The following is a 57,671-nucleotide window of genomic DNA, read 5'->3' on the forward strand; positions in this document are numbered from 1 at the left end:
ATCACGTATTTCCGGCAGGCTTCGTAGTTGACCGCATACCGCTTCCCGCACGGTACTGCAGAGATGCCGAAATTGCTGGTCGAGCATGTGGATGCGGCGTGGCTCGTCGACATCGACAGGACGCCGATAAAGGGCAGGACCGCTAGAAGTGACAGGGTCTTCATCATAGCCATCGCCTCCCAAGTTGGAGGACAGCGGGGCCGCCGTCCCCGCCGAGAACCTACTACATCGCACGCCGTTCACCACCGGATTTCGCGGGTCTCATGCGCGATCCGCATCGTCACGCACGCCGTGTTCGTCGTCATGCCCGGCGCGTGACGCCTTCCGGGCGCAGGGGCCAAATGTCCCGGCCTGCCTGAGGCGGGCGGGATGGCCAATCCGCTGCCAGCGACATATCGTGACGGTCCGAGGCCGAATCTGAGGCGGGCCGTTCATCGCCGGGTCATGTCCATCCGGCCATCGTCAGCGCCGCGCCCGCGAGGGCGGCGGCATATTTGCGGAGGAGGTTTCGGATGATCAGGGGCTGGCAGGTTGCGACGTCGGCGCTCGCCATCGTCGTGATGGTTGCAACGCTGGGGGCTGAGGCGAACGCGGCGCAGTGCGGCAACGGGCCCGGCGGGTTCGAAGCCTGGAAGCAGCAGTTCTCGGGCGAGGCGAGCGCCAAGGGCATCGACGCCACCGCGATCGCCGCGCTGATGCAGACCCATTATGCCAGTGCGACGATTGCCGCGGATCGCGGCCAGCGCAGCTTCGGCCTGTCGCTCGAGCAGTTCATGGCCAAGCGGGGATCTGCGACCATCGTGGCGCGCGGCCGATCGCTGAAGCAGTCGCAGGCGGCGCTGTTCGCCTCGATCCAGCAGCGCTATGGCGTGCCGCCGGGACCGTTGATCGCGATCTGGGGCATGGAGAGCGGTTTTGGCAGCCAGCGCGGCAACCAGAACATGCTGTCCTCGATCGCGACGCTTGCCTATGACTGCCGCCGTCCGGAGTTCTTCACCGACCAGCTCTATGCAGCGCTGAAGCTCGTCGACCGCGGCACGTTGTCCGGAAGCACGCGCGGCTCGATGCATGGCGAGATCGGCCAGACCCAGTTCATGCCGAAGAACGTCCTCGCCTACGGCACCGGCAATCTCGACGTCGCGGCCAACGCGCTGAGCTCGACGGCGAACTTCCTGCGCGCCCATGGCTGGCGCGCCGGCGCCGGCTATCAGCCCGGGGAACCCAACTTCGCCGCGATCGAGGCGTGGAACGCGGCAGGCGTCTACCAGAAGGCGATCGCCATCATGGGACGGCAGATCGACGGCCAATGAGCGCAGGCGCGAGTTCCTTCATCGCCTGTTAACGCAACGGTGCCCAGATCGTGCGCTGTGAAACGGAGCAGATGGAGACCGGCTCCATGCTCAAGAACGGCACCTACGCGGCGTGGTTTCGAACGTCGCTTGCGGACGGCACCGGCATCGTGCACGTCGCCGATGGCAGGCTGTGGGGCAGCGACGCGGTCATGCTCTACAGCGGCACCTATGAGGTCGACGGTGAGCGCTTCTCCGCGGTGCTCACCACGCAGCGGCACTCCAGGGACGGCACGACCGTGTTCGGCACCGACGACCTCGTGGTGCGGCTCGAGGGCATCTGGACCGGCGCGATCGCGACCTGCACGGGCAGGGCGGATGCCGTGCCCGATCTCGCCTTCGAGGTGACGCTGATTCCGAGCCAGGAGGTGGCACCCGAGCCGCCGCCGGATCTGCCGCTGCCGAAGTTCGACCCGAGCAAACTCCCGAAGCTGCCGAAGCGCTCCAGCCGCTAAGGCATGATCCGGAAACGTGCGAAGCGGTTTTCCCTCGCGACAAGCGCCAAAGCCGTTTGCGCGGGGACACGCGCTACGCGTCCCGCGGGCCCGCGGTCTCCGGAAATGGCGCGCCGGGGATGTAGAGCTTCAGCGCGCGGATCTCGTAGACCGCCGACGGGTTGACGCTGCGCAGGTCGCGCGCCGCGGCGATCGCCTCCGCCTCATCGGTGCAATCGATCACGTAGAAGCCGAGCAATTGCTCCTTGGTTTCGGAGAACGGCCCGTCGATCACCATGCCGTGGCCGGGCCCACGCAGCGTGCTGGCATTGCGGGTATCGCCGAGCCGCGCAGCCGGGCCGAGCTTGCCCTTCAGCCGTTGATGGACCTCGCGCAGACCCGTCATCACGGCAGCGTCCTCCTCGGCGTTCCACGATTTGACCTCGGCTTCGACGTGATAGGCCAGGATGGCATAAAGCATCTGATGTGCTCCTTATTTCTGATGCGACTGGCCCAAGGACGTCCCGCGGCGATCCGAGCCGACATTTCATCTGTAGCGGATCGGACGGTCTCTGTGTTGCGACAAGGTATCCCGCCGTCCGGCATGGCGGCGGCGAATCGCACAGGCCAAGACAGCAAAAAGGCGCGGCGGATGAGCTTCCGCCGCGCCCCCGATTTTGATGTCTCGCTGGTCCAGGGCTGAGAGCGCCCCGATGCCAGGCTGATTGCTCAGGGCCTAGCGGGCGATCCCAGCGAGGTGACAGCGCTTGAGACAAGACACTAGATCACCTCCTTTCTTTGTTGATGGGACTTCGAATATAGGTGCCGAATCCGCCGCTGTTAAGGCCGCCTCCGGCCCGGCCGCGCCGGAAAACCGGCCGGATTGCGGCGAAATGGTTTCGTTTACCGGAGAACAGAACGCACGCCGGGGCAGTTGAGGCCGCCGCCCGGCCGTGTTAGGTGAACCCGAGATGCGGGTGTAGCTCAATGGTAGAGCAGCAGCCTTCCAAGCTGAATACGAGGGTTCGATTCCCTTCACCCGCTCCAATAATTTCAGGCACTTATCGGAATATTTGATTTCCATTCCGACAAGAGCGCAGGAATCCATTCCGACAAACGTTCACTTTCCGGCCGCCTGCTTGCGCCGCTTCATCTGTGCGTCCAGCTTGGCCTCGTCGTCATGATGAAGGTCGTGCGCCATCGCTTTGGTCGATGACCATTGGCCGTTCTTCATCAGTCGCGTTCTTGTGGGGCCGGACGTGCTCGCCTCGGTGGTCCCGCCATGCCGGCCAAACGACGTGAAGGTCAGCTCAGGGCGCAAGCCCGCAGCCGGAAAGATCTTCTTCGAAATGCGCTCCACTTGAGTCGGCATTCGCCCTTGCTGCTCAACGACACCAAGCGAAATCAACTGCCTCGCAAGGCCAATTTCCGCTATCTTGCTCGCTCAACCGGACACGATCCCGGATGGATATGCCCGGCGCGATGGACCGGGCGAGATCCGTCGGTGGATTAGGGGTGGGGGGAGCCATGCCGAGCTTCGTTCAGTTCCTGCAGAATTCGGGTGTGTACGCTGCGCAAAATTTCATGATCGTTCCTCGGGGAGGCTTCAACCTGGTCTGCCTCCGCGACAGCAAGGACGTTGGCCTGTCGTATGATCGCAATCGACTCCTGGTCGAGGATGTGCGGCTCGATGACGTCGAACGCGTCGCTCAGGAATACATCAAGACTCGCTTCAGGGAGCAAAAAGGACAGGAGCGCGACGACCAGTTGCTGCGTTTGCGTACAGCGCTGTATGCCACCGCACGGCCGGCCGGCCCTGCGCGCGGCCTCAAGGTCTCGCCCAAGGATAAAGGCATTCCCGAGCTTAAAGCCGTACGCGGCAGCACAAGCATCAAGTTGGATGTCGCCATTCTGCCGCGCAAGGATTTCACGATCGCGTTCAAATTCCTCAAGCACCTCGATCAATCCGGCAATCTGATCAACGCCACGAAATGGACGCCGGACGACGTGCCCTGGTTCCTCACCAAGCTGAACTGGACGTTCGGGGCTCAGGCAAATATCTTCTTCACCCCGGCAGAGGCGACTTGGATGACGGTCCGGAAAGCCCTGGGGCCAAAAATCTCGCGGGATGTTTTCCGCAAGGAGATCGTCCCGTTCAAGGTGCGCGGCGCCGATCTCACGTGCTTTCTCGTCGGCGACTATGACGCAATGGATAACGAGGCGGCTGGAGAGTATCTGCCCGACGAGCAGGTCTTCGTGGTTGTCGATCAGGGCAATCCACCCGTGTTCGACTATGGCGAGGCGTTCGTTGGCGTCATGGCGCACGAGGTCGGTCACTTCCTGCACCACAAGCGGAACATTCCCGGCAGTGGGCACCATAATCGAAGCGGCATTTTGCTTTCCAGCGGCATGGAAAGCTTGTCCCTGGACAAGCAACTCGTCACCGACCTCAACGCGTGGTGAAAGCGCTTGTTCTCCACTCACGCTTTGGCAGCAATGTACCCGTAATAATTCATAAGGAAGTCCCCAATCGAGAGAGGCTTCTGAGCGCCACCCTTGCCCGGATGCGGGATCAAGTAATCTCCTTTGCCCCATGTGAAGATCGTTGTCGTCACGTTTCCGTTCGACACTTGTATCCTGTCACGCAAGACGACCCAGTGCCGCGTCAACACCGAGCCTTCATCCGACTGGTCGTCATATTCGATCATGTTGGCGCTTATGAACAGGCATACGCGGTATCCACTGGCGAGCAGGGCGTTGGCTTCGTTGACGCTGTCGATGCCTTTGCTGAATTTCAGATTGGTCTCCTCGCGCACGTCCTGGTATCCGGCCTTGCGGAACCATTGCTCCATTTCGCTCGGCAAGGTGATCCCCGCGACGTCGCTTATTCTGCCGGTGTCGTCAAAATCGAGGAACCAATTTTCGGAGTCGCGAATGGAGGCGCAAGTCAGCCAATCGACGTGGTCCAGCGAATAGGGCGGCGTGTAGTTTTTCACGTCCTTTCCCGGCTTGATCAGCAGGCGGCCGAGGTTCGCCTGCCCCTTCTGATACAGATCGATGGCGAACCGCGCATATTGCCCCGGCTTGTCGGATGCGTAGCTGAACATCAGCGCGGAGGGGCCGCACATGCTCGCTTGATCCTGATCTATGAGGCTCGGCTTCGCAATTCGCCTGAGAATGCCGATCCCGACGCGGTGCGGGTCGAGCTTCGGAAAGAATGTGGTCCTCGTGTTCTTGAGGAAATCGCAGACCATCTCCGCGGCGAGCTTCTTTTGATCCGAGTTGAGGTCGTACGGTCCAATCCCGAGCCACTTCTTCTTTTCGTCGCCGACGAAGAGCGTGATGAGCTTCTTCGAAGTCGGAGAAAGCGTTCTGGAGGTGTTTGCAATAGTGGTCAGGTCGTCCAGCTCGAATGCGGTGACCATGCCGTCCGTGACGGTCGCCCTGATAATGTCAACGACTTCCCCGTAGTCCAGCTTGGAATCGTCGAGCAGACCCTTGCGAAGTGCGGCATCGACGGATGGCGTCGCGATCCCGTCCCATTGACCCTTGGGAGGAGGAGGCTTGGCGGCTGCCTTGGTCGCGAAATCAACGAGCCGAGTGAATGTTGGCCCACCAGGCCGGATATAGCCGTCCGGCGTGCCCGGGAAGTTCTTTTTCTGGAAATACAGGATCGAGTTGTAGAGGCTGTCGCTGGCGTGACCCGTCACGACCATTTGCGGTTTGAGCGTGGTCTCGGCTCCTCCGTCGGAAATGGCGATCTTGTTGAGCAGCGAGATGACCAGTTCCTGGTCCTGCTTCCAGTTCTGGCAGCTGCGACCCGTGGCGGCAAACCGTCCTACTTTGTCTTTCAATTGCGGCATGAGCAATCACCAGCAATATGATCGTTTTCAGTGGCGGATTGCGGGCTCAACTATCGCATTGGTGGTCGGCTGAAGCGTCCACGCTAGCTTGTCGATGAACTCGTACTCAAATAGCGCCTGCGGATCGGTTCCGAAATAGTATCCATACTGATGCAGAATCTTGGAGCCCTTGGCGACCATCTCGCGCTTCCATTTCAGGTCCTTGGCAGAGCTGAACTGAAATCCAATCACCACCGCATAGTTTTCGTACGCTTCGGCCACTTGCAGAATGGTTGCGCGCGTCAGGATGCCAGCAGGGTCTTCCAGACCTTGAACTCTGAACGCGGTGATGCGGTTCATCAGATTTGATGCAACTTCCTCCTCGGACCAACCCATGACGCCCGCTGCAACGCCCTTTGCAAACCCCTCCTTGATGAACTTGACTTGAATGTTCTTGAGTGCCTCTCGGGCCGCGACCTTGTCAGCCACCATAAGGACCAGATCGGGGATCATCGCAGCGATGTTCTCGGCCTTGAAAGCCTCCTTTAAACCCGCCTTGAAGCCGGCCTTGGCCGCGCTCCAAAATCCTTCGCCAGCGACGGAGCCTGCCGGCGGCGGCGGGACCTCTGGCGGGATCGGTGTGTTCCGCGGGACCTTCAATCTCACCTCCGGTGCCCGGAAGTCGAGCGCTTGAACGCCTCTCCTGCGCATCGCAATGAGCGTTCCTCCGCTGTCCCTGGTCAGCAACACCGGATTCTTGATGCCGCGAGCCACTCCGCCTGCCCTGACCTCGGCAACAACATCGGAATCGAACGCGGAAAGCCCGTGATTCAAACCCTCATTGCCCCACTTCCAAACTTGCGCGCGGGGCACCTGGGTCATCATTTTGTCTTCGACGATCCGCAAGTCAGTGAGCAATTTTTCGCCGGACTGAGCACGCGCTCCCTTTAGAAATTCAAACTTGACCCGCGGTGAGATCAGAACCTCGTGACCGTCCTTGGCCAGATTGAGAATTTCATTCTCGAAGCGTCGGCTGAGCGCTTTCTCGGCGGTGCTCGCCGCAGCTCTTTGCCCGTTCTGTATGTCTATAAGAATATTGGTATCGAGCCAGACGGGGGGCTTTAAGGGCGCCATTGCAACAACACCATTGGCATAAACTGTAGGACGCATTTTGCGTCGGCGAGCCTATCCCTCAGTCGCGTCTGCTGAAGCGCCGGTTCAAGCGGCTCTGCCGCACCCTCGATCGCAGACATGCGATCGTCAGCGCGCGCCTTTCGGCTTGGAGCCAAGCAGATCATGCGTTCCACTGACGCTTAACGTTCCCGAGCACTCGAATCCTCCGAAAATGCCGCAGGAGCCGGTGACGGTGACGCGCAAGTCCTTGCGTTGATACAGGTCGACCGAAACGCCAAATCGCGAAAAATCGTTGGCGCTGTTCGGCAGGATCAGGTCGATGTGATCGATCGCCCAGCGCGGCAGGTGAGGATTGCTCTTCCAGAACAGTTCATTGACGGCGTGGTGGCCGAAATTCGGTCCAACCGTGAGGGCGCCGTCTGCGCCCTCAAACACGAAGCCGGTCTCGTCGATGTGAACATTGACCCGGTCCGGAGCTACCGCGAAATGCAGCGACGTGATGTCCTGCGGCTGCGGGTCCTTGCCGAACTGCGCGCTATAGTCGTCGCTCCATTGCCCTCGGCCGCGCCCGAGCCCGAAGCCGTGCCGGCCCGGAAGGTCTCGCGTCGAGAGCGGCCGGTCGGATAGTTTTGGGCGCCAGATCTCCCGGAATCCCTTGCCGATTGTGGCTGCCATCGACAGGTCGAGGGCCCAATGCGACGGCTTCTCCGGGCTTTTGCCTTCGGCGAAGGCGTCGAATCCGTCCGATGTCTTGGCAATGCGCAGCGTCTTGATCAGGTCTTCCCAGTCCTTGGGCAGGAACGTGACGCCGTCGAGCGTGCTCGTCGCGGCCGCGACGCCATACTTCTCCAATTGGCGTCGGATATAGGCCTTCTCGTCATAGAGGCGGACATTGGGATTCGGCCCCGCGAAATATTTCGACAGATCGATCTGCGGCCGGAGCATGGTCAGCCGCGCCGCGATCTTGCGGTAAGTGTCGGTCGTGGTCGGGTCGGTGGTCGTCACGGGGCTGCCCTCCGAGTGAAAGCCAGTCCCCGATTTGTCTGATCCGGCCGGGGCCGGGTTCAACTGAACCTCCCAACCGGAAACGCCGACCACCATTCGTGGAGCAGTGTCAACAGCAAGGACGATCCGATGTCACTTCGGAGCAGGGTGCTAGACGTACTCAATGGCCCGGCGGTCGCACGCATTCGCTTCCGGTTTCCGATCCGTGGCAGCCACGTGACGATTGCACCGCAAACGTTCCATCACGTCGCTCGCGCGATCCGGTTGGGACAGGTCAGCGTCAGAGTTCCGACGGACCTCGCGGCAAATGTTGCGGCACAATATAACGACGTCGCGCGGACCCGGGCGGACGGTACGGTCGTCGCGGCGAATACGCTGGAGGTCGTGTCGGCGACGGGGCGAATGGACGAAGCCTATATCGTCCACGAGGCCTTGCATGCGGCTTACGATCTGCTGCGTACCGGCCTTGACGGCAATGCGGAGGAGGCGTCCGCCTATGTCTGTACCGCGCTCTACTGCCGCATGACGGGCCTGCCGCGACCCCGCTGGGCGAACGGCCCGATTTACGCCAATGCCGCGGAAGTCGCCCGAACGTTGCTGTCGCAATATCAGAAGGGTGATCCCGGCATTCCCTGGGTCGGCGAGCATGAATGGCAGATGCTGCGCGCCGGTGTCGGCCTTAGCGCGGTCTATGCCAGCGGACCCGGCGGCATTCTCACCGGGTGGCTGCTCGGCCAACAATACACCCACGACGGCTGATGGGACGTGGGGCGTCCGCTCCACAAAATGACGGGCCGGCTCCTTGCCGCCCGTCCTCAGGCCACCAGCAAACCCAGTTTGCCGACCGTCGCCAGCGAACGGTCAACGCTTTGTCGGGTTGACAGCAGCAACGGCTCGGCGGGCTGCCCGGCATCATCCAATTGCTTGACCTGGATGGTCGGTCCGAAGATTTCAGTCATTTCGGCTGTGATTTGCTCGATCGTCCGGGAGCCGTCGAGCAGTTGCAGAAAGTGGCGCGTCCTGTCGTCCTCCAACTGCACGGTTTGGTGAAGCAGATTGGTGACCAGCGGGCCGCTCTGCGCCTGTCTGCGGGCGAGCAGACTCGCCTGCGGACAATCCGTGACTTCTTTCACGAGAAACGGCCGTGATTTCAGAAAGGAGACCTCGCCGCTGCAGGCCAGGATATAGAGCGCTTCCGTCAATATCCGTTGGTCATCGGCTGTTTGCCGGCCTTCCAGCAGCGTCCGGGCGCCATCGAGCAGTTCAGTGAACGAGAGTGCGCGCGGCCAGGCCCGGCCGAGACAAAGATGTGCGGCCTTCAGGAGCGGATTGGTCACGGTGATTCGGCTGCCGTCCTGATTTTCAAATTCCATCTCGGAATCGTCGGTCAGGCAGGCGTCGGGGCGACGTGGGCTGGTGGTGCTCAGCAGATAGAAGGCGGTGATGAAGTCGAGATCGACCTTGCGGTCAAGGGAGATGCCTTCGTGGCAGAGCAACGTACGCCGAAACCCGTTGCCGTCGATGAAGTCCTGATACTGATCGCGCGCCATGAACTCGCTTTCGGGAAAGCGCTGCAGCGTGGCGCGGACCTCTTCGGTGTAACCGGCAAGATAGCGTCGTGAGAAATCGGCGTCGCTCAGATATTGCAGCCCATGTCGGCCGGCGTCTTCGACGACTTCGTGCAGCAGGAACGCCGTCGCGCCAGAATCGAGATCGTCGTGAAAAAGCAACTCGTCCGGAGCCTTGAGCACGCGGTTGCACTGGTCGCGCATGACTGTACCGTGCACCGAGCTGGACTTCGATCCTTCGCTGAGAAATTTCACGATGGCGCGAGCTTGTCCCACTTTCTCCTTCATCCCGGTGATGCGCCGGGTGTGGTAGCGCATCATGTCGCGGACCATGTCGCGAAGATGCGAGAACGGGTGCGCGTTGTAACTGACGTAGCAGAGCCCCTGTGGCGCCAAATTCCGTTTGAAGATGGACATCATCTTCTCGCGCACGATCGGTGGTACCCATGAATACACGCCATGGGCGATGATGTAGTCGAACTGTCCGAAGGCCGCGTCGACATCCATGATGTCGCAATGCAGAAGCCTGATGTTGCTCAAGCCCAATGCGGCGATGTTCCGCTGTCCGCGTTCGATCGTGACGCCGCTCAGGTCGATACCGATGAACTCGCTGTCCGGATATTGAAAAGCCATCGGCAACAGATTGCCGCCAACGCCGCAGCCGAGCTCCAGGACCCTGCAGCGCTCGACCGGAGCCGGCTGCATGCCGTAGACCGTAGCGATCGTTGCCAGATGGTTCGGGTGCGTGAGCCCGTAGACATGCCCGGGATAATACACCTCATCGTATGGTGTGGTGCCGGTGGTCGGCTGGCGGTGCTCGGTCTGGATGTTCATCGCAGTCAGTTCCACGAATATGCAAACTTGTCGTTCACGATCGAGACGCGCGTCTGCTTGACCTCCTCCTTGGCGAGAGACTTGCTCAGGAATTCGCGCGACAGTTCGGGCAGCAACGTGTTGGTGATGATGTTGTCGATCATCCGCCCGCCGGAGTCCGGATCGTTGCAGCGGGATACGATGTGCTCGACGACTGCATCGTCGTAGCCGAAGGCAGCCTTGTGATTATCGCGGAGGCGCTGTCCGATCCGGTCGAGCTGCAATCTGACGATGCCGGCAAGCATCTCGTCCGAAAGCGGAAAGTAGGGGATCGAGACGATGCGCCCAAGCAACGCGGCAGGGAACACCTTCAGCAATTCCGGCCGCAGCAGCCTGGCGAGTTCTTCCGGCTCGTTGCGATACTTCGGATCGCGCGCCAGGCTCATGATGAGATCGGTGCCGACGTTCGTGGTCAGAATGATCAATGTGTTCTTGAAATCGATTCGCCGACCGTTGCCGTCCTCCATGACTCCCTTGTCGAACACCTGGAAGAAGATCTCATGGACGTCGGGATGGGCCTTCTCCACCTCGTCGAGCAGGATAACGCTGTAGGGCTTGCGCCGGACCGCTTCGGTGAGCCGGCCGCCTTCACCATAGCCGACGTAACCCGGAGGTGCGCCCTTCAAGGTCGAGACCGTATGGGCCTCCTGGAACTCCGACATGTTGATCGTGATCATGTTCTGCTCACCGCCATAAAGGGTTTCGGCAAGCGCGAGCGCGGTTTCTGTCTTACCCACGCCGGACGGTCCGGCCAGCATGAAAACGCCGATCGGCTTGGACGGGTTGTCCAACTTGGCGCGGCTGGTCTCGATTCGTTTCGCAATCATCGTCAGCCCGTGGGACTGGCCGACCACGCGTCGATTGAGAATTTCGGGTAGCTTCAGGACGGTTTCGATCTCGTCGCGCATCATTCTGCCGGTCGGGATACCGGTCCAGTCGGACACGACAGAGGCCACCGACTGCTGGTCGACATGGGCATAGATCATCCGCTTTTCCGGATTGATGCCTTCCAGTGTCTCGAACTTGCCGCGCAACTCGACGCGCTTCGTCGCTCGATCTTCGTCGCCGTTCTCGGAGAGGATTTCGCGAATGCTGCGGATGTCCTTGACGAGCTCCTGTTCCTTGGCCCAGTCGGCCTCCAGGCCGGACAGCTTGGCCTTCAGCGTCGCTATGTCGCCGTCGATTGTGGTGATGCGCTCGCTGTTCTCGTCCCCGAGATCGCCGTCGCTGACCAGCGCCGATCGCTCGGCCTCGCGGGCCGCGATCGCGACGCGAGCGTCCTCGATCAGGGCCGGCGTCGCGCTTTGACTGATGGCTACTCGGGCCGAAGCCGTGTCCAGCAAGCTGACCGCCTTGTCCGGCAGCTGTCGGGACGGAATGTAGCGATGCGACAGGTTGACCGCGGTCACGATCGCGGCGTCCGAGATGCGAACGCCGTGGTGCTTCTCCATCGGGCCCAGGAGACCGCGCAGCATGATGCAACAGGTCTCGACATCCGGCTCATCGACCTGGATCGGCTGAAAGCGCCGTGTGAGTGCGGGGTCCTTTTCGATGTACTGGCGATACTCTGCCCAGGTGGTGGCGGCGATGGTCCGCAGCGTGCCGCGGGCGAGGGGAGGCTTGAGGAGATTGGCCGCGTCGCCGGTGCCGGCGGCGCCACCGGCCCCGATCAGCGTGTGCGCTTCGTCGATGAACAGGATAATCGGGGTAGGCGAGTTCTGTACCTCGTCGATCACCGAGCGCAGGCGCTGCTCGAACTCGCCCTTCATCGAGGCACCGGCCTGCATCAGGCCGATATCCAGCGCGCAGAGCCTGACGTTGCGCAGCGGCGGCGGCACCTCGCCGGCGGCAATGCGCTGGGCAAATCCCTCGACCACGGCGGTCTTGCCGACGCCGGCCTCGCCGGTGAGGATCGGATTGTTTTGCCTCCGGCGCATCAGCACGTCGATCAATTGGCGGATTTCGTCGTCTCGACCGAGGATCGGGTCCATCTGGCCCGATCTGGCCTTGGCGGTCAGATCCTGGGAGAACCGGTCGAGCGGCGTCGTCCCCTTGGGATTCGCCCGGTCCGTACCGTCAGTACCGGCACCGGCCAATCCGGAGCCGTCCATCGGACGCATGGTCTCCTCCTCGGAGCCTGCCCAGATGGCGCGGTGCTCCGCAGCCAATGCGTCGACATTTATCTTGGCGAATTCCTGCGAGATGTTGTTGAGCGCACGACGGATCTCGTTCGATTTCAATCCGGCGACCAGGAGATGTCCGGTGCGGATCTGGGTCTCGCCGAAGAACAGCGTGGCGTAGTGCCAGCCACGGTCGAGAATATCGATGACCGAATTGGCGACGCCCGGCATGTCGGTTTCGTTCTTGCGGAAACCGTTGATGACGCCTGCGAGGTCCGACAGCAGCCGCGCGCGGTCGAGCTTGTAGTGATCCACCGACAGGCTGAGGTCGGTCCGCTCCTGTTGCAGGATGTGAAACAGCCAGTGCGCAAGCTCCACGTTACGGTTGCTGACGCTCTTGGCGTGGCGCAGGGCCTGTATGAAGGCATCGTAGCCGGCCCGGTTCAGTTTGCCAGTCACGGCCTCAAGGCTGATATCGGTCACGATGGCGCCTCCTGCTCAATCCCCGGGCGATGCCGGGTCGTCGCGGAAATCGGCTCGAATTCCCATGATGTTAGGACAATCGGAGCGATGCTTAGGTTCAAATCGGCTGCTGAACAGTCGCAGCGTTGCGCCGGGCTCTGAGACGCTCGGCAAGGTGAAAGCGTGCATCGCGCCGATACTCCTCGGTCGAGGCCCAGTTCGGCGAAACCCAGCTGGTCCATCCAAGGCGTCCGCTCTGCCCGAGCTTCATCGGGACAACCGCTCCCGCCGGAATGGCAAGTTCCACCTCCCACTCGAGTTCGTCGCCGATGTAGAAGTAGATGGCGTCAGCCAGGGGCTCGGACAGGTTCGGCGCTTCGGTGGGCAGGAACTGCTCGTATTGAGCAAAATCCTTCACGAACACGCGAACCCTGATCTTGTCTTCGACGCTGAACACACGCGAGCCCAGGAGCGCGTCGTGACCAAGCTTGGCGTGCGTCCCGCCGAGCCGGCTGCAATGGCTTGGGTCGAATGGGAGCCACGTGCCGACGAACTCGTCGATCTCGACCCTGACATCGAACAGCCCTTGCAGCAGCCGCGCCAGTCGTGATGCGGATTTCGCTCTCGGTGAAACCAGCCCGGCGAAGCTCAGCTTCGCCATGTCAGGCACGGTATCCCGATTGGCAAAAATATCGGAGCCGAGGCCGGCGAAGGAGCCGACATAAGCGATGAAGCGGTCGTCGGATGGCCGATCATGCTGGGCGATCGGCCGTGCGTCTGCCCAGGCTCGAAAGAACAACTGCAGAAAGCGTCCGTTCAGCAGGTCGAGAAAACGGGGGAAAGCGTCGTCCCGCATCAACTGCCAGCCGACGCTCTCATCGGTGGTAGCCAGCGGCAGCGCGCCCTGCGGTCCGAGCAGGCCGAGGAATTTGACCAGAATTTTGAGCCTGCCATCACGATCGTCGACCGAGCTCAGATTGGAGGCGGGAAATTCCAGATAGGGGGTTTGACCGAGGTCCACAAACTCCTCGCGACGCGCTGCACTGTCGCCGATCCGCGGTCGATCCGGATTGCATCGCTCGAGCTGGCGGAGCGTCTGAAAGAAATCGAACCGCCAGGGCTCGGCCTTCATCTGGTCGATCAGCGTCACAGCGGCCTCCGGGTGCCCATGCGGGCCGGCCAGCGCATGATCTCGCCGCGCTCCGGGGTCGAGATGACGGTCTGGGTGAAGGTGTTGAAGCCTGAATAGTCGGCGAAGAAGCGTTCCAGCACAGCTCCGAGCAGGAACACGCCGCTGCCCTCGAATGCCTTCTCGTCAAGCGTGACCGTGATCTCCAGGCCGCGCGCCGCGCCGCTGCCGGTACGCTCACGCACCCGCCGCACCACGGGCCTGCTCTCGACGCTGCGCACGCCACGAATCTTTCGTTCCGTCGCATCGTCGAACTGGTCGGCGAATAAGGACAGCATCTCCCGCAGTGCTCCGGCGTTCTTGCCGCCGCTGCGTTCCACGAGGCCGAGATAGTTCAAACTCAGCATGTTGATCAGGCGCCAGCTGACGACGCCGCTATTGGCGATCTCGCTGCGGCTGCGCAACTGCGCCACCACCGGCTCGCGTGGTCGGGTGGGGCCGGCGATGCACATCAGCTCGAGCGAGGTGTCGTCCAGCAGGCGAAAGTCGGCTCCGCCCTGGCCGACCGGCAGATGTTCCGTGAGATGCCGGTTGGAGCACAGCGCGCGGACGCTCAGCTCGGCGGCGGATCCGTCGCCGCTCGGGTCGCCGGGCTCGAGCAGCGAGAGGAACATGTCCGTCCCGGTATAGTCCGAGGCCGCGCCATAGGTCTTCTCTTCGACGGTGCGCCGCCGCGGCAGCCGACGAACCGTGTAATAAAGTCCCTCGACCGATCCGGCCGTCCTGTCGACGGCGGCGGAGTACAGCGGACGCACGCGCCGCTTGTCCTTTTCCGCCGGAAAGTGCGCGTAAACCTCCAGCACCTGGTGCGGCTCGTATTCGAGGTAGCGGCTTCGGTCGGGCACCACGTGGTATTCGTAGGTGTTCGACTTGATCGGGATGCGATCACTGGTCTTTTCGAACAGGTTGATCGCCGGGGCGGTGTAGAGACTGAACGTATCCGCCCGGACCGAGGCGGCGAGACGCGAGTTGTGTTCATCGAACGCGAAGACGATATCGATGGATTTGCTGCGCAACCGCGGCATCACAGCGCGAAGCTGCGCCAGATTGACGCCAAGGAACTTGCGCGGAAACACGAAATATTCCCGCAACAACTCCGAGCCGCGAAAGACCCGGTTGTCGTTCGGAAACAGGGATTCGTTCTCGCTGAAGCCGACCTGCTGCACACAGTCGTTCGGAGCCCGGATGACGACCGGATCGCCGAAATCGTCGAGATAGCGAAAATAAAGCCCGACGCAATTCGAGGTCAGTTGTTCGTAGAGTGCGATGGCATCCGACTCGGCGCCGGTCAGGTAGATGGGCAGTTCGCTGGTGCGGCAGCCGGCGAACCAGGTCTCCGGTTTGTTGCGAGTCTCCGCGTCCGCCGGCTCCTCGTCGAGCCGCGCGGCGGTACGGTGTGTCAAGGAGAGCCTGAGTCCGGCGATGACCTCTCCGCCGACTGGAATCCCGAGGGCCTGCAACGCGCCCGCGGTCGCAAAATATTCGGCGCCGGTGACGTCAAAGGGCCAAAGCACGATATCGCGGCAAAGCCGGAATCGACAGGCGAGGCTCCGTTCCCTTTCGCGATAGCTCGCGTCGAAATAGGCGCCTCGCGCGATCTTCTTGCCGTCGCGCAACGCCGGATCGGCGTAGGTCGGCTGAATCTTGACCAGCATGGCGGACGGAGTCGGCGCGAGATAATTCGGAACCAACTGCTCAAGCAGGTTCGCGGTGAATTCCGGAAACTCGTGCTTGAGCTTGAGCTGGACACGCGCGGCGAGAAATGCAGCGCCCTCTAGCAGGCCTGAGATCATCGGATCCGAGCGGTCGCGGACCAGACCGCCGAGGCGCTCGGCGATACCAGGATATTCCTCGGCAAAACCTTCCGCGTGCTCGTACAGCAGCGACAGTTCACGATTGTAGAAGTCGAGGAATTCGCGGTTCATGCTATAATCGGTTGATCTGTATATCGCCGCTGTCGAGGTCGACGTCTGCGACGAATTCCACGGGCACGTTGAGCGGTTCGCATTTCAGGTCGGAATGCACGACAAAGCGCAGTTTGAGCTGCTCGGCGCCCACGGAGGTGTCGCGCCGCACCCGGATGGACTTGCGATCGAGTCTCGGCTCGTAGGTCGTGAGCGACATGCGCAGGGCATCGCTAAGCTCCTCGTCGGTGACTTCGTCGATCGAACGGTTTGCGATATCGGGGAAACCATAGTTCAGGATCGAGGTGCGGACGCAGCCGCGACCGGTCAGGTCAAGCGTCGATTCGAGGGCAATGGTATTGAGGAGTGTTTCGACGTCCTGCGAAACCTCGCGCCTTAGCAGCGTCTCCGAGATCGGGAAACGACCAGCGCTGCGCCGTCCCGCTATCACTCGCTCGCCGAACTGATCGCGCAGTTCGAGTGCCTTGCGCGCATCGCGAGCATCATGAGCCGCACGAAAGGCCAGCATCAATGGCGGAGAGAGCCGGTCCTTCCTTGGCGTAACGGTCATTGACGGTCCCCGTACAGCCGGCGCCGATTGCCGCTATTGGCAACCGGCGCCGGGCAGGAAGCCTGCGATCAGGCCCATTCCTTGTTGGCCGCAACGTCCCATCCGAACACCGGAGACGCGCCGGCGCCGCCTTTTTCGGTCTGGGTCTTGTAGGTCATTTTGACCTTCTGGAAGTTCAGGCTGACGTTTTCGGTGAGGCGATCCTCGCCGTGCGATCCGCCCGTCGAGACGCTGGAAACCAGAACGTGCTTCATCTCGATCTTGAGATATTCGAGCGGGTGTTCACCGGCCTTGCGTACCGTGAGGATGGCGCTGTCGATGTGCTTTCCATTGGCGCAGACCTTGAAAAGCTCGGGTGTCGCCTTGTCCACGAAGTGCGTGAAGTGGAGGTCTTGAACCGCGACCTTGCCGGCGCCGCCGCCCGACCCGCTGTGGAACGTGCCGCTTTGGCTCTCGCCGAACGACCAGCTCAAAATGTCGATTTCGTCCTTGTGTTTGTCGTCGAGCGACTCGCCCTTGATCGGATCGAGTTTCAAAAAGATGTCGACAGCCATAGCATAGCCCTTTCAAAATTCTCTGATGAGTGACGGTTGCAATAGCGCGGCGTCAGGAGCTCGGGCCTGGCAGGCGCGAAACGAGACTGAGACCGACGTCCATCGCTTCCAGTTGAAAGTGTGGACGGAGAAAGAAGCGCGCGTTGTAATATCCCGGGTTCTCCTCGTTTGCTATGACCTCAACCTTCGCAGCGGCCAGCGGCTTGCGCGCTTTCTGAGCTTCTGACGACAAGGCCGGATTGGCATCAACGTATTCGTTGATCCAGGTCTGCAGCCAGACCGTCAGCTCATCCTTTTCCTTCATGGATCCGATCTTGTCGCGAACCATGCACTTCAGATAATGCGCAAAGCGGGATACTGCGAACATGTAGGGCAGGCGTGACGACAGGTTGTCGGACGCGGTTGCATCCACGCCCTTGTCGCCGAAATACTTCTTCGGCTTATAGAGCGACTGGGCGCCGATGAAGGCGGCCTTGTCGGTGTTCTTGCGATGGATCAGCGGGATCAGTCCCGCCTTTGCAAGCTCGTGCTCGCGACGATCGCTGATGGCGATCTCGGTCGGGCATTTCAGGTCGACGCCACCGTCGTCGGTCGGGAACGTATGCGTCGGCAAGTTGATGACCTCGCCGCCGGACTGGACGCCGCGGATGCGCGTGCACCAGCCGAACTCCTTGAAGGCGCGGTTGATGTTGACCGCCATCGCATAGGCGGCGTTGATCCAGCCGTATTTGTCACCGGTGTGCCCGTCCGTCTCCTCTTCGAAGGCGAACTCTTCCACCGGCTCCGATTTGGCGCCGTAGGGGAGGCGGCCCAGTGCGCGCGGCATGCACAGACCGAGATAGCGCGAGTCGTCCTGATCGCGCAGTCCCTTCCATGCGGCGTATTCCGGCGTGTCGAACACCTTGCCGATGTCGCGAGGGTTGGACAGTTCGGTCCACGAGTCCATTCCCATCAGCGTAGGCTCGGCGCCGCTGAAGAAGGGGGCGTGCGCGGCGCCGGCGATCTTGCTGAGATCGCGGAGCAACTGCACGTCGGTGGGGAGGTGGCTGAAATAGTAGTCGCCGATCAGGCAGCCGAACGGCTCGCCGCCCAACTGGCCAAATTCGTACTCGTAGATCTGCTTGAACAGCGGGCTCTGGTCCCAGCGCGCATCGGGATAGAGCCGCAGGTTCCGATACAGCTCGTTCTTGGAGACGTTCATCACCCGGATCTTGAGGTTGGCGTCGGTCTCGGAGTTGAAGACGAGGTAGTGGAGGCCGCGCCAGGCACTTTCGATCGCCTGGAATTCGGGCGCGTGCAGGATCTCGTTCATCTGCGCGGTCAGCTTCTGATCGATCCGCGCGATCATCTCCTCGATGGTGTCGAGCACGTCCGACTTGATGACGCTCGTATCCTTCAGCGCTTCCTGAACGAGCGTGGACACCGCGTTCTCGACTTCGGTCGCCGCACGTTCGGTGCGCGGCTTGAAGCTTTGCTTCAGCAGGGCGGCGAACTCGTCAGCCTCGACGGTCCCGACCTTGGCGGTGGTCTCTTTGTGGATTGCTTCTTTTGCCATGGTCCCCATTCCTTCCCTTAGCTGTTGCTGTCGGATTCGGTGGACTGGCTGGTCGCGCGCTCGCGCAGTGCGGCCATCAGTTGAGGATCGGCGAGGAGCTTCTTCAGCTGGTCCTCGGCACCCACCTTGCCATCCATGTAGCGCAGCAGGTTGGCGAGCTGTTCACGCGCTTCGAGCAGCTTGGCCGTCGCCGGCACCTGGCGGGCGACCGCCACCGGCGTGAAGTCGGATATCTTGTTGAAGCGCAGGTTGACGGAGATCTTTTCGTCGGACCCGTCGCTGAGACGGTTGGCGACGCGCGCCGTCACGCCGGGCTGGATCGCCGCCATGCGGTTGTCGAAATTGTCCATGTCGAACTCGAGGAACTTGCGCTCCTCGACCTTCGTCTTCTCGATGCCGGGGTTGTTGCCGGAAAGATCGGACAGGACGCCCATGACGAACGGCAGTTCGATCAGCCGCTCGGCGTCGTAGGGATCTTCGTAAGTGATGTGCACGCGCGGTGCGCGGTTTCGGCGAATGAATTTTTGACCGCTGTCGGTTGCCATTGGGTTGCCCTCTTCACAAAAAAATCTCTGCGGAAGCCGACTTGCGCGACGCAGGCAGGGAAGTGCCTCGGTGTTTCGTCGGCGGAGCTTCCTTCCGTTCAGTTAGTCCCGTCGAACGGAAGGCGGGTTCAATTCGATTTATCGATCGCCTTCAGAGCGCCCTCCGGCAGCACTTCGTTCAGCAGGCTGAGGAAGTCTCGCTGTGCGAGTTCACGTGCGCGATCGACCAGGAACGGGATCGGGCTGGACGGCTCCGCGGCCCGGAAGAACGACGCGACTTTGCTCAGCAAGTCCAACGCCTGGGCTCTGTTTTCGGCTGCAAAAACAGTACCTTGAGCCTCATTTTCGGCCGCGGATGGGAGCGAGGTGGCGAATTCCGCCATGCGCTCGATCGGCAGGTCGAAGACTTTGTCGCGACCGATATTGATGGCGGCGGTTTCCACGTGGGCCGGCATCAGCATCCGCATCACTTCGATAAACGATTTGCCAACCATGTCCTGCGCCTGCCGCACCAGCAACAGCGCCGGGCTCGACGGTTCCTTCCGAGCGAAGTAGTCGGCAGCCGCCGCCAGCGCCGCGGATGCCTGTCCGGGTGACGTGACTGCGCCGGCGATTTCGATCGGAGGCTGTGGGCCGTCTTGGGCGGTCTCCTCCGGGGATGAGGCAGCTGCGGCCGGATCGCGTGCGGTCACCAGAGCTGCGAGCCAGCTGGACAAGCCGTTCGCGACGCCCGCCAGCCTGTCGAGACTGATGGGTTGCCCCGAGTTCAACTTTTCGTGCCAAACCGATTTGATGCCGGCAATCTCGGCAGCGACCGCCGAACAGCGGGCGCTCACCGCCTTGAGGGTGTCGAGATCGGTCTCGGCGACGATGCGCTCGATGGTTCCGAGATCTGGCATGTCGACATCGGCATCGCCGGCGGGAATTTCGCCCTTGGCAATCTGATAGGCTCGGTAGTTGAGGCTGCCGTGCCGTCGATTTTCGATCAGGGGAAGGAATTGGAGCGGGTTGATCACCGTCGGAAACACGTCGATCGCCTCGATGGTGACCGCACGAAAGGCATAGTCGCCGTCCTCGCCCCTCGGGTGAACCGCTTCCCATTGTTCGCGGAGCAGCAGGCTGGTTGCCCGCAGGCAGCTGAGGAAGCCGTCGAGATCGCGGTTCAGGATGGAAAATTTGGCGAGCAGCATGGTCAGGCGCAGATCGCGGGTGCGAGCCAACAGGGGCTGCGCAGCGGCGAACTGGCCGGCAATATCGATGGCCTTCGGGTCGAAGCGTCCGCGCTCTCCATTCGCGTTGACGACCTCGAAATACGACATCGGCAGCAGCGATTCCGCAGCTGCGAAGAAGTTCAGGTACTGGACGTCGCCGGCCGCATCGAGGTCGGGCCCGCAGGGATCGTCGGGGCCGATGGGCTGGGTCAGGGATGCGACGTCGAGCATGCAAAGAGGATCCGTCTGCGAGGCCCTGGCCCCTCGACCAGGTCCATGACATCTGGCGGATCACGCGGGGGATCATGATCCGATTGACTGGTAGGTCAGATCAACGCCGGCCTCGGTTCATTCCCGCGATGGTGGCGGTTTCCCGTGAACCAGCAAGCGCTTGGAACCGACTACATGAGTGCCGCAGTGGCTTCCCCGGGCGGGTGCGTTGCCGCGTCAGGAGAGTGACACCGAGCGGACTTGCCGGCCATCCCACCGATGGACGGCTCGGATTTCGGTCGTTCGTGCTTGACCGCCTGATGCGCCGATTGCGCAGCTCGTGCGGTCAACGAGGGAGTTTAACGCCCACATGGGCCAGCTTACCCAGGATACCCGCCTCTGCGAGCTCAAGACCCCCCTTGGCAAGGACGTTCTGGTTTTTGCCCGGTTCGAGGCCGCCGAAGGTCTGAGTGAACTGTTCGAATACCGCATCGAATGTCTCAGCGAGGAAGCCGATCTCGACTTCGATCGGGCCATCGGCAAGCAGTGCACCCTCACCATCAAATTGCACGAGAAGGAACGCGAGTTCAGCGGCATTCTCACGGAAGCCCAATGGCTGGGGGTGAAGAACGACTATTTCAGTTACCGGATCGTGCTGAGGCCCTGGTTGTGGCTGCTGTCGCGGACCACCGATTGCCGGATCTTTCAGGACAAGAAGGCGCCCGACATCATCAAGGAGGTCTTCAACGAGCGCGGCTTCACGGATTATGAGTCCAAGCTTACCGAAGAGGGCTCATGTCCAAAGCTCGAATACTGCGTTCAATATCGCGAGACCGATCTGGATTTCGTGTGCCGGTTGATGGAGCAGCACGGGATCTACTACTTCTTCAAGCATGAAGGCGGCAAGCACACGCTGGTGCTGGCCGATTCCAAGTCCTCGCACAGTCCAATCAACGGTCTTGCGAAGATCCCCTACATCCCGCTTACCGGCTCCGATCGCCGCGGCGAGCAGCATATTTATGAATGGGCGTCCGAGCGCCGGTTCCGCACCGGGAAGATCGAGCTCAACGATTACAACTACCAGAAGCCCAACGCACAGATGATCAGCGACGCCAAGGGCTCCGAGCACTACACACGATCCGAGATGGAGTTCTACGACTATCCCGGCAAGTTCAAGGAAAAATCCGACGGCGAGCGATACGCGAAGATCCAGCTCCAGGCCGAGCAGGCGATGGATCGGCGCCGCCGGGGCAACGGCGACGCCGTCAATCTGTTTCCGGGCGGACTAACCAAGCTCGAGAAGCACTCGAAAGACTCGCAGAACGTCGAATATCTCGTGGTACGGGCAGCTCACTCGTTTTCCATCGAATCCTATCGCACTGGCGGCCCCGGCGACGCCGGGCAGCACGTCTACTTCGGCAGCTACGAATTTCTGCCGAGCGATCGGCCGTTTCGATCTCCCATGACGACGCCGAAGCCGAGGATCAACGGCATTCAGACAGCCAAGGTGGTGACCAAGGACGACAATTCGAGCGAGGAAATCGACGTCGAGTCGCTGGGCGAAATCTATGTTCGCTTTTTCTGGGATCGGAAGAAGAAGCGGTCGTGCCGGTTGCGCGTGGCGCAAGTCTGGTCCGGCAAGCGCTGGGGCGGTCAGATCATCCCGCGCGTCGGGCAGGAGGTGGTGGTGGAATTCCTGGAAGGGGATCCCGACCGGCCCCTGGTGATAGGGACCGTATACAACGATGAATACAAGCTGCCGTACGACCTGCCGTCCAAGAAGACGATCGCGGGTCTGAAATCCGACTCGACCAAGGGAGGAGGCGGCTACAACGAATGGAACTTCGAGGACAAGAAGGGGTCCGAGAAGATCACCCTACACGCCGAGAAGGACTACGACGTCACGGTCCGCGACACCGAGACCAGGACCATCGGTGAGGCGGCGTTCGGCGGCGATACCCGCAAGACCACGCTCAAGAACGGCAACGACAAGCTTGATATCCAATTGGGCGGTCAGCACGTCAAGCTGGCGATGGATCAGTCCGTCGATGCGGGCCTGAGCATCACCCTTTCGGCCAACGTCAATATCACCCTGCAGGTTGGTCCAAGCCAGATCATCCTGTCTCCAGCCGGCATCGTCATCAACGCCCCAACCATCACCATGACCGCGCAGGCCGCCATGGCGCTCGCCGCCGGCGGCCCATTGGTTGCCCACGGCACGCCAACCATTGTCGGCTGACAGCCATGAATCAGGTTCGGTTCAGCACAGTCCGCGATCTCTTCGAAGCCTATCCGCTGGCGCGCTACGACGTCGGCAAAGCCGCTCCGGACAAACTGTCGTTGGATTTCCTGCAGGAGGCGGCCGATGCGGGCAACTGGCACCAGGCTGTGTCCTTCTGCGCGTATCTGCTCCCCAGGCGCGTGGCCGTCGCCTGGGGCTGTCGCTCGTTGCGCCAGATGTTCGACCATTTCGACGGCAATGAAGGCAGGTCGCTCAATTTCGCCGAGACCTGGGTCCGGCAGCCGGACGAGCAATCGCGCAACAAGGCTTTGGCGGTCGGCAATGCCAACGATCTCGAGCAGCCGGCGACCTGGCTGGCGCTGGCGGCGGGTTGGTCCGGCGGAAGCGTGGTTCCCGCGGAATCTGCGCCGGTCGAAGCCAAGCCGGATCAGACGGCGCGAGCGGTTCGCGCAGCCCTTTTGATCGGCCTCTGCCGGCTTACCCGTGAGTCCAGGGACCGGATAATGACGGCCTGCCTGGAGGATGGTATTCAATTGGCACGCGGCGAACCGCGCCCTCCACGCTGACGAGACGATGTGATGGTGCTTCGCTTCAACATCGAGAACGAGCCGAACCTTCCAGACGGCGGCCCTGTGTCATTTACCGTCACCGGAAGGCGTTCGGTCGACATTGGCCGGGACCGCCATCTCGATTGGACATTGCCCGATCCGGCACGGATGATTTCGGGGAAGCATTGCGAGGTCCATTATCGCGACGGCGGCTACTGGCTGCACGACGTCTCGACCAACGGCACCTTTCTCAATGGTGCCGACCAGCGTATGCGGGGAGCGCATCGGCTGCGCAACGGCGATCGGCTCGTCATCGGCCACTATGTCATTGGCGTTTCGCTGGACCTGGATGAGCCTGCCGAGGACACTCCGAGCCATGGTGCGCAGCAGCAAGCTCCGCTCGCTCAGCAGCACGCCGATTACTACGAACTGTGGGCTCCCGGTCGCGACGTGCCGCCGCCAATCGACCCGCAGCAGTTGCGAAAACCGCGCGAGGCCGCGCGGCCCGTCAATCCGGAATTCCTGGACTGGGCAGCGAGCGTTCCCGCGGCGGGTGTGGATCCTGTCCGCCATTCGTCGCAGATGCCTCAACGCGAGCCGCCGCTGCACGACGACATGAGCTGGGCAGCCGGTCCGGTCGCCACGCCAAAACCGCCGGTCGACGTGCTGCACGCGATGCCGACGCCGCGCCGACCGTCGGTATGGGCCGACGACGAAGCGGCTGCCCCGCCACCGCCGGCGCCTTCACCGGCAGGGCATGTGGGAGCGCCGCGGCCGCAACTGGCCGAGCCGGCACCAGCCACGGCCGCGTCGATCGGCAATCCGGAGTTTGCGCGCCAGGTCGCACGTGCTGCCGGGCTGCCGGACGGTTTCTTTGCCGACAAGACCGAAGCTGAACTCGCGGAACAGCTCGGCGTCATCCTGCGCATGACGGTGGAAAATTTGATGGCCCTGCTGCAGGCGCGCACCCAGGCCAAGCAGCTGACGCGCAGCACCAGCCAAACCACCATCCAGGCCATCGAGAACAATCCGCTGAAATTCTCGCCGACCGCGGAAGACGCGATGCGTATCCTGTTCGGGCCGCCGACCCGCAGTTATCTCGATGCGCCGCATGCCTTCGCCCAGGGCTTCAAGGACCTCAAATCCCATCAATTGAAGACCTATGCGGCAATGCAGCATGCCGTCCGGGGACTAATCGCCAGCATCGATCCGACGCTGATGGCGCGCGAGCTCGAGCTTCAGCGCGGCGCAAGGTCCTTGTTTGGCTCGAACAAGAGCAAGCTCTGGGATGAATTTTTGACGCGCTGGAACGCGCATCTCGGTCGCGACGAGAGCGCGCCGATCGATACCTTCATGCTGCATTTCTCCGAATATTACGACCGCGCAGACAAGTCGGGGTCAAAGTGAACTGTCGGTGACGATGCAGTCGCCGATCATTGCCAAGTGGATGTAGGAATGTCTTGGTACAGCAAAGTTTTCTGGTCGGAGGGTCTGTTCCTGCGGCCGCATCATCTGCAGCAGAACGATCGCTATCTCGAGCATCTGCTGGAAAAGCGCGTTCGTTACACGACACCGTACCCCTGGGGCTTTGCCCAGCTCGAGATCGATAACGATCTTACCCAGCAGAGCAAATTCGCCGTGCGCAGTGCGACCGGCGTCATGCCGGATGGAACGCCGTTCGATATTCCTGCCGACAGTCCGATCCCGGAAGCCATCGAAGTGCCGGATTCGGCCGCAGGCCAGATCGTCTGGCTGATGATGCCGGTCGCGGCTCCCAATACGCGGGAGGTGGATGAGGATCGCACCGACAGCGCAAGTCGCTACGTTCGGACTGCCGAAACGTTTATCGATTCAACCTCGGCGCTGCGCATCGAAGAAGAAATTGACGTTGTCTATCCACGCCTGTCGTTCGAGCTGCGCAAGACGAGCAAGCCGGGATACATGGGTCTCGGCATCGCTCGCATCCTCGAAGTGCGCGACAAGAACATCCTGTTCGACGACAAGTTTGTGCCGCCGATGCTGGTCTGCGCCGCGCATCCGGTTGTCGATGGCTGGCTCAATCGAATCATCGGCTGGGTCGAGACCAAGCTCGACGAGCTTGCGCGCTACGCAGTCGATCCGTCGTCCGGCGGCGGTTTGCAGAGCGTCGACTATCTGGTGCTGCAGGTACTGAACCGGACCATTCCGGTGCTGACTCATTTCAAACGATCCGGCAGTGTACATCCGGAACGGCTCTACGAGGAATTGCTGAGGTTTGCCGGTGAGCTTGCGACCTTCGCGACCACCGAACGACGCGCACGGGACTACCCGGCATACGATCACGACAACCTCGAATACGTCTTCACGCCCCTGGTCCGCGACATCCAGGATTTCCTGAGCGCGCGGCTGGGCAGGCGGGCGATTCGTCTGGAGATCATCGAACGCGCCCAGAACGCATTTGTATCGCCGATCCGCGATCGCGCGTTGTTCCGAAATGCGACCTTGGTGCTGGAGGTCGCCGCGCGGCGGCCTCTCGTGGAGATTCAGAATGAATTCCCGCACCTGTTCAAGGTCGGGCCCAACACAAAAATGACCGAGATCGTGCACGCAAACCTGCCGGGTTTGACCCTGGTGCATCTGCCGACGCCGCCACCGCACATCCGAGCCATCACAGACCACGTCTATTTCTATCTCGATCGCAAGTCGCCGCTGTGGCCCGAGTTCAGCACCGCGGCCTCGATCGGGATGCATTTTTCCGGCGACTGGCCGGAGCTTGAGTTGTACCTTTGGGCCATCCTGGAAGAGCGGCCATGACCGACAGGGACAAGCCGGTTAATCCTTTCGGTCGGGGTGAGCGGACCATCATCCGTCCGAACCCTGGCGGGAAGATGCCGCCGGCTCCGGCCCCTCAACCTCCAGCAGGCGAGGGACCTGCCAGCCGTCCGGCGTACTCGCCATCGCCCATGGCTTCGCCGGGTGGCCCTTCGCCACCGCCCTCGTTTTCTCCCACACCGCAGGGCGCAAGCTACGCCGCCCCGCCGACCAGCCAGCCCTCGGAGGAATGGATTTCGACACCGGCGCAGGCTCAGGCGCCGCAACCGATGCTGCCGCCCGGACCGCCGTTGCGTGTCGACGATCTGGTTGCGCCAAACGCCAATCCGGTAATGCGCGCCGGCGGCCCTTTGCTGCAGTTGCTCGGCCGGCTGCGCGTCGCGCTGATGCGGGCGTCATTCGCGAGCCTGATGGAGCAGGTCGCCGACGCCATCAAGTTCTTCGAGAAGGATATCCGCTCGGCGGGCATTTCCGAGCACCAGGCCAATACGGCGAAGTATATCCTGTGCGCGACCGCCGACGATATTGTGCAGCACATTCCGACCGACGACCGGCACGTCTGGGCCCAATACTCGATGCTCAGCCGGTTCTTCGGCGAGCGCGTGGGCGGCGTACGCTTCTTCGAGATTCTCGACCATTTGAAGACTGATCCGCTCGTCAACTATCCGGTGCTCGAGCTTCAGCACGCCTGCCTTGCGCTCGGATTCCAGGGAATCCACCGGACGTCGCCGGGCGGACTTGCGAACCTCCAGGTGATCCAGCGCAACCTCTATGAAACGCTGCGCCGGGTTCGGCCCAAGCCGACCAACGATCTGTCGCCGCACTGGCGCGGACAGGCCTTGGCCGGTCGGCGGAAGCACTTGCGCATTCCGGTTTGGCTGGTGGCGGCGGTGGTCGCTGCGCTGTTAACCGGATCCTATTTCGTTCTGCGAACGTTGCTGGCTGGCCGTGCGGAGAATGCTGCGCAAGTCGCGCTGGCACTGCATCCCGGCGATCCGATCGAGCTCAAGCGCCGCGTCGTTGCGCCGCCGCCACCACCGCCTCCGCCGCCACCGCCGGACCGCATCACCCAGCTGCAGCGCATTCGCAACGCGCTTGCACAGGAGAAGACGGCGTGCGCCATGACCGCGGATCAGACGGCGAGCTTCATCGTGATCAGGGTGTGCGATCTCGCACTGTTTGCCTCGGGCCAGGCAACCATCCTGGATGGTTTCAAGCCGATCGCGGCCCGCGTCGCGGCGACGCTCGACAAGGAGCCGGGGCGAATCCGGGTGGTTGGCCATACCGACAGCTCGCCGATCCGCACCGTGCGTTTCCCCTCGAATTTCGAATTGTCGGTCGAGCGCGCCAAGGCGGTTGCCGCCGCGCTGAAGCCCGGCTTGGCCGATGGTTCGCGCGTCGATGTCGACGGCAAGGGGTCGGATTCACCAATTGCCAGCAATTCGACACCCGAGGGGCGTGCCAAAAACCGTCGGGTCGAAATCTTCATCGAACGTAGCGAATAGGCGGACGCCAGAAGCTCACGCGATAAGCGACAGGTACCGGTCAATATGCTCGCCAAGGACATTCTACGCATCGTTCTCTATGGAGTCGGGCTCAGCTCGCTTGGAGCAGTGATCTACCTTGCCGGTCCCTTCGTTGCTTTCGGCGACTGGCATCCGTTGGAAAATCACATCGTTCGCCAGATCGCGATCCTGCTGCTCGGCGCGGCGGCGGCAGGCATCACCGGCCTTCATTTCTTCAAGCGACGCAAGAATGCCAAAGAGATCGCCGACGGCGTCAGCGCTGCGGACCAGGCTGTCAGCGACGAGCCGGTGCTCAAGGAGCGCATGAAGGATGCGCTCGCAACGCTCAAGACCGCGAGCGGCAACAAGTCCGGATATCTCTACGATCTACCCTGGTACGTCATTATCGGCCCGCCCGGTGCGGGAAAGACCACCGCGCTGGTCAATTCGGGACTCAAGTTTCCGCTCGCGCGCGGGGCGACGCCGGCGGCGATCGCCGGCGTCGGCGGGACTCGCTACTGCGATTGGTGGTTTACCGAGGAAGCGGTGCTGATCGATACCGCCGGTCGCTACACGACCCAGGATTCGAACAGCAAAGCCGACAGGGAAAGCTGGCTGTCCTTCCTGGACATCCTGAAAAAAAATCGGTCGCGCCAGCCGATCAACGGCGTTCTCGTCGCGATCAGTCTGGAGGACGTGCTGACGCTGCCGAAGCAGGAACTCGCGCTTCATGCCGATGCCATCAGGATGCGGCTCCTCGAACTGCATCAAAGGCTGAAAGTGAGCTTCCCGGTCTACGCGCTGTTCACCAAGGCCGATCTCGTTGCCGGTTTCACCGAATATTTCGCCTATCTCGGCGAGGCCGGCCGGCGCCAGGTCTGGGGGGCCACGTTCCAGACCGCCGACAAGACCCAGAATCTGGTGGGGCAGGTCCCGGTCGAGTTCGATCGCCTGCTGGAGCGTCTGAGCGAGGAAACGCTCGATCGTCTGCAGGACGAGCCGACGCCGCAGCACCGGGTGCAGTTGTTCGGCTTCCCGGCGCAGATGGCGCGGCTCAAGCCGCAAATCCACGATTTCCTCAACCAGATTTTTGAGCCGACACGGTATCACGTGAATGCCAATCTGCGTGGGTTCTATTTCACGTCGGGCACCCAGCAGGGTACGCCGATCGATCAATTGATCGGATCGTTGGCGCGTACGTTCGGCGCGGAGGAAGTCGGTGCCGGATCGTACTCCGGAACCGGCAAGAGCTTTTTCCTTGCCGATTTGATTTCGAAGGTCATCATCGGCGAGGCCGACTGGGTCTCGACTGACCGCGCTGCGGTGCGCCGCGCCTTGATCCTCAAGACCGCGGCGCTGTCGCTGATAGGTTTGGTGGCGATCGGACTGGTCGGTGCGTGGCTGACCAGCTACAAGCGCAACTCCGACCTGATCGAGCAGAGCTTGCAGGCGGACAACGAGTATGCGGCCGCCGGGGCGCCGCTCATCAAGCAAACGCTGATCGCCGATCACGATCTCGACAAGGTGCTGCCGCTGCTCTATCGGCTGCGGAACGCCCCGGCCGGCTATGCCTCACGGAATGAGCCGGTAGCACTGTCGGCGCGCTACGGGCTCAGTCAGCACGCGCGCCTGTTGTCGCCCGCGAAGGCGGCCTATCACACCGCGCTTGAGCGCATGTTCCGGCCTCGCTTGCTGTACCGGTTGGAAGAGCAGCTCAATGCGCGCATCAACGAGCCTGCCTTCGTCTATGAGGCGCTGAAGGTCTACCTGATGCTCGGCGGCCTGCAATCCCCGGACCGCGAGCTCATCCGTTCCTGGATGCAGCGCGACTGGGCGGACAACCTCTATCCCGGCGCGACCAACGCGGAGGGACGGCGTCTGCTCGATGAAAATCTCGTCGCCATGTTCGACCTCGAAACCGAGCAGCCGCCGCTGGTCGAGCTTGACGGACGCCTGATCAAGCAGGCCCAGAATTCATTGGCGCGCCTCAGCGTGTCGCAACGCGCCTACGAGTTCCTGAAGTCGGAGGCTCGTGGATCGACCGCCGGCGACTGGATCGCCAGCCGCCGAGGTGGTCCGGACGTGGCAGTTGTCTTCGAAACCACGACTGGGCAGCCCCTGGACAATGTGCGGGTGCCCGAGTTCTTCACCTACAACGGCTTCAATCAGAAGTTCATCGCTCGACTGCCCGGATTGTCAGAGCGCATGAAGCGGGAGCGCTGGGTCTTGGGTGACGCCGGCCAGCAGTCGGCAATCGACCAGCAGTATGACAATCTGGCTGGCGATCTGCTCAGCATCTACTCCAATGAGTTCGTGACGACGTGGCGGACCGCGCTCGGCAGTCTGCGTCTGAAGAAATTGCTCGCGGACAAGCCGAAATACGAGGTGCTGAGGGCGCTTTCGGCGCCGACTTCGCCGATGCGGCAAATCCTGGAGTCGGTGCGCGATGAGACGATGCTGACCAAGGAACGCCCGAAGCCGGCGAGCGGCGGCACGCCGGCCGCGCCGCCCGCGGTGACCGCGCCGGCGCTGTTCAACAACGCCCAGGATGGTACGCCCGGTGCGGCGATCGAGTCGCAGTTCAAACCCTACCATGCAGTGCTTGAAGGGGAGAGCACCCGCCGGCCGATCGACTCGACGATCGCAAACCTGAACGACATCGCGCAGAATCTGACGCTGATGGTCGAGAATCCGCAGCTGACGGCGCAAGCAACGGCGGGGCTTCAGACCCAGGTTGCGGCGCTGCGCAACAATGCCTCGCGTATGCCGCCACCATTTTCCGATATGCTGCGGGCGGCGGCTGGGGAGTTCGAAGGCAGCATCGCCGCCTCCACGGCCGGTCAGATCCTGCAGTCGTTGCGCGATCAGGTCACGCCGGTCTGTCAGCAGACGGTGACCAACCGCTACCCGTTCGTACGGAGCAGCGGTCAGGAAGTCCCGCTCGCGGACTTTGCCAAACTGTTCAGCCCGAACGGTGTCATGGACAAGTTCTTTACTCAGTTCCTGGCGCCTTATGCGGATACGTCGCGATCCGAATGGGTCTGGCGGAAGGAGAGCCCCGTCGGCCGATCGTTCTCGCCTGATACGCTAAAGCAGTTCCAGAACGCCGCCTATATCCGCGATGCCTTTTTCCAGACTGGCGGCGGTGTGCCGGCGGTGTCCTTTGCGATCCGGCCGCCGGCTGCGGCGGGACCGGGCATTACAGTGAAGACCGAGATCGGCGGTACGACGATCACGAGCCCAACCACACCAGGACCAGCCACAACCCCCTCCATGTTTGGCGCGCCGCAACCCGCTCCTCCGCCGCCGCCACCGCAGAGCAATTCACCGACGACGGTGCTCTGGCCCGGCCCATCGCCGCGGACGGCAATTTCGGTCAGCAACGAGACCGGCTCGCCATCCGTACTCGAGCGCATCGGTCCCTGGTCATTGTTCCGAATGCTGGAGGCTGGTTCGCTGGTCGCCAAGGCGGAATCCGCCAGCGCAACGTTCATTGTTGCCGGACGCGAGCTCAACTATCAGATTTCGACCGGATCGCTGCGCAATCCGTTAAATCTGTCAGTGCTCCGCGAGTTTCGTTGCCCGACCGGAATATGACCATGCGATGCGGCTTATTCGGCAAGATCGGCGCGAAGCGTGATTTCATCGCGATCGCGACGCCGCGCAGCTTCCTGGAAGTCTGGGAGCCGTGGGTGCAGGCAGCCATCTCCGCGAGCCGCCATCAACTCGGCGCCGGCTGGCAGGAAGCATTCCTGACCGCGCCGATTTGGCGATTCTGGCTTGGCGCCGCGATCTGCGGCACCACCGTCGCAGGAGCGATCATGCCCTCGCTTGACGGTGTGGGGCGATACTATCCGTTGACGCTGCATGCGGTGCCGGATGGTGACGCCGCGCTGTCGCCGCCGCACATCGATCCGCAGGACGAGTGGTATGGGCAAGTGGAGACGTTCCTGCTCTCGACCCTGGACCGGGCTGCGACGTTCGAGCAGATCTCCGATGCACTGGATCGTCTCGCGCTTCCGCGTCTGCGGACGCCGGGGACTGATGGACCGCCGGTCGTGTCGCTGAGCGACGCGACGCTGGGAATGGTTTCGACGGTCGACGGGTTTGCCGGGTCGTTCGGCAGGCTCTGCGGCGCCAACCCTCAAGTCTATGCCGCGGCTAGCTTCTGGTGGACCGCCGGGGGCGAAGGGTTTTCGCCGGTCGCACTCTGTTGCCGCGGATTGCCGGATCCGTTTCGCTATTCCACGCTGCTGACCGGCGACGTTGGCCGCGAAGTGGCCGGGACGGGATGACACGCGATGGCACACGTCCCCTCCTTGTTCGATGTCGGTAGCGTCACTCACGCCGGACGGGTGCGGGCGCGGAACGAGGATGCGTGCCTGGTAAGGACCGACGTCGGCCTGTGGGCCGTCGCTGACGGCATGGGCGGTCACGAGGCGGGCGATCTTGCCAGCCGCATCGTGGTGGAGGCGCTTGATTCCATCGGCGCGCCGGACTCCGCGGCGGACCTGTTGGCGCAATGCGAGGCGCGTCTGTTCAGCGCCAACCAGCAGATCCTGGCACTCAGCCATGAAAGGCAGGGTGCCATTGTAGGGACCACAACGGCAGTCCTGCTCGTACGCGACGGCCATTATGCCTGCATCTGGGCGGGTGACAGCCGGGTGTACCTGGTCAACCGCCACGGCATCACACAGGTGTCGCACGATCACAGCGAGTTGGAGGAGCTGATCGCCGATGGCGCGCTGTCGCGCGAAGAGGTCCAGGACTGGCCGAGCAATGCCATCACCCGTGCTGTCGGTGTCGTCGCCGACCCCGAGCTCGAGGTGGTGACCGGTCCGGCCGAACCGGAAGATATCTTCGTGATTTGCAGTGACGGCTTGACCCGGCACGTGCGGGACGACGAGATCGAGCAGCACGCGGCCACCCGCCTTGCCCAGGCCGCCTGCGACGACATGCTCGCGCTCGCACTTGATCGCGGCGGACTCGACAACGTCACGATCGTGATCGTGCGATTGCTCGCGCCACGATCCTCAGAGCCGACGAGGACGCCGCTTGATCAGGAGCCGCGACCATGACCGCGAACGATCCGTTTCGGTCATCCTACCGCGGTGTGCCGGCCGGCACCCGGCTCAACGGCATTTACGAGATCGAGGCGATGATCGGGGCAGGCGGCATGGGGGAGGTCTACCGATGCCGCGAGATCCAGACCGGATCGCCCGTCGCGGTCAAGATGCTGCTCCCCGACATGGTCGACAACGAGGCGGCGCTTGCGCTGTTCCGCCGGGAGGCGGCTGCGCTTCACAATCTTCCGCACGAAGCAATCGTTCGCTACTTCCTGTTCACGGTCGAGCCCGCACTGCAGCGCCCGTATCTGGCGATGGAGTTTGTGAACGGACGCTCGCTGTCGAACATGCTCGACGATGGGCCGCTGACCTTCGAAGCGCTGATCAAATTGATGCGGCGGGTCGCATCGGGCCTTCAGGCCGCTCACGAGCACGGCATTATCCATCGCGATGTCTCCCCCGACAACATCATCGTGCCGCTCGATGATGTAAGGCGGGCCAAGATCATCGACTTCGGGATCGCCCGGTCGACGCAGATGGGTGACAAAACCATCATCGGCTCCGGCTTCGCCGGCAAGGACAATTACGCGTCGCCGGAACAGGTCGGCTTGTACGGCAATGATGTCACCGCGAAATCCGACGTCTACAGCTTTGGTCTCGTGCTGTTCCATGCCCTGACCGGACAGAAGCTCGATATGGGCGGGAGCCAGTTTCAACTGGTCGAGAAGCGTCGGCGCGTGCCCGATCTCGGCGCGGTGGATATGCGCATCAGGCCGCTTCTCGAGAGGATGCTGCAGCCGGACCCGGCGTTGCGCCCGACCATGGCGGAAGTCGCCAACTGGACGCCGGCGGGTTCGGCGCAGCCGTCCGCCGCGCCGCTCTACGGCTTCGATCCATTGGGGAAGCCGGAAGCCGGGACGTCTGCGCAGCAGGAGCGGGTGCCATCAACCACGCGGAACTCCCGCCGCATCTGGCTCAGCGCTTGCGTCGCGGGGCTGCTGCTTCTGCTGGGGGGCGGCGGGTACACCTTCTATAAATTCGTCTGGAGGACATCGGGCTTGGCGGCTTTGCCGCCGCCTCCGAAACTCGCCGGGACATCCGCGCCGCCGAGCGAGCCTGCTCCGCCACCGCCGGCGCGTCAGGAGCCGGTGAAGTTGCCGTCTCAGCCGACGGTGACGCCGTCTCCGTCCCCCGACGGGCCGGGTCGAGCCGAGCGCATCCGCAAATATGTTGCCCAATATGCGGGCGGCGACTGCTTCTTCATCCTGCCTGTTGCCGTGAGCTCAAGCGCAGCCGTCATTGAAGGCTTCGGCGCCTCGACCGCCCCGTTCGATACCTTCGACAAGGCGTTTCGAAAGGAGCAGGGATTTGAGGCGTCGGTCGGCGTCAGGCAGGTGAATCAGGCACAATGTCCGGCCGTCAAATTCCTCAGTCAGGTCGGAAGCGATCAAGCGCGTGCGCCCCGCATCAACCTGTCGGCGACGGAGCTGAAGGCCGGCGAGACCCTTAATGGGACCGTCGAGAATTTTGCCAACCGGGTGGTTGAACTGCTCATGGTCTCGGATCGCGGCGAGGTGCGGAGCCTGTCCTACCTCCTGAAGCCGGGCGTCGACTCGCTTTCCTTTGCCCTGCCGATGGAGCGTACGACCGGTCCGCAACTCCTGTTGGCCGTCGCAGCCCCGCGGGTTCTGGATTCATTGCGCCAGCCGCGACCGATGGCTGCCGACACATTCTTCCTGCAGGCAACCAGCGAAGCTCAACGCGGCAACGTGACCATCACCGCGGCTGGACGCTATGTGATGCTCACCAATTGAGCTGCCGTTCAGAACTTGCCGATCATCAAGATCTTCAGGTCGGCATCCGGCTTGAAGTCGCTCGCCGTGAACTGCCGCGAATTGTCGGCAGATGCCGGCTTGAGTCGCCCTGGACAAAAACTGACCAGGCGATCGTCGCCGCCCGGATCGATCGTCAACGTGAAGGACCGGATTGGACCCGCCCAGTTCGCACCCGTCTTGAGCACGTAGGAAATGCGCCGCTCCTGCAGTTTTGCGGTATTGGCCTGGCTGTCGCCTGTGCGCTTGTCCAATTCGGCAAGGAACGCATCCGTAATGCAATAGTCTCTCCGGTATCGCTCGACCTCCGGGCGTAGCGCCGCGCTGCGACGTAGGCCCGCGCGCAGGACCGTGTCAGGGCTGGAGCCGACGCTCGGGCGATATTGATGTTCGACCGTGACGGTATGCGCTGCTGGGAACACTTGCTCGCGAACAGCCGACGTCCTGGTTATCCAGCCGGGCGTGTATTGCTGGCGACCGTTGTCGCTCATGCCGGCAGGCATCAGAAGGCCATCATCGATCAGCTTCGTGCGGGTTGTCGCCGGCAGGTCGGCCACCCGTATCTCCCGATCACCGAGCGGCAGCAAAGGCAGCTTGAACTGACGGAGGAGGGCGGTGACATCCTTGTTGCCGACCATGGCGCGCTGGTCGATGGCCAGCGGCACCGGGTTGCCGTCGATCCTCGTCTCGAACTCGACGAAGTTGACCGGATCGCTCGATGGAAGCGCAATGCTCTCGGCTTCGGACAGGTCGATGTCCGGCAGCGGAAAGGCGACAGTGAGCGCAACCGGCTTGCTCGTCTGGTTGACGAATTGGTAGCGAACGCTGACCCGGTCCAGCCCGATACGAAGCTCCTCGCTCGCCATGGCCACGTCCTTGGTGCGGACGAATTGCAGCCCGCCGATGGACAATTCGGCTGCCGAATCGTTCGCCCGCGCAGGCCAGCCGGTTGCGGCCAACAGGACGATCATCAAGGCTCGCGACCTCAACGACAGCCCGCTTAACGCTCCATTTGCCATGCCGGCCTCCATGCGGCGCCGCAGCGTCTGCCCGTGCGGGTCAATCGATCGCCTGATAAAGGTCGCCCCATTCCGGCTTCCAGACGCCATCGGGGTCGCAAACCACGATCGCGAGCTTCATGTCATTGGCGAGACGGATTGCGCCGCGAAAGGCATCCTGGGCGGGCATATGGGCGCTGACCTGGTCGCTGCTCAGGCGACCTCCGCTTGCGGCGGCCGGCAACACGATTGACCCGGAGGCGCCGGCATTGTCGCGTCTCAAAACCAGCGTAATCGCGTCGGGCTGGATTTCGCTGACTTGCTCAAATCTGTTTCTGGCCATGATTTTGCACTGCAGGCTGAAGGAGTTCGGACTATCACCGTCCAGTGAAAGAGTTGAACGGGATCGGGGTTGCTCGCCACCAATTGACACTGCACTCGCGCAGTCTTGGATTAGGCAGTCTTGGATTAGTCGGACTGACGCCGCATTCGGTTCGGTTACATTGAGGCGGATATGCTTCGTCGATCTAGCTGGATCTGGCTCTCTATCGTTGGCACTGCCATAGCGGCCACCGGGGCACGGGCCGACGATGCGGTCGTGCGAAGCTTTGCCGGCGGTTCGGCTGCATCCATGGTGGGGATCGTCGCGGCCAGCCAGGACGTCGAACTCGCGGGCCCGCAAGCGCTCAGCGCTGACGGACAGGGAAATCTGTTTGTGCTCGATCAAATCAATGGCCGCATTCTGCAGTTCGACCCCAAGCAACCGAACACTGCTCCCGACATCCTGAAGATGCCTGGCGACGTCCAGCCCACCGACCTCGTCGTCCATAACGACGACATCATGGTTTGGGACGGCGGTGTGCGAATGCTGAAGGCGGCACCAGGACAGTCCACACGCGGGCTGGGCGGCGACGAGATCCAACTGGAGGAAGTCTCATCCCGCGGAACCGACGACCAGGTCGCCATTTCGGCCTTCGCACAGATGGGCTCGCAGGCGCTGAGCAGCCCGACCGACTTGCTGGATCAGAATACGCGCGCGGCCATCGTGAGGACGACGCGACAGCCCGATCGGCAATATATCGCCTCGCGCAGCAAGGGATCGGTGATCGCCGATATCATTCCCGACAAGGGCAATGCCGGCGTTCGGGTCGAAATCCAGACCATGGTCTCCAACGAGACCATCGGTCAGCTCGGCCTGCGCGTCCGCAACCAGCTCGGCACCGTGGAGTTTCTCGAGATCGACAACAGCGACCGCTTCTACGTGCTGGCCGAGGACATTCCGCCGTCGGGCAAGAATGCCTCCACCTTCGTCGCACGCTATGCCGCGAACGGACGCCTTGAGGGTATCTACGAGCTGCCGCTGGAGAACACGCCCGTGACCCGGCGGTTCGTCACCGTCTCGGGCGACGGCGACGTCTATTTTCTGCGTACCAAGCCGGATGGCGTCGAGGTGGTTGGTGTCGGCTTCCGCCCCCTGGGGAAGGTATCCGTCATTGACGTCAGGCCGTCGCGCACGGCGGCCGCGCCGGCGGCGGCGCGGCCGGATATCAAGTTCAATGCGACCGCCGCCGTGCGGCCGTCCAATCGTCAGCAGGCGATCGAGACGGCCTTCGCCTTTGAGGGCATCCAGTGGAAGCTGACACCGGCGAACTACGGCAGCGATCCCGACAGCCAATGCTCCGGTTTCAGCCGTATTCGCCGGCCGTGGTATCTGCAGGGCAAGGTAAACCAGGAAGTGCGGGGTGTGCCCTATTGCTGGGGCTGCCACGGTTCGCTCGCGAATTTCCGGCAGCGGATCGACGGCGGGACCCTGGCGGGCAATGTCTGCACCCGTAACGAGCCACGGCCGGATGTGGCGGGTGTCGACTGTTCGGCGTTCGTCAGTGCCACGTGGGGACTATCCGTCCATTACACGACCGCTGCCATTCCCGCGATCGCCGCGCCGGTGACCAACCCCTGGGACCTCAAGCCTGGTGACGCCCTGAACAAACCGGGTTCCCACGTGATGTTGTTCCTGCGGTTCACCCCGGATCGCAAGGCCGAGGTCATGGAATCCTCGACGGGTGGCTGCAACGGTCGGGTCTGCCGCAACGTCTACCCGCTCGCGAGCCTGCTTGCGCGCGGTTACGTTCCGGTCCGCTTTCGGGCGTTCGCAGACGATCAGACGACCGTTTCCGCGAACGCCTATCAGGAGACCGAGGCGCCGACAGGCCGCAAGACGGCGAACAAACGGCGCTGAACCTGAGGTCTTGCCAAGGCTACAGATGAACATGGATCACCGCCTGCGCGCTGGTTTCCGGAGGTCCGGACGGCATTCCTGCCGCTCTGCCTTGCCGGTGCGGTTCCAGGGCGGACCTGCTTGATATCGAGGTGGATCGCGATGCGAACGCTCAGGGGCTTTGATCGAAGGACCGGTTGGCTGTGTGCCGCCATCCTGCTCGCCGCGTTGATCGGCCTGCCACTCCAGCGCGCGCATGCGGCGGGTGAACTGTCGATAAGCAATCCCGACGGTGCGGCGCTCCGGGCGCTCGTCATCGGGATCGACGACTACCAGCATGTACGCAAATTGAAGGGCGCGGTCGCCGACGCCAATGACATCGTGTCGAGCCTGAGGACCATGGGCGTCAGCGATGTGGTCGAGCTGACCAATGCGCAGGCGGACAGGGCGAGCGTGCTGCGCGAAATCAGCTCACTGGTGGAGCGGACCAAGAGCAACGATCTCGTCTTCCTGTCGATCGCAGGCCACGGCACGCAGGAGCCGGAGCGGATCAAGGGCTCCGAACCGGACGGAATGGAGAACGTGTTCTTGCTGCCCGAATTCGCGACCACGCCGGCAGGATCTGTCGAGCGCATTCTGGGAAGCGAATTCAACCATTTCATCCGGCAGTTCGAATTGCGCGGCGCAAGGGTGATTTTCGTCGCGGATACCTGCCATGGCGGCGGAATGGTGCGCGATATCGATCCGCGGGCGGCTGAGATGAGTTTTCGGCAGGTGCCCCGCTACACGCTGCTGGTCGATGAATTGAAGCCGGTGTCGAGCAGCGACGACCCGAAGTCCGAACTCGATCTCGACCACACCGCGTTCATCGCCGCGGTCGATCGGCACACCAAAGCGCCGGAAGTGCGGATTCCGGGGATCGATGGCCTGCGCGGCGCCCTGAGTTATGCCGTTGCGCGCGCCGTGGAGGGCAACGCGGACATCAATCATGATGGCAAGGTGACCCTGAAAGAGCTTTTCAGCAATGTTCGGCAGGTGGTCTATCAACTGTCCGACCAGCGCCAGAATATCGTGACGGTATCGTCGCCGGCACAGATGCCGGAAACCGAGGTCGCGTTCGAACTGACCCGCGGCGTGGTGCTGATCCAGGGGACGGCGGCGAGAGCTGCCTCCGGCCAGGTCGCTACCGTCGCGTCCGCCGAGAAGCAGACCCCTCCGCCGCCGGCCGTTACGGCCAAGTCGCAAACCGGTCCAACCAGTGCCGCTGCGACCGCCCCGGCCGCGCCCAGTGCCGCACTGCCGCCCTTCCGCCTCACCACGCCGATCCGCTTGGCAGCGCTTGACGGCAAGATGGGCTATTTCACCAGCGTCAAGCCGCAGGACGCCAGCGTGCAGGCCGTTCAACCGACTGATAATCCCGACCTGATCTGGGACCCCGTATCCCATGATGTGATCGCCTGGGGCGACGTGGTCGCCTATGGCGTCGACGTTGGCGGTTTGACGACAGTGGTCAACCGAACCGCGGCAATTCGGGAGCTGAAGCGCATGGCGACGCAGTCGCCGCAGCTGATGCGTATTTGGCCGGATGACCGACAGCAGCGCAGCGGACAGACCGTCGAGGTCGAATTGTCCGACGTCGGTTCGCGGGCGGTGCTGCTATTCAACGTGTCCGGTGATGGAACCATCCAGATGCTGTATCCGGTGGGTTCCGATGCCGCGATGGCTCGGTCAGCAAATCTGCGGCTGCCTCTTCGGGTAGGCGAGCCGTTCGGCGCCGAGCAGATCGTCGCGGTAACCTCGCAGCAGCGGATGGTTGATCTGGAGACGGTCCTGATGCAGCTCAACCGGCGCCGTGCCTCGGGGCAGGTGATCAAGAGTCTGGAGCGCTACCTGCCGGCGGACGCGCGGATCGCGTCAATCGGCTTTTTCAGCGTTCCCTGACGAAGCTGTGACAGCCCGGTCATGTCGCCAGCGAAACTGGTTTCCCGCAAGCAATCCTGGTTCGCGATCGTGCTGCTGCTGGCAGGAGGCGGGGCCGCGTGGGCGACGCCGCCGCCATCGGCCGCTCCATCGGCAGGTGCGACGAATGCTCCGTTGCTCTGGCGCGTACAGGCCCCGCGCGGCCCGGCAAATGCCGCCGGCGTGGCGCTTGAAATCCTGCCGGGTCCAACCGTCAACATTGGCGGCAAGGTGTCATTCGGCGTAACCGCCAGGAAGCCGGGCTATCTGATGCTGGTGGATGTTGATGCGGAAGGGCGGATGTCCCAGATCTTCCCGACTGCCGAGCTATTGGCGCAGTCGGTCGGACCCGACATGAATCTTGTCAAGCCTGGCGTCCAATTCATCGTTCCGACCCCGGCGGCACAGCAACGTGGATTTGAATATGTCGTCGCGCCGCCGGCCGGGTCCGCCGTCATCGTTGCGATCCTGAGCGAGCGACGCGTGCAATTGCTCGATCTGCCGGACATTCAGCGCAAGCTTCAGGGGCCGGCCGACACGTTGAGCTATCTGTCGGATTGGACCAGTCAGCTGCGGATACCGGACAGCGGCGGCGGAAGACTATTGCCGAACAATTGGTCGTTCGACATCAAATCATACTCCATCAAGTAGGTCAGCGATCGCATTGCTCAGGCTGCCCGGGCGGTCGAGGAGACCGTCCCGCGCGATCATGTGGTGAATATCCTTGTGGCGGAGGCTGCTGTTCGGCTTCTTGCATGCAGGGCCCTGCGGTTTGGCTCCGTTGCCCCCGGGCATGAGGCCCGATCTCGAGCGCGCCGCCGTGGCCGTCCTAGTTGCAGACCTCAACATTGCCGGTACCGCCGCCGGGACCTCCGCCGCCACGGTAATCGAGATGACATCCGCGACGGACCGGGCGGCATAGATAAGCATCACACACGATCTGGCCGCTGCCACCCGAGGGTCTCGCAGTCGCCTGTCGTCGGGGAGTGTCGGCTTGCGGCTCGGGCCTCTCACGGACCGGACGATCGGCGCGCGACGGCCGCTCATCCGTGTTGCGCTTCGCCACCGGCTTTTTCCCGCGCCGCTTCTCGCATTCGTTATCCTCGTTCAGGAACGAGCCCTCGGCGCAGGTGATCTTGCGGCACTGGTCGCCGTCGGCCTTGTAGCCATGTTCGCAGATCAGCGGGCAAACCCGGGCCGGCTTCAGCTTGATCGCATCGAGCGCATCGAGGCTTGCAAGCTTGACGTCAAATTTGGTTCCGGCGTGCCGGTTGAACAAGGTCAGGGAGCGACGCGAGGCCGCGTTCCACTCACCGTCGATGGAGCCTGTGAAACAACCAACCCGGCTCAATTCGCTCTGCACCGATTTGGCAAGATCCTCCTGCGGCGGCGCCGTGTTCAGGGCGGCAACCTTCGCGCCCTCGCTATTCTGCGATGGGGTAGCGGTTGCAATATTATCCGGCTTGGCGCTGTCGGGCGCGGGTCCGTTCGCGGAAAGCATGGCGACCGTTGAGGTTTGGGATGCGGTCCGCTTCCGTTCAGCCTCGGCAGCTTGGTCCTGCGCCGCCTGCTTTGTTCTTTCTGCCGCGATACGGGCATCCTCCGCGGCCTTGAATTCTGCGGCCGCCTTTTCCTGCTCCGCTCGCTGGGCACCTTCGGACGCAAGCCGAGCCTTCTGCTGCTCCGCTTCCTGCGCTTTCCGGGTGGCGGTAACGCGTGCGTCCTCCGCGTCGATCTGATTGAGCTGAAGCTTGGCCAGATTTGAGTAATAGCCGTCGGGGTGCTGGGCGAGGAACGCGCTCATAGCGGCCTTGTTACCCAGTTGCAGGGCCAATTCGTAGTCGCGACGAATCTCCGACGAGGCGTTAGCCGGCGGCGGCGCCGGCTCTTCTGCCTTTGGCACGAGGGCAACGTCCTCACCGCCCAGTGAGCCGTAAACATAAGGCTCCTGTCGGTTGCCGGTCGCTTGCAAGACATCATCGCGGACGAAGCCGAAAGCCCTGCGCAGGTCCAGTCCAGGCTTTGCGATATATTTCACCAGCGCTGTCGCGTAGGGACTGTTCGTGCTGTTGCCGTCGAGCGCGGTCAGTCCGGCCTTCGCCGCAAACGCGATCAGCGTATTGGATACGGCGGGTTCTACCCGGGCGAGCCCGCGGCTGATCGCGCGCGAAGCGACGGTTCGTTTCATCGTGTCGGCGAATGGATTGTTGCGGCAGGCGTCAACGATCACGACGCGGAGCTGTTTGGCGGGCTCGATGGCCAGCAGGACGCGATCGAGCGAGAAGGCCTCGTCATAGATATCAGTGTCGCGTTCAAGCCTGGCATCCGTCGGAATAAGGTAATTCGTCCCGTCGATCTCGATTCCGTGACCTGCATAGTAGACGATCGCGATGTCTGCATCGCGAGCTTGATCGGCGAAATCCCTCAGTGCCCGCCGCATGTCGCTCGAGGTCAGGTTCAGCCGAGACTCCACCAAATCGAACCCGGCGCCCTTCAAGGTCGCGGCGATAGCGGTGGCATCATTGGCAGGATTCGGAAGTAGTGGCGCATTTTGATAGTTCGAATTGCCGACCACCAAAGCCACTCGCTTCGTTGCCCAGGCTGGCTGAGACGCCAGGAGAACCGAAGCAGCAAGAACAACAAGAACTCGGAGGAGCGTGTAGCGCATGGCGAACGTCCAAAAATCGGCTCGAAACAACGGCAGCTTTATCGAAGGTGGCCGCGCGCAAACTCCACTGCGTCAAGCGTTACGGGCGCCGGCATACCTCCGTAGAGAACAAACTTGAGTCCAATCCATTCCTGATGTTGTCGTCCGGGGCAGAGAGATTGTTCAAGGATACACCGAAGCGTGTAGGGCCGGTGGTGCACGGCCGAACAAATGCCGATTGACCTGTAAGATATTGAAATATCTGTCTTTTATCGTTAGCGCCGGAATGGCTGGCAGTGCCGGCATCCGCCTGGGCTTCGCCAAGCGAAGTTCCATCTCTCGATAGTGATCTCGGAATTGAACTCGCATGCTCAAGCGATGCTCGTGCCGGATCGTCAGCGTGTGACGGCCGCGTTGTTAGTCTCGGTGGCGTCGACAAGGTTCAGCCCGGTCGTCTCGGCCGTTTGTCGCAGCCTCGGGCCTCTTCCATAGGAGCGCGAACTGCGTCTATCTGGAAGCAACGCCGATCCGTTCGAGCTGAGACGTGCGAGTCCCGAAAGAATCGAAATCTGCGTCCTCGGGATCCGGACGTCGACGTGTGGACGCCCACCGCAGGTGTCGTCGAAATCTCTGGAGACGCACATGTCTATTCCACTGAAAATCTACATTACGCCATTTGCCGAGAAAGGTGTCGCCGAGCCGCAAAAATGGAGTGGCGAGGCCGCCAAGAAGGCACTGGATGTGGTCAATAAGATCTGGGCGAAGGCCAAGATCGCGTTCGTGATCAATGATTACGTGGAAGATAAACCGCTCGATATGGCGAAGAGCGCGCGCAACAATGATCAGCGCGTGCTGGATGTTCTCAGTTTCCGGCATGCTCCCGACAATGCGGTCCACATCTATCTCGTCAATCCGATAGTCAATCTCTCGGCTGGTGGCGGCTCGTATCTTCATAGCGATCCCGAGCCGGCAAGCTTTGTCCAATGGTATGGCAATGACTTTGCCAACGGACGCGCGTGGGCCCATGAACTTGGGCATTTGATGAGTCTCGACCACGTCGACGTAGATTACGCCGATGAGAAGCAGGCCGCCCTGCGCAGCAACTTGATGACGAAGGGATTGAGCGTGGGAAGCGATTTGACCGGTCAGCAGATAAGCACGGCCAAAGGTTCAAAACTGGTGAAGCGATTTGGCGGCTGACCTCGGAACTTCCTGCTGCCGCCTTCCATGAAACGGTTTACAGCCGGCCCGATCGCTCGTTCGCCCGCCAACCGCCGGAGAGACGCCATGCCCAAGGTCGACCTTGCAAACGTGCCGGAGCGCAAGGGGACCGGCTATCCGGCGGAGTTCGCGGCGCCGTGCGCCGAGCGGGTGCGGCAACGTCTCGGTGATGCCGGCGGGCTCGCCGACTTCGGTGTCAACCTGATGCGGCTGCCGCCCGGCAACTGGTCGAGCCAGCGCCACTGGCATTCGGATGAGGACGAGTTCGTCTATGTGCTCGCGGGCGAGGTGGTTCTGGTGGAGGACGGCGGCGAGACGGTGCTGCGGGCCGGCGATTGCGCGGCGTTTCCGAAGAACTCCGGCAACGGGCATCATCTGATCAACAGGTCGCAGATGACGGCGACCTATCTCGAGGTCGGCTCGCGCTCGCGCGCCGACGTCATCACCTGCTCCGACATCGACATGATGAGCCCGAGCTCCGACGGCCGCTTCCTGCACAAGGACGGCACGCCGTACGAATAGCCCCACCTGTCGCGCCGCGCACGAATCGGGCGTTGCGGATTGGCCGGCGAAGGACCAATGTTCCGGCGAGGAGCTTTGGTCGCCTCCATGGCGGAATGGTATTTTATCTGGGTCGATGGTCCGCGCGGACCCGAGCCGCAGAAATGGTCGTCGGATGCGCTGTGGGGCCAGCTAGCGCGTCAGGACGTGATCGTGCGTTTTCCCCTGACCGATCGCGAGGCCGAATTGTCGCTCGACCAGCTCGCAAGGCTGCACCCGGTGCCGCAGTGAGCTGCGCCGCAGTTTCCGTCGACGTTCGATCCGCCGGGTTGAACGTCAGACCGAAAGATCGAAGCCGGGCGTCGCGACCTCGGTCAGGAACGAGGCGACGAACATCTTGCCCAGCACGTGCTTGGCCGCCGGCGTGCCGGCCTTGAGCCGGCCGGCGCGTGTGGCCTCTGCGAGCTCGGCGAGCGTCGGTGCGGCAAGGCTCGTATCGGGTATGGTGCGCGGCGCCGTCGCGGATGCGCTGAGCAGCACGCCGGCATAGTAGAGCCGGGTGAGCGCGCGGACATGTGCGAACCGTGCGCGGAGCGGCTCGTCGAGCGGGCGGCCGAGCCAGGCACGATGCAAGATGCTTTCCAGCTCCGGCGTCCGCGCCAGGCTATCGCCGACAATCGCAAGATCGACCAGCGGATCGGTGCGATAGAACGGATTCCCAGTCGATCATCCAGAGCCTGTTGCCGTCGAACAGGATGTTGGCGGGGAGCGAGTCGTTGTGGCTCGACACCGAGTTGGCCTCATCCCAGGCATAGGCCGCGCGGATGCGCGCGAGGTGCGCGTTGCAGCGCTCAAGCACGCCGGGCGCGAACAGGCCGGTGCGGCCGACATGGGCCCAGAGCCGGGCCACGATGTCGGGGTAGCGCACGAAAGCGGGAAAGGTCGGCGTCGCCTGCAGGCGCGCCAGCAATTCGCCGAGCGCCTTCGCCAGCGCCGGCAGGCCGCCGGGATAGCGGCCGAGCGGCTGCCGCTGCACAAAATCCATCACCGCGACGCGCGAGGCCTCGTCGACATGATGGAGTCGCGGCGCGATGCCGGCCTCGGCGGCGATCCTGAGCGACACATACTGAAACGGATTGCGCAGCGGGTTCGGCATTCCTTCGAATTCGGAGCAAATCATTCTCGCCGCCTGCATCGATCCGGAACAATTGCGCCGACGTTGCGCCGCCCGAGACCGAACTGACCGCGTCGATCGCCGCGGTGCCGATCACCTGACGCAGTGCGGCATGTGCTGCGTCGCGCTGTGCCGGCGGAAGTTTATCGAGCACTCATGCGCAGGAAGTTAGCATGGCCGCTATGCGTGCCCAAAATCGCGTTGATGCAGCGTTCGCGATCTATTGCTGGCAGCGCACGACGAAGCATGAAACAATGCTACAAAAATCATGTTGGGAGAGAACTTGATGTCGTTCGAGCGGGAGTTGCATTGCGCCGTTGCGTGCCGATCATGGATCGCGTTGCCATTATTCTGCCTGATCAGCACGTTCGGAGTGGTGCATAACGCCGCCGCGAACGAGTCCTTGCAGATTGTGGACGCGCGCGTGCCGGCGGTCGACAAAGCGGGCGGGGACCTACCGTTGACGATGACGATCAAGAACGAGGCCGACAGCGCCGATGCGCTGCTTCGTGTCCGCTGCCCGGTTGCGAATTTTTCCGAGCGTCATACTGTGGATCGCGGCGAAGGCGCACCGGCGATGCGCTCGATATCCAATATACCAGTGCCGGCAAAGGCAATGCTCGAGCTGAAGCGTGACGGTTATCACGTCATGCTGCTGCAGATGCGTCAGGCGCTCACGCCGGGCGAGACCTTCAAATGCGCGATCGTTTTTCAGAAAGCAGGCACCATCGAGACGGAGGTACAGGTCCAGAAGTGACCTCACACAAGTGACCCAACAAGACGGCGGGTGGTGCACAGCCATGCGCCGGGACTCAAGGCTTCTCGCGTGATCGCCCGTGTGTGACGGGCGGTTCGATCAATGAAGAATGCTAGATCCGGAGGAAATGAACTCATGACAAGGTTGAATTGGGTAAAGTCGCATATCCTCGCCGCGGCAGTAGCATCCGCAGCGACCTTCGCGGGCTCTTTCGCGCTCGCCGACGATGTCGGCCAGGACCGTCTGCTCAATGCTGACAAGGAAGCAGGCAACTGGCTGCACCACCACAAGAACTATTCGGCGACGCGCTTCTCGTCGCTGGCCGATATCAACAAGGACAACGTCAAGAACCTCAAGGTCGCCTGGACCATGCATCTCGGCGGCGTCGAGGGCGGCGGAATCTGGTCGCATGGCGGCCTGGAGGGGACGCCGATCGTCGAGAACGGCTTCATGTACGTCACCGACGGCTGGGGTTCGGTCTACAAGATCGATGCGCATGGCGGCAAAGGCGTGCTGCTCTGGAAGATGGATCCGAAGACCGACCATGACTGGGCCGGCGCAGTCGCCTGCTGCGGCGTCGACAACCGCGGCGTCGCATTGTGGGGCAACCTCGTCGTCTCGCACACGCTCGACGGCCGCCTGATCGCGACCAACAAGGAGACCGGGCAGGTCGCCTGGCAGCGCCAGGTCGCCGATCCCGACAAGGGCGAGGTGATCACCGGCGCACCGCTGATCGTCAAGGACATGGCGATCACGGGCGTGGCCGGCGCCGAATACGGCATTCGCGGCTGGATCGCGGCGACCGACCTGAAGAGCCAGAAGGAAGTGTGGCGCACCCACACGATCCCGGGCAAGGACGAGGCGGGTCACGAGACCTGGAAGGACGACAAGGACGCCAAGGCGAGCGGCGGCGGATCGACCTGGGTCACCGGCAGCTTTGACCCCTCGACCAACACCATCGTCTGGGGCGTCGGCAATCCCGGACCGGACTGGGACAACGAGTATCGGCCCGGCGACAACCTCTACACCGACTCCTCGCTTGGTCTCGATGCCGACACCGGCAAGATCAAGTGGCACTACCAGCACACGCCGAACGATCCCTACGACTATGACAGCGTGGCGGAGAACGTGCTGGTCGACGTCCCCGGTCCGAACAACACGACGCAGAAGCTCGCGCTCGAGGCCGACCGCAACGGCTTTGCCTACGCGATCGACCGCAACAGCGGCAAGTTCATCTGGGGTCTGCCGTTCGTCAAGAAGGTGACCTGGACCAAGGGTCTCGACCCCGAATCCGGCAAGCCGGTGGAGTATGATCCGAAGCAGGGCGTGCAGCGCTACAACGCGGCGGTGACGCCAAGCCGCACCAACAAGGTGACGGACATCTGCCCCGGCAACATGGGCGGCAAGAACTGGCCGCCGACCGCGTATAATCCGAACCTGAAGCTCTGGTACATCCCGGTGATCGAGAGCTGCAACCGGATCACGGTCGAGGAGACGACGCCGGACAAGTTGAAGAAGCGCGAGTTCTTCACGGGCGGCGGACCGAGCCAGCCGGTCAAGATCACCGGCAGCGTCACCGCGATCGACGTCACCACCGGCAAGGTGGCAGGGAAGGCGGAGACCGAATTCCCGAACCTCGGCGGCATCCTGGCGACGCCCGACCTCGTGTTCTCCGGACAGCCGTCCGGCGAGGTGATCGCCTATGACGCGAAATCGCTGCAGCAGCTCTGGCAGTTCAACACCGGCGGCGGCGTCAATGCGCCTCCGATGACGTTCTCGGTGGACGGCAAGCAGTATGTCGCGATCCTGGTCGGCCTCGGTGGTGCCTGGGACAAGTGGTTCATCGATGCCACGCCTGAGCTGAAGCGGATGCAGCCAGGCTCGATGCTCTACGTGTTCGCCCTTTGACGTCGCAGCGCGGGAGGCCTCTCACCGAGGCCTCCCGCGTCGATTTGGCTGAGAAAGACAAGAAACAAGACGAATGAAAAAAATATCGCTGGTTGGCGCGTGGCTCGGCTGCGCGCTGGTGATGGGATTTATCGGTACCGCGCAAGCGCAGTCGGCGAGCGATCCGACCGATGCGGGCAAGGCGGTGTTCAAGCGCGGCAATTGCGTCGGCTGCCACAAATGGCACGGCAATGGCGGCGGCGGCTATGGCGGCGACGCGCTGTCGCTGCGCAAGACCGAGCTGACCCGCGAGCAGATCATCGAGACCGTGACGTGCGGGCGGCCGGGCACCGGCATGCCGTTCTTCGTCCGCGGCTCCTACGACACCACGAAATGCTACGAGATGACCCGGCAGGACGTCGCGGACCGCATGCCGCCCGAAGCGAATGTGTTCCTGCGGCCGAACGAGATCGAGGCCGTCGCCGATTACGTGCTTGCCCGCGTCAAGGGCAAGGGCGAGCCGACCTACGATGAATGCATCGCGTTCTTCGGCGATGGCTCGCGGGTCTGCAACATCTACAAGGAGGCCGGCCACGCCGCCGCGCCGTCCGATCAGAGCGAGAAGGCAAAGCCATGAGCAAGCAAGGATCGGCAATCCGTGGCTTGGCCTTCGCTGTCACCGTCACGGCAGCGGTGCCGGCGATGGCGACCGCGGGAGACCTGCGCGACATCAGCGTCGGAATGGCGATCAGCAGCGTGCCGGACGCGGGCTACATCAACCTGACTTGCGTCGGCGAGAAGACCCACAGATTGGCTGACTGGGCGCAATGGCAGGCTTGCCAAGCCGGACGGGATCAGCTGCGCGGCATCCGCTTCGAGTACGATCGCGAGAGTGGGCGGGAAGGCACCATGGTCGGCGGCCATCCCGCGATCCTCACCGTCATGATCGACAAGGACGCCAAGATCGCGGCGCTGATGATCGAGACCGATCCGAAGGCGCGGCTCTATCTGCGCAAGAAGGCCTTCCTGCTCGGCCTGCAGGCGAGGTCGCGCTATGGCGAGGACGGCTGGACCTGTTCCAAGGCACAGCCGGGCGCCGACAAGCAGGAGGTCGGCGGCGTATTTGTCGACGAGAAATGCACCAAGACGATCGACGGCCGCACGGTCGAGATCGAGCGCCATCTCTACCGCGAGCCGAACAAGGAGCTCAAGGACATGACCGACGAGACCCGCATCACGATCCGCCGCGCCGGGTCCTGAGCTGCAAACTGAAATAGCCAAATTTCAGCTGCCTAACTGATCTAAAATGACTCTCTTTCTTTTCGTCATGGCCGGGCTTGTCCCGGCCATCCACGTCTTTTCTTACGCGATTACAGCGAAGACGTGGATGCCCGGCACAAGGCCGGGCATGACGGAGCTAGTCTAATGCCGCGCCAGCAGCACCACGACGATCAGGGCCAGGATCGCGCATAGCACCTTCCAGAAGGTCACGGGATCGCGGTCGTGCAGCGATTTGCGGGTGGTGACGGCGGGGCCGGCCCAGGTCGCGCCGTTTTCCAGTTCGTGCGCGAACTCGATGGCGTCGCCAAAACGTTGCGCGGGGTCGACGCTGAGCGCCTTGCCGATCACCGCGTCGAGCCAGGCCGGCAGGTCCGGCCGGTAGCGCGATAGCGGCGCCGGCTTGCCGAAGCGAGGCCGCGAGAACGGTTCGATCTCGCCGAACGGATAGTTCGCGGTGAACATGCGATAGACCGTGACGCCGAGCGCGAACAGGTCGGAGGCCTCGTCACCGGCCTTGCCGCCGAACAGTTCGGGCGCCATGTAGCTCGCGGTGCCCGGAATGTCCTCGGCGGGAAAATCCTCCAGCAGCGGCACCCGCGCGACGCCGAGGTCGACAAGGCGCAACCCGCCGTCCTTCAGCAAGATCACGTTGTCCGGCTTGATGTCGCGATGGATGATGCCGGCGCGGTGCAGCGCGGTGACCGCGCGCACCAGCTTGGTTGCGATCGCGATGCCGTCGGTGAGCGACAGCCGCGGCGCGCGGCCAAGCCGCTGCTCCAGTGTTTCGCCCTGGTAGAGCGGCATCGCCGAATAGAGCCTGGTCTGCCGCTCCGCTGGCACCTCGATGATTTCGCCGATCCAGAGGCTGCGCACACGCGCGGCGACCCAGGCCTCGCGCACGAAGGCGAGGCGGTAGGAGCCTTCGCTCGCGACCCGCGGATGTGGAAACTTCAGCACCACTTCGCGGCCGGCGCGCTTGTCGATCGCCTTGAACAGGCGGCTGTAGCGCCCGTCGGACAAGACGTCGCCGAGGCTGAAATCGTCGATCGTATCGCCGGTCACCGGCAAATCGAGGATCGGCAGCGTCGCGATCGCGTGGGTGAGATCGTCGCGGTCCGCCGGCGGCAGGTCGACGACGTCGAGCACCAGTGCGGTCGTGTTGTCGCTGCTGCCGGCCGCGAGGGCGGCGTCGACGATGCTGCGCGCGGACTCGTCAGGCGGCGTGCGTTCCTCCAGCAATTGCTGGAGGCGCAAATCGCCGAGCGCGCCGTGAACCCCGTCGCTGCAGATCAGCAGGCGATCATGTTGCCGGAGCCCGAGGGACGTGTAGTCGAAGCGGGCGAACTCCTCGAAACCGATGGCGCGGCTCAGCATGTGGGCGAGGTCACCGCGGCCGGCGATATGGTCCTGCGTCAGGCGTTCCAGGCGGCCGTCGCTCAGGCGATAGGCACGGGTGTCGCCGATATGGATCACATGGCATTGCCGCCGTGACAGGATGATCGAGGAGAACGCGCAGGCCATGCCGCTGCGCGCGGCATCGACGCGGCCCTGGCCGTAGATCCAGCTGTTGGCGGCTTCCAGCGCCCGCGCGGCGCGGCGGCGGACACCGAGCGTCTCGGGCAACGAATAATAGGCGTCGATGAAGCTGCGGACCGCAACCTCCGCGGCCTCGCGCCCGCCCTTGTGGCCGCCGACGCCGTCGGCGACCGCGGCGACCACATCGCGATGCAGCGTGCCCGGCTGGCCCAAGCAGGCCGCGACATAATCCTCATTGGCGGCGCGCTTGCCGGTCTCGCTGGCAAAGCCGACGCGCACCCCCAAGTCCCGTTGCGAACCGTTCGCCACGTCCGGGTCCCGTCATGTTGCGGAGCGGAGTCCTCAGACGCGCGCTCCCGATACCGCGCCCCAGGTGGTGCGCCAGCGAACCTTGACCATGGCAAGTCCGATGAAGCCAAGCAACGCCAGCCCGCCGAAGAACAGGAAGCCGGCGCCGAAGCCGCCGGTCATGCCCTTGGCGGCGCCGAGCGTCTGGGCGAGGAAGAAGCCGCCGACGCCGCCGGCGCAACCGACCAGCCCGGTCATCAGGCCGATCTCGTGACGGAAGCGCAGCGGGATCAGCTGGAATACCGCGCCGTTGCCCATGCCGAGCGCCAGCACGCCGATCGAGAACAGCAGCACCGAGATCCAGGCGATGCGCGGCAGTTCGGTCAACGCCCAACCGGCCTGCGTCGGCGCCGTCGGGCCCTCCGGCATGAAGGCAATGACGAGATAGGCCGCGACCACGACACCGAACAGGATCGACAGCGAACGAATGCCGCCGATCCGGTCGGCGATCATGCCGCCGACGGGACGGAATCCCGAGCCGAACGCGACGATCAGCGCGACCAGCATGCCCGCCGCGACGCCGGAGACATGATACTGCACGGTGAAATAGAGCGGCAGCGCGTTGGCGAGGCCGACGAAGCCGCCGAAGGTGATGAAGTAGAAGAACATGAACCAGCGGCTGTCGGAATCCTTCAGCAGTGCGCCGTAGGCATGCAGCGAGACCTTCTTGCGCTCGCCCGGCGCGTCCTTGGCTGCGACCGCGTAATAGGCGAGCACCATCAGCATCGGGATAAGCAGGCAGCCGAACACGGCCTGCCAGCCCCAATGCTCGGCAATGGTCGGCGCGAGCAGCGTGTCGAGCACGACGCCCATATTGCCGGCACCGGCAATCCCCATCACCACGCCCTGATATTGCGGCGGATACCAGCGGCTCGCCTGGGGCAGGGCGACGGCGAACGAGGCGCCGCCGACGCCGAGCGCAAGCCCGAACAGCTCGATCGCGAGCTTGCTGGTCAGCCCGAAGTGCCACACCGCAGCAGTCGCGGCGATCACGACGAGCTGGGCGATGATGCCGGTGCGCTTGGCGCCGATGATGTCGGCGAGAATGCCCATCGGCACGCGCAGCAGCGCGCCGGCCAGCACGGGAATGGCGACCAGGGTGAACTTCTCGTTCACGGCCAGATTCATGTCTCGCGCGATGTAGACGATCAGCGGTCCGAGCGCGACCCACGCCATGAAACTGATGTCGAAGTACAGGAACGCGGCAAGCAGTGTCGGCCAGTGACCTGCCTTCTTGAACTCGGCTAGCTTCATCGCAAGCATCTCGCGTTGATGCGGCGGAGGCAGCCGCGAAAGCGCGGCCATCTCAGGCGCAGACAAGTGGAATGTTGGTGAATGGGAGTGCGCTCGTCGTTGAGACGCACTCCGTCAACAGCTGTGGTCAGCAATTACCGTGCCATCGATTAGGTCGTGTCGCTTTGCCGTGCAGTCGCAAGACGTTGCCGCGCAATCGCGAACAGCGTTCCGCCGCCGCGCGTGGCGTGGCGTGCGGCAAGTGCCGCCGCGCAGACGTGCACGCTGGTGCTTTTTTGTGCGATGCGCCAAGTCCCTGCGATCGCGCATCAAATGCGATTTCGCGATCGCATCGCGGCCGGCGATGCTGTGATGCACAAGAGATCATCGGCGTGGCTAAAATTTCGGCCGGCTGTCGGCGCGGCGCGCGGACCGGTGGATTTTGATCGGCCGGAAACCTTTTGATTTTGCAGCCGGATTAGCCCGCCACGAGTTGGCACGCGTTTTGAATATCAATCAATAACGGAACATCGGTCGTCATCGAAGACGGTCTGCGCCCGCGGCTGGGCTTCCTACAACTCCAAACCTTTATCGGTGCCCATCAACGACGCACGCCGCGTCGCTGCGCAGCGCCGTCGGAATTGAAAGGCAGACCATGCTCGACAAAGTGACCAAGCAGAAGCTCGTGGTGATCGGCAACGGGATGGCCGGCATCCGGACGGTCGAGGCGCTGCTGGAGCGCGCGCCCGATCTCTACGACATCACGGTGTTCGGCTCCGAGCCCTACGGCAATTACAACCGCATCCTGCTGTCGCCGGTGCTCGCCGGCGAGAAGACCGTCGACGACATCATGCTCAACACCGTCGACTGGTACGAGGACAACAACATCACGCTGCGCAAGGGCGAGACGATCACCATGATCGATCGCCGGACCTGCGAAGTCGTCACCGAGGCCGGCGAGCGGGTGCCCTATGACCGCCTCTTGATCGCGACGGGCTCAAACCCGATCATGCTGCCGCTGCCGGGCAAGGACCTGCCGGGCGTGATCGGCTTCCGCGACATCTATGACGTCGATCGCATGATCAAGGCCTCGACCGACTATCGCAACGCGGTGGTGATCGGCGGCGGCCTGTTGGGCCTCGAGGCCGCCAATGGGCTGATGAAGCGCGGCATGAACGTCACGGTCGTGCATCTGCTCGACACGCTGATGGAGCGTCAGCTCGATCCGGTGGCCGGCGGCCTGTTGCGCAAGTCGCTGGAAGAGCGCGGCATGGTGTTCAAGATGCCGGCGCAGACCCAGGCCATCCTGGGCGAGGACCGCGTCACCGGCGTGCGGTTCGGCGACGGCACCGAGCTGCCGGCCGATCTCGTGGTGATGGCGGTCGGCATCCGTCCGAATTTTGAGCTCGCCAAGAAGGCCGGGCTCTACTGCGAGCGCGGCATCGTCGTTTCCGACACCATGCAGACCTATGACGGCCGCATCTACGCGGTCGGCGAGTGCGTGCAGCACCGCCGCCAGACCTACGGTCTCGTCGCGCCGCTGTTCGACCAGGCCAAGGTCTGCGCCAACCACCTCGCGATGAAGGGGTTTGCCACCTATGACGGCTCGGTCACCTCGACCAAGCTGAAGGTCACCGGCATCGACCTGTTCTCCGCCGGCGACTTCGCGCCGGGGCCGGACAAGGAGGAGATCGTGCTGCAGGACGCCAACCGCGGCGTCTACAAGCGCATCATCCTGAAGGACAAGAAGATCGTCGGCGCCGTGCTCTATGGCGACACCATCGACGGCCCCTGGTACTTCCAGCACCTGCGTGACGGCACCGACGTCTCGCATATGCGCGAGCGCCTGGTGTTCGGCGCCGCCAATCTCGGCGATGGCGGCGTCAGCGGCCAGAGCTCGGTTGCCGCGATGAGCGACGAGACCGAGATCTGCGGCTGCAACGGCGTCTGCAAAGGTGCCATCGTCAAGGCGATCAGCGAGAAGAAGCTGTTCACGCTCGACGACGTCCGCGCCCATACCAAGGCATCGTCGTCCTGCGGCTCCTGCACCGGCCTTGTCGAGCAGGTGCTGGCGTTCACGCTCGGCGGCGACTATTCGGCGGCGCCGAAGGTCAAGCCGCTGTGCAAATGCACCGATCACAGCCACGACGACGTTCGCCGCGTGATCGTCGAGCAGCAGCTCAAGACCATTCCCGCGGTCATGCGCTTCATGGAGTGGAAGACCCTGAACGGCTGCCACTCCTGCCGTCCGGCGCTGAATTACTATCTGCTCGCGACCTGGCCCGGCGAATATCGCGACGACCAGCAGTCGCGCTTCATCAACGAGCGCGTCCACGCCAACATCCAGAAGGACGGCACCTATTCGGTCGTGCCGCGGATGTGGGGCGGCGTCACGACGCCGAGCGAGCTGCGCGCGATCGCCGACGTCGCCGAGAAGTTCAACATCCCGACGGTGAAGGTCACCGGCGGCCAGCGCATCGACCTGCTCGGCGTCAAGAAGGAGGACCTGCCGGCGGTGTGGGCCGACCTCAACGACGCCGGCATGGTGTCGGGCCACGCCTACGCCAAGGGCCTGCGCACGGTGAAGACCTGCGTCGGCTCCGAATGGTGTCGCTTCGGCACCCAGGATTCCACCGGCCTCGGCGTCAAGCTCGAGAAGTTCATGTGGGGCTCGTGGACGCCGGCCAAGGTCAAGCTCGGCGTCTCCGGCTGCCCGCGCAACTGCGCGGAAGCGACCTGCAAGGACGTCGGCGTGGTCTGCGTCGATTCCGGTTACGAGATCCATTTCGCCGGTGCCGCCGGACTGCACATCAAGGGCACCGAGTTCCTGACCAAGGTCGAGACCGAGGACGAATGCCTCGAGGTGATCGTGGCGCTGACCCAGTTCTACCGCGAGGAGGGCTGGTATCTCGAGCGCATGTACAAATGGTGCGACCGCGTCGGTCTCGAGCAGATCAGGAAGCGGGTGATCGACGACGTTGCGAACCGCAAGGCGCTGTTCGCCCGCTTTGCCTATTCGCAGCAGTTCGCGCAGACCGATCCGTGGGCCGAGCGTGCCAGCCGCGGCGTCGATCGCAACGAGTTCGCGCCTCTCGCCGAATTGGAGCTCGCATGACCCAGTGGATCGAAATCGGCGCATTGACCGACATTCCGCGGCTCGGCTCGCGCGTGGTGCGCACGCCGGGCGGTAACATCGCGGTGTTCCGGACCGAGAGCGACGAGGTGTTCGCGCTCGACGACCGCTGCCCGCACAAGGGCGGGCCGCTGTCGCAGGGCATCGTGCACAACAAGCGCGTGACCTGTCCGCTGCATAACTTCGTCATCGAGCTGGCGAGCGGGCAGGCGGTCGCGCCCGACGAAGGCTGCACGTATACCCACCCGGCCAAGGTCGAGAACGGCGTTGTCTGGCTGTCGGTGCGGCAGGCGGCGGCGGTGAGCTGAGCGGTCAGGCAATGTCCGTCAAGACCACGTGTCCCTATTGCGGTGTCGGCTGTGGCGTCATCGTGTCGAAAGACGCGGCGGGCGCCGTCCAGGTCGAGGGCGACAAGCAGCATCCGGCCAATTTCGGCCGGCTCTGCAGCAAGGGCTCGGCGCTCGCCGAGACCATCGATCTCGATGGGCGTCTGCTCGAGCCGATGGTGGACGGCGCGCCGGCGGCGTGGGACGACGCGCTCGATCGTGTCGCCGATGGCTTTAGCAGGATCATCAGGGAGCACGGGCCCGACGCGGTCGCGTTCTATGTTTCCGGCCAACTGCTGACCGAGGACTATTACGTCATCAACAAGCTCACCAAGGGCTTCGTCGGCACCGCCAATATCGACACCAATTCGCGGCTGTGCATGGCCTCCAGCGTCGCGGGGCACAAGCGCGCGTTCGGCAGCGACACCGTGCCGGGCTGCTATGAGGATCTCGAGCAGGCGGACTTACTCGTGCTGGTGGGCTCCAACGCCGCCTGGTGCCATCCGATCCTGCACCAGCGCATGCTGGCGGCGAAGGAGAAGAATCCGGCCTGCAAGATCGTGGTGATCGATCCGCGCCGCACCGCGACCTGCGAGGGCGCCGATCTGCATCTGCCGCTGCGCTCGGGCAGCGATTCCGTGCTGTTCAACGGCCTGTTCGCCTTTCTCGCCGGCAGCAACGCGGTCGACCGCGGCTTTGTCGGCAATTGCACGACGGGTGTGGTCGACGCGCTGAAGCAGGTCGGCGGCCAGACCGTGGCGCAGACCGCGGCGACCTGCGGCCTGACCGAAGGCGCGGTCGGGCTGTTCTTCGACTGGTTCACGCGCACCGAGCGCGTCGTCACGCTGTATTCGCAAGGCATCAACCAGTCGTCGAGCGGCGTCGACAAGGTCAACGCCATCATCAATTGCCATCTCTTGACTGGACGCATCGGCCGTCCCGGCATGGGGCCGTTCTCGCTGACCGGCCAGCCCAACGCGATGGGCGGCCGCGAGGTCGGCGGGCTCGCCAACCAGCTCGCCGCGCATATGGAGATCGAGAATCCCGCGCATCGCGAGCTGGTGCAGCGGTTCTGGCGTGCGCCAGTGATCGCGGAGAAGGCCGGGCTGAAAGCGGTCGACATGTTCGACGCGATCGCCGACGGCCGCATCAAGGCGGTGTGGATCATCTCGACCAATCCGGTGGTGAGCCTGCCGGATGCCGATCGCGCGCGCGCCGCGCTCGACGCCTGCGAGCTCGTCGTGGTGACGGATTGCATGCGCGACACCGACACCACGCGCCATGCCGACGTGCTGCTGCCGGCACTGGCGTGGGGCGAGAAGGACGGCACCGTCACCAATTCTGAGCGCCGGATCTCGCGGCAGCGGCCGTTTCTCGCAGCGCCGGGCGAGGCGCGCGCCGACTGGCGCATCATCTGCGACGTCGCCGCCCGGATGGGATATTCCGGCTTCGATTATGCCTCGGTGGCCGAGGTGTTCCGCGAGCACGCCGAACTGTCCGGCTTCGAGAATAGCGGCCGGCGCGATTTCGACATCTCGGCGCTGGCGGCGCTGGACGATACCGCCTATGACGCGCTGGCGCCGGTGCAGTGGCCGGTGACGTCGGACCATCCGGCCGGCACGTCGCGGATGTTCGAGAGCCAGCAATTCTTCACGCCGGACCGCAAGGCGCGCTTCGTACCGGTGGCGCCGCGCGCGGCGCGCCACGCCACCAGCCGCGACTTTCCCCTGGTGCTCAACACCGGCCGCGTGCGCGATCAGTGGCACACCATGACCCGGACCGGCAAAACCGGCCGGCTGCTGGCGCATGTGTTCGAGCCCTATGCCGAGTTTCACCCCGAGGATGCGCGGCAGGCCGGGCTGCAAAACGAGGGATTGGTGCTGCTGACCAGCAGCTGGGGCGAGATGATCGCGCGCGTCGTG

At 63.1% G+C, this 57,671-nt stretch carries 49 protein-coding genes and 1 tRNA gene (2 of these 50 cut by a window edge); 27 read left to right on the forward strand and 23 right to left on the reverse strand.

All coding sequences use genetic code 11. The annotated features are described in order from the left end of the window. A protein-coding gene (locus ACVWZM_RS36860; RefSeq protein ID WP_253639562.1) for a hypothetical protein crosses the window boundary here: on the reverse strand, positions 1-167 show its 5' portion. 64 nt of this gene lie to the left of the window's left edge; 167 of the gene's 231 nt are visible here — the first part of the coding sequence; the start codon lies at positions 165-167; the stop codon falls past the left edge of the window. A gap of 345 nt (positions 168-512) precedes the next feature. Between ACVWZM_RS36860 and ACVWZM_RS36865 the strand changes: the two genes are divergently transcribed. Next, the gene (locus tag ACVWZM_RS36865) at positions 513-1,310 is read left to right on the forward strand and encodes a lytic murein transglycosylase (RefSeq protein WP_456855824.1); all 798 of its coding nucleotides are present in this window, start codon (positions 513-515) and stop codon (positions 1,308-1,310) included. Positions 1,311-1,396: 86 nt separating this feature from the next. Then, positions 1,397-1,804, forward strand: coding sequence for a hypothetical protein (locus ACVWZM_RS36870; protein WP_026192921.1), 408 nt, complete (start codon positions 1,397-1,399; stop codon positions 1,802-1,804). Between the two features lie 73 nt (positions 1,805-1,877). Here ACVWZM_RS36870 and ACVWZM_RS36875 read toward each other — a convergent pair whose 3' ends face one another. Continuing rightward, entirely contained in the window at positions 1,878-2,264 is a 387-nt protein-coding gene (locus ACVWZM_RS36875) for a YciI family protein (RefSeq protein WP_076831500.1), read from the reverse strand. Positions 2,265-2,756: 492 nt separating this feature from the next. Between ACVWZM_RS36875 and ACVWZM_RS36880 the strand changes: the two genes are divergently transcribed. Next, a tRNA-Gly gene (locus tag ACVWZM_RS36880) sits at positions 2,757-2,830 on the forward strand. Positions 2,831-2,903: 73 nt separating this feature from the next. Here the strand turns inward: ACVWZM_RS36880 and ACVWZM_RS36885 are convergent. Further along, positions 2,904-3,155 carry a hypothetical protein gene (locus ACVWZM_RS36885; protein WP_456855825.1) on the reverse strand — a complete coding sequence of 84 codons (252 nt, stop codon included), beginning with the start codon at positions 3,153-3,155 and terminating at the stop codon, positions 2,904-2,906. A gap of 92 nt (positions 3,156-3,247) precedes the next feature. Between ACVWZM_RS36885 and ACVWZM_RS36890 the strand changes: the two genes are divergently transcribed. Continuing rightward, complete coding sequence (locus ACVWZM_RS36890) at positions 3,248-4,246, forward strand: hypothetical protein (RefSeq protein WP_456855826.1); 999 nt, start codon at positions 3,248-3,250, stop codon at positions 4,244-4,246. A 17-nt stretch (positions 4,247-4,263) separates the two neighbouring features. On the opposite strand, the gene ACVWZM_RS36895 is transcribed toward ACVWZM_RS36890, so the two are convergent. The 3 genes from ACVWZM_RS36895 to ACVWZM_RS36905 form a co-directional block, all read right to left on the reverse strand. After that, positions 4,264-5,646: a hypothetical protein gene (locus tag ACVWZM_RS36895; protein ID WP_456855827.1), complete on the reverse strand. Its 1,383-nt coding sequence runs from the start codon at positions 5,644-5,646 to the stop codon at positions 4,264-4,266. A gap of 27 nt (positions 5,647-5,673) precedes the next feature. After that, complete coding sequence (locus ACVWZM_RS36900; protein WP_456855828.1) at positions 5,674-6,759, reverse strand: type II toxin-antitoxin system VapC family toxin; 1,086 nt, start codon at positions 6,757-6,759, stop codon at positions 5,674-5,676. A 126-nt stretch (positions 6,760-6,885) separates the two neighbouring features. Then, positions 6,886-7,764, reverse strand: a complete 879-nt coding sequence (locus ACVWZM_RS36905) for a hypothetical protein (protein ID WP_057019602.1) — start codon at positions 7,762-7,764, stop codon at positions 6,886-6,888. Between the two features lie 129 nt (positions 7,765-7,893). Here ACVWZM_RS36905 and ACVWZM_RS36910 point away from each other — a divergent pair, with 129 nt between their 5' ends. Then, positions 7,894-8,523: a hypothetical protein gene (locus ACVWZM_RS36910; RefSeq protein WP_141339674.1), complete on the forward strand. Its 630-nt coding sequence runs from the start codon at positions 7,894-7,896 to the stop codon at positions 8,521-8,523. A 56-nt stretch (positions 8,524-8,579) separates the two neighbouring features. Here ACVWZM_RS36910 and ACVWZM_RS36915 read toward each other — a convergent pair whose 3' ends face one another. The 9 genes from ACVWZM_RS36915 to ACVWZM_RS36955 form a co-directional block, all read right to left on the reverse strand. Beyond that, positions 8,580-10,166 (reverse strand): class I SAM-dependent methyltransferase, encoded by a 1,587-nt coding sequence (locus tag ACVWZM_RS36915; RefSeq protein WP_253639589.1) that lies wholly within the window; start codon positions 10,164-10,166, stop codon positions 8,580-8,582. 5 nt (positions 10,167-10,171) lie between these two features. Continuing rightward, positions 10,172-12,808, reverse strand: coding sequence for a type VI secretion system ATPase TssH (gene tssH, locus ACVWZM_RS36920; protein WP_141339672.1), 2,637 nt, complete (start codon positions 12,806-12,808; stop codon positions 10,172-10,174). A gap of 97 nt (positions 12,809-12,905) precedes the next feature. Then, positions 12,906-13,970, reverse strand: a complete 1,065-nt coding sequence (gene tssG, locus ACVWZM_RS36925) for a type VI secretion system baseplate subunit TssG (protein ID WP_076831489.1) — start codon at positions 13,968-13,970, stop codon at positions 12,906-12,908. Beyond that, a complete protein-coding gene (gene tssF, locus ACVWZM_RS36930) occupies positions 13,934-15,901 on the reverse strand; it encodes a type VI secretion system baseplate subunit TssF (protein ID WP_456855829.1) in 1,968 nt (655 codons plus the stop codon). Before tssF ends, tssG begins: the two co-directional genes overlap by 37 nt. A gap of 1 nt (position 15,902) precedes the next feature. After that, positions 15,903-16,451, reverse strand: coding sequence for a type VI secretion system baseplate subunit TssE (gene tssE / locus ACVWZM_RS36935; protein WP_092082332.1), 549 nt, complete (start codon positions 16,449-16,451; stop codon positions 15,903-15,905). A gap of 68 nt (positions 16,452-16,519) precedes the next feature. After that, positions 16,520-17,005: an Hcp family type VI secretion system effector gene (locus ACVWZM_RS36940; protein WP_016843423.1), complete on the reverse strand. Its 486-nt coding sequence runs from the start codon at positions 17,003-17,005 to the stop codon at positions 16,520-16,522. A gap of 52 nt (positions 17,006-17,057) precedes the next feature. Beyond that, positions 17,058-18,560: a type VI secretion system contractile sheath large subunit gene (gene tssC / locus ACVWZM_RS36945; RefSeq protein WP_057019596.1), complete on the reverse strand. Its 1,503-nt coding sequence runs from the start codon at positions 18,558-18,560 to the stop codon at positions 17,058-17,060. A gap of 17 nt (positions 18,561-18,577) precedes the next feature. After that, complete coding sequence (gene tssB, locus ACVWZM_RS36950) at positions 18,578-19,105, reverse strand: type VI secretion system contractile sheath small subunit (protein ID WP_092082334.1); 528 nt, start codon at positions 19,103-19,105, stop codon at positions 18,578-18,580. A 128-nt stretch (positions 19,106-19,233) separates the two neighbouring features. Continuing rightward, complete coding sequence (locus ACVWZM_RS36955) at positions 19,234-20,547, reverse strand: type VI secretion system protein TssA (RefSeq protein WP_316397687.1); 1,314 nt, start codon at positions 20,545-20,547, stop codon at positions 19,234-19,236. Positions 20,548-20,896: 349 nt separating this feature from the next. Between ACVWZM_RS36955 and ACVWZM_RS36960 the strand changes: the two genes are divergently transcribed. The 9 genes from ACVWZM_RS36960 (at position 20,897) to ACVWZM_RS37000 (ending at position 34,512) form a co-directional block, all read left to right on the forward strand. After that, complete coding sequence (locus ACVWZM_RS36960; RefSeq protein WP_076831482.1) at positions 20,897-22,765, forward strand: type VI secretion system Vgr family protein; 1,869 nt, start codon at positions 20,897-20,899, stop codon at positions 22,763-22,765. A 101-nt stretch (positions 22,766-22,866) separates the two neighbouring features. Then, entirely contained in the window at positions 22,867-23,334 is a 468-nt protein-coding gene (locus tag ACVWZM_RS36965; RefSeq protein ID WP_456855830.1) for a DUF6931 family protein, read from the forward strand. 12 nt (positions 23,335-23,346) lie between these two features. Next, a complete protein-coding gene (tagH, locus tag ACVWZM_RS36970; RefSeq protein ID WP_456855831.1) occupies positions 23,347-24,723 on the forward strand; it encodes a type VI secretion system-associated FHA domain protein TagH in 1,377 nt (458 codons plus the stop codon). 48 nt (positions 24,724-24,771) lie between these two features. Next, positions 24,772-26,109, forward strand: a complete 1,338-nt coding sequence (gene tssK, locus ACVWZM_RS36975) for a type VI secretion system baseplate subunit TssK (protein ID WP_028335406.1) — start codon at positions 24,772-24,774, stop codon at positions 26,107-26,109. 287 nt (positions 26,110-26,396) lie between these two features. After that, positions 26,397-27,632, forward strand: coding sequence for a type VI secretion system protein TssL, long form (gene tssL / locus ACVWZM_RS36980; protein WP_256527869.1), 1,236 nt, complete (start codon positions 26,397-26,399; stop codon positions 27,630-27,632). 45 nt (positions 27,633-27,677) lie between these two features. Then, on the forward strand, positions 27,678-31,229 hold the full coding sequence (gene tssM / locus ACVWZM_RS36985; protein ID WP_456855832.1) for a type VI secretion system membrane subunit TssM: 3,552 nt from the start codon (positions 27,678-27,680) through the stop codon (positions 31,227-31,229). Beyond that, on the forward strand, positions 31,226-31,927 hold the full coding sequence (gene tagF, locus ACVWZM_RS36990) for a type VI secretion system-associated protein TagF (RefSeq protein WP_168858792.1): 702 nt from the start codon (positions 31,226-31,228) through the stop codon (positions 31,925-31,927). Before tssM ends, tagF begins: the two co-directional genes overlap by 4 nt. Positions 31,928-31,933: 6 nt before the next feature. Continuing rightward, positions 31,934-32,710 (forward strand): PP2C family protein-serine/threonine phosphatase, encoded by a 777-nt coding sequence (locus tag ACVWZM_RS36995; protein WP_253639596.1) that lies wholly within the window; start codon positions 31,934-31,936, stop codon positions 32,708-32,710. Continuing rightward, positions 32,707-34,512 carry a serine/threonine-protein kinase gene (locus tag ACVWZM_RS37000; RefSeq protein ID WP_253639597.1) on the forward strand — a complete coding sequence of 602 codons (1,806 nt, stop codon included), beginning with the start codon at positions 32,707-32,709 and terminating at the stop codon, positions 34,510-34,512. Before ACVWZM_RS36995 ends, ACVWZM_RS37000 begins: the two co-directional genes overlap by 4 nt. Positions 34,513-34,520: 8 nt before the next feature. Here the strand turns inward: ACVWZM_RS37000 and ACVWZM_RS37005 are convergent, their stop codons facing one another. Continuing rightward, positions 34,521-35,501 carry a DUF4424 domain-containing protein gene (locus ACVWZM_RS37005; RefSeq protein ID WP_456855833.1) on the reverse strand — a complete coding sequence of 327 codons (981 nt, stop codon included), beginning with the start codon at positions 35,499-35,501 and terminating at the stop codon, positions 34,521-34,523. An 88-nt stretch (positions 35,502-35,589) separates the two neighbouring features. Further along, on the reverse strand, positions 35,590-35,961 hold the full coding sequence (locus tag ACVWZM_RS37010) for a hypothetical protein (RefSeq protein WP_233475560.1): 372 nt from the start codon (positions 35,959-35,961) through the stop codon (positions 35,590-35,592). An 81-nt stretch (positions 35,962-36,042) separates the two neighbouring features. On the opposite strand from ACVWZM_RS37010, the gene ACVWZM_RS37015 reads away from it, so the two are divergent. After that, positions 36,043-37,767 carry an NHL repeat-containing protein gene (locus ACVWZM_RS37015; RefSeq protein WP_076831460.1) on the forward strand — a complete coding sequence of 575 codons (1,725 nt, stop codon included), beginning with the start codon at positions 36,043-36,045 and terminating at the stop codon, positions 37,765-37,767. A gap of 36 nt (positions 37,768-37,803) precedes the next feature. Here ACVWZM_RS37015 and ACVWZM_RS37020 read toward each other — a convergent pair whose 3' ends face one another. Further along, positions 37,804-38,085 (reverse strand): hypothetical protein, encoded by a 282-nt coding sequence (locus tag ACVWZM_RS37020; RefSeq protein WP_246786613.1) that lies wholly within the window; start codon positions 38,083-38,085, stop codon positions 37,804-37,806. Between ACVWZM_RS37020 and ACVWZM_RS37025 the strand changes: the two genes are divergently transcribed. Beyond that, positions 37,975-39,687 carry a caspase family protein gene (locus ACVWZM_RS37025; RefSeq protein WP_456856833.1) on the forward strand — a complete coding sequence of 571 codons (1,713 nt, stop codon included), beginning with the start codon at positions 37,975-37,977 and terminating at the stop codon, positions 39,685-39,687. The genes ACVWZM_RS37020 and ACVWZM_RS37025 overlap by 111 nt on opposite strands. Before the next feature lie 21 nt (positions 39,688-39,708). Next, a complete protein-coding gene (locus ACVWZM_RS37030; RefSeq protein WP_256527870.1) occupies positions 39,709-40,356 on the forward strand; it encodes a DUF4384 domain-containing protein in 648 nt (215 codons plus the stop codon). A gap of 178 nt (positions 40,357-40,534) precedes the next feature. Here the strand turns inward: ACVWZM_RS37030 and ACVWZM_RS37035 are convergent, their stop codons facing one another. Continuing rightward, positions 40,535-42,373 carry a caspase family protein gene (locus ACVWZM_RS37035; RefSeq protein ID WP_253639600.1) on the reverse strand — a complete coding sequence of 613 codons (1,839 nt, stop codon included), beginning with the start codon at positions 42,371-42,373 and terminating at the stop codon, positions 40,535-40,537. A 621-nt stretch (positions 42,374-42,994) separates the two neighbouring features. On the opposite strand from ACVWZM_RS37035, the gene ACVWZM_RS37040 reads away from it, so the two are divergent. From ACVWZM_RS37040 to ACVWZM_RS37050, 3 genes are all read left to right on the forward strand, one after another. Next, positions 42,995-43,552, forward strand: a complete 558-nt coding sequence (locus ACVWZM_RS37040; RefSeq protein ID WP_057019579.1) for a zinc metalloprotease — start codon at positions 42,995-42,997, stop codon at positions 43,550-43,552. A gap of 87 nt (positions 43,553-43,639) precedes the next feature. Then, positions 43,640-44,095 (forward strand): cupin domain-containing protein, encoded by a 456-nt coding sequence (locus ACVWZM_RS37045; protein WP_253608187.1) that lies wholly within the window; start codon positions 43,640-43,642, stop codon positions 44,093-44,095. Positions 44,096-44,182: 87 nt separating this feature from the next. Then, positions 44,183-44,365 carry a hypothetical protein gene (locus tag ACVWZM_RS37050; RefSeq protein WP_456855834.1) on the forward strand — a complete coding sequence of 61 codons (183 nt, stop codon included), beginning with the start codon at positions 44,183-44,185 and terminating at the stop codon, positions 44,363-44,365. A gap of 45 nt (positions 44,366-44,410) precedes the next feature. Here ACVWZM_RS37050 and ACVWZM_RS37055 read toward each other — a convergent pair whose 3' ends face one another. Both ACVWZM_RS37055 and ACVWZM_RS37060 read right to left on the reverse strand, forming a co-directional pair. Further along, positions 44,411-44,707, reverse strand: coding sequence for a hypothetical protein (locus ACVWZM_RS37055; protein WP_253639603.1), 297 nt, complete (start codon positions 44,705-44,707; stop codon positions 44,411-44,413). A 31-nt stretch (positions 44,708-44,738) separates the two neighbouring features. Continuing rightward, positions 44,739-45,254 (reverse strand): phosphotransferase, encoded by a 516-nt coding sequence (locus tag ACVWZM_RS37060; RefSeq protein WP_253639604.1) that lies wholly within the window; start codon positions 45,252-45,254, stop codon positions 44,739-44,741. 280 nt (positions 45,255-45,534) lie between these two features. Here ACVWZM_RS37060 and ACVWZM_RS37065 point away from each other — a divergent pair, with 280 nt between their 5' ends. The 4 genes from ACVWZM_RS37065 (at position 45,535) to ACVWZM_RS37080 (ending at position 49,152) form a co-directional block, all read left to right on the forward strand. Further along, a complete protein-coding gene (locus tag ACVWZM_RS37065; RefSeq protein ID WP_253639605.1) occupies positions 45,535-46,005 on the forward strand; it encodes a copper chaperone PCu(A)C in 471 nt (156 codons plus the stop codon). Between the two features lie 135 nt (positions 46,006-46,140). Beyond that, positions 46,141-47,913, forward strand: a complete 1,773-nt coding sequence (locus tag ACVWZM_RS37070) for a PQQ-dependent dehydrogenase, methanol/ethanol family (RefSeq protein WP_253639606.1) — start codon at positions 46,141-46,143, stop codon at positions 47,911-47,913. Between the two features lie 121 nt (positions 47,914-48,034). Then, a complete protein-coding gene (locus tag ACVWZM_RS37075; protein WP_035631104.1) occupies positions 48,035-48,529 on the forward strand; it encodes a c-type cytochrome in 495 nt (164 codons plus the stop codon). Next, entirely contained in the window at positions 48,526-49,152 is a 627-nt protein-coding gene (locus tag ACVWZM_RS37080; protein ID WP_456855835.1) for a hypothetical protein, read from the forward strand. Before ACVWZM_RS37075 ends, ACVWZM_RS37080 begins: the two co-directional genes overlap by 4 nt. A 162-nt stretch (positions 49,153-49,314) precedes the next feature. Here the strand turns inward: ACVWZM_RS37080 and ACVWZM_RS37085 are convergent, their stop codons facing one another. Both ACVWZM_RS37085 and ACVWZM_RS37090 read right to left on the reverse strand, forming a co-directional pair. After that, the gene (locus ACVWZM_RS37085) at positions 49,315-51,018 is read right to left on the reverse strand and encodes a protein kinase domain-containing protein (protein WP_456855836.1); all 1,704 of its coding nucleotides are present in this window, start codon (positions 51,016-51,018) and stop codon (positions 49,315-49,317) included. A 33-nt stretch (positions 51,019-51,051) separates the two neighbouring features. Further along, positions 51,052-52,311, reverse strand: coding sequence for an MFS transporter (locus tag ACVWZM_RS37090; RefSeq protein WP_456785197.1), 1,260 nt, complete (start codon positions 52,309-52,311; stop codon positions 51,052-51,054). Between the two features lie 634 nt (positions 52,312-52,945). On the opposite strand from ACVWZM_RS37090, the gene nirB reads away from it, so the two are divergent. The 3 genes in view from nirB to ACVWZM_RS37105 are tightly spaced (at most 11 nt apart) and all read left to right on the forward strand, a layout consistent with a single transcriptional unit that may run on beyond the window. After that, entirely contained in the window at positions 52,946-55,405 is a 2,460-nt protein-coding gene (nirB, locus tag ACVWZM_RS37095; RefSeq protein ID WP_253639610.1) for a nitrite reductase large subunit NirB, read from the forward strand. Beyond that, positions 55,402-55,731 carry a nitrite reductase small subunit NirD gene (gene nirD, locus ACVWZM_RS37100; RefSeq protein WP_253639611.1) on the forward strand — a complete coding sequence of 110 codons (330 nt, stop codon included), beginning with the start codon at positions 55,402-55,404 and terminating at the stop codon, positions 55,729-55,731. Before nirB ends, nirD begins: the two co-directional genes overlap by 4 nt. Positions 55,732-55,742: 11 nt before the next feature. Then, positions 55,743-57,671, forward strand: partial view of a nitrate reductase gene (locus ACVWZM_RS37105; RefSeq protein ID WP_456855837.1) — the 5' portion only. The gene runs 735 nt beyond the window's last position; 1,929 of the gene's 2,664 nt are visible here — the first part of the coding sequence; its start codon is at positions 55,743-55,745; its stop codon lies off the right edge, out of view.

The sequence above is a fragment of the Bradyrhizobium sp. USDA 4501 genome (assembly GCF_054062115.1).

What these genes read in the sequence shown, in the direction of transcription:
- ACVWZM_RS36865 (WP_456855824.1), top strand. Translation starts at nt 513, where the DNA reads ATGATCAGGGGCTGGCAGGTTGCGACGTCGGCGCTCGCCATCGTCGTG.
- ACVWZM_RS36870 (WP_026192921.1), top strand. Translation starts at nt 1,397, where the DNA reads ATGCTCAAGAACGGCACCTACGCGGCGTGGTTTCGAACGTCGCTTGCG.
- ACVWZM_RS36875 (WP_076831500.1), bottom strand. Translation starts at nt 2,264, where the DNA reads ATGCTTTATGCCATCCTGGCCTATCACGTCGAAGCCGAGGTCAAATCG.
- ACVWZM_RS36885 (WP_456855825.1), bottom strand. Translation starts at nt 3,155, where the DNA reads ATGCCGACTCAAGTGGAGCGCATTTCGAAGAAGATCTTTCCGGCTGCG.
- ACVWZM_RS36890 (WP_456855826.1), top strand. Translation starts at nt 3,248, where the DNA reads ATGGATATGCCCGGCGCGATGGACCGGGCGAGATCCGTCGGTGGATTA.
- ACVWZM_RS36895 (WP_456855827.1), bottom strand. Translation starts at nt 5,646, where the DNA reads ATGCCGCAATTGAAAGACAAAGTAGGACGGTTTGCCGCCACGGGTCGC.
- ACVWZM_RS36900 (WP_456855828.1), bottom strand. Translation starts at nt 6,759, where the DNA reads ATGGCGCCCTTAAAGCCCCCCGTCTGGCTCGATACCAATATTCTTATA.
- ACVWZM_RS36910 (WP_141339674.1), top strand. Translation starts at nt 7,894, where the DNA reads ATGTCACTTCGGAGCAGGGTGCTAGACGTACTCAATGGCCCGGCGGTC.
- ACVWZM_RS36915 (WP_253639589.1), bottom strand. Translation starts at nt 10,166, where the DNA reads ATGAACATCCAGACCGAGCACCGCCAGCCGACCACCGGCACCACACCA.
- tssF (WP_456855829.1), bottom strand. Translation starts at nt 15,901, where the DNA reads ATGAACCGCGAATTCCTCGACTTCTACAATCGTGAACTGTCGCTGCTG.
- tssE (WP_092082332.1), bottom strand. Translation starts at nt 16,451, where the DNA reads ATGACCGTTACGCCAAGGAAGGACCGGCTCTCTCCGCCATTGATGCTG.
- ACVWZM_RS36940 (WP_016843423.1), bottom strand. Translation starts at nt 17,005, where the DNA reads ATGGCTGTCGACATCTTTTTGAAACTCGATCCGATCAAGGGCGAGTCG.
- tssC (WP_057019596.1), bottom strand. Translation starts at nt 18,560, where the DNA reads ATGGCAAAAGAAGCAATCCACAAAGAGACCACCGCCAAGGTCGGGACC.
- tssB (WP_092082334.1), bottom strand. Translation starts at nt 19,105, where the DNA reads ATGGCAACCGACAGCGGTCAAAAATTCATTCGCCGAAACCGCGCACCG.
- ACVWZM_RS36955 (WP_316397687.1), bottom strand. Translation starts at nt 20,547, where the DNA reads ATGCTCGACGTCGCATCCCTGACCCAGCCCATCGGCCCCGACGATCCC.
- ACVWZM_RS36960 (WP_076831482.1), top strand. Translation starts at nt 20,897, where the DNA reads ATGGGCCAGCTTACCCAGGATACCCGCCTCTGCGAGCTCAAGACCCCC.
- tagH (WP_456855831.1), top strand. Translation starts at nt 23,347, where the DNA reads ATGGTGCTTCGCTTCAACATCGAGAACGAGCCGAACCTTCCAGACGGC.
- tssK (WP_028335406.1), top strand. Translation starts at nt 24,772, where the DNA reads ATGTCTTGGTACAGCAAAGTTTTCTGGTCGGAGGGTCTGTTCCTGCGG.
- tssL (WP_256527869.1), top strand. Translation starts at nt 26,397, where the DNA reads ATGCTGCCGCCCGGACCGCCGTTGCGTGTCGACGATCTGGTTGCGCCA.
- tssM (WP_456855832.1), top strand. Translation starts at nt 27,678, where the DNA reads ATGCTCGCCAAGGACATTCTACGCATCGTTCTCTATGGAGTCGGGCTC.
- tagF (WP_168858792.1), top strand. Translation starts at nt 31,226, where the DNA reads ATGACCATGCGATGCGGCTTATTCGGCAAGATCGGCGCGAAGCGTGAT.
- ACVWZM_RS36995 (WP_253639596.1), top strand. Translation starts at nt 31,934, where the DNA reads ATGGCACACGTCCCCTCCTTGTTCGATGTCGGTAGCGTCACTCACGCC.
- ACVWZM_RS37000 (WP_253639597.1), top strand. Translation starts at nt 32,707, where the DNA reads ATGACCGCGAACGATCCGTTTCGGTCATCCTACCGCGGTGTGCCGGCC.
- ACVWZM_RS37005 (WP_456855833.1), bottom strand. Translation starts at nt 35,501, where the DNA reads ATGATCGTCCTGTTGGCCGCAACCGGCTGGCCTGCGCGGGCGAACGAT.
- ACVWZM_RS37015 (WP_076831460.1), top strand. Translation starts at nt 36,043, where the DNA reads ATGCTTCGTCGATCTAGCTGGATCTGGCTCTCTATCGTTGGCACTGCC.
- ACVWZM_RS37020 (WP_246786613.1), bottom strand. Translation starts at nt 38,085, where the DNA reads ATGCTGGTAGTCGTCGATCCCGATGACGAGCGCCCGGAGCGCCGCACC.
- ACVWZM_RS37030 (WP_256527870.1), top strand. Translation starts at nt 39,709, where the DNA reads ATGTCGCCAGCGAAACTGGTTTCCCGCAAGCAATCCTGGTTCGCGATC.
- ACVWZM_RS37035 (WP_253639600.1), bottom strand. Translation starts at nt 42,373, where the DNA reads ATGCGCTACACGCTCCTCCGAGTTCTTGTTGTTCTTGCTGCTTCGGTT.
- ACVWZM_RS37040 (WP_057019579.1), top strand. Translation starts at nt 42,995, where the DNA reads ATGTCTATTCCACTGAAAATCTACATTACGCCATTTGCCGAGAAAGGT.
- ACVWZM_RS37045 (WP_253608187.1), top strand. Translation starts at nt 43,640, where the DNA reads ATGCCCAAGGTCGACCTTGCAAACGTGCCGGAGCGCAAGGGGACCGGC.
- ACVWZM_RS37050 (WP_456855834.1), top strand. Translation starts at nt 44,183, where the DNA reads ATGGCGGAATGGTATTTTATCTGGGTCGATGGTCCGCGCGGACCCGAG.
- ACVWZM_RS37060 (WP_253639604.1), bottom strand. Translation starts at nt 45,254, where the DNA reads ATGATTTGCTCCGAATTCGAAGGAATGCCGAACCCGCTGCGCAATCCG.
- ACVWZM_RS37065 (WP_253639605.1), top strand. Translation starts at nt 45,535, where the DNA reads ATGTCGTTCGAGCGGGAGTTGCATTGCGCCGTTGCGTGCCGATCATGG.
- ACVWZM_RS37070 (WP_253639606.1), top strand. Translation starts at nt 46,141, where the DNA reads ATGACAAGGTTGAATTGGGTAAAGTCGCATATCCTCGCCGCGGCAGTA.
- ACVWZM_RS37075 (WP_035631104.1), top strand. Translation starts at nt 48,035, where the DNA reads ATGGGATTTATCGGTACCGCGCAAGCGCAGTCGGCGAGCGATCCGACC.
- ACVWZM_RS37080 (WP_456855835.1), top strand. Translation starts at nt 48,526, where the DNA reads ATGAGCAAGCAAGGATCGGCAATCCGTGGCTTGGCCTTCGCTGTCACC.
- ACVWZM_RS37090 (WP_456785197.1), bottom strand. Translation starts at nt 52,311, where the DNA reads ATGAAGCTAGCCGAGTTCAAGAAGGCAGGTCACTGGCCGACACTGCTT.
- nirB (WP_253639610.1), top strand. Translation starts at nt 52,946, where the DNA reads ATGCTCGACAAAGTGACCAAGCAGAAGCTCGTGGTGATCGGCAACGGG.
- nirD (WP_253639611.1), top strand. Translation starts at nt 55,402, where the DNA reads ATGACCCAGTGGATCGAAATCGGCGCATTGACCGACATTCCGCGGCTC.